Annotated in this window: 49 protein-coding genes and 5 pseudogenes (1 of these 54 running past the window's edge); 48 read left to right on the forward strand and 6 right to left on the reverse strand. The window is 60.5% G+C overall.

Going from position 1 to position 57,671, the window contains the following annotated elements; translation table 11 throughout:
- The 25 genes and pseudogenes from ACSHSS_RS18630 to ACSHSS_RS18750 all read left to right on the forward strand — a co-directional run.
- Window positions 1–280 (forward strand): annotated as a pseudogene (locus tag ACSHSS_RS18630) (hypothetical protein); the annotation flags it as partial.
- 68 nt (window positions 281–348) lie between these two features.
- Window positions 349–513: a hypothetical protein gene (locus tag ACSHSS_RS18635; protein ID WP_157657503.1), complete on the forward strand. Its 165-nt coding sequence runs from the start codon at window positions 349–351 to the stop codon at window positions 511–513.
- 10 nt (window positions 514–523) lie between these two features.
- The gene (locus tag ACSHSS_RS18640) at window positions 524–1,150 is read left to right on the forward strand and encodes a hypothetical protein (RefSeq protein WP_445545342.1); all 627 of its coding nucleotides are present in this window, start codon (window positions 524–526) and stop codon (window positions 1,148–1,150) included.
- Between the two features lie 2 nt (window positions 1,151–1,152).
- Entirely contained in the window at window positions 1,153–1,911 is a 759-nt protein-coding gene (gene trbJ, locus ACSHSS_RS18645; RefSeq protein ID WP_060332490.1) for a P-type conjugative transfer protein TrbJ, read from the forward strand.
- 11 nt (window positions 1,912–1,922) lie between these two features.
- Window positions 1,923–2,123: a hypothetical protein gene (locus tag ACSHSS_RS18650; RefSeq protein ID WP_157657501.1), complete on the forward strand. Its 201-nt coding sequence runs from the start codon at window positions 1,923–1,925 to the stop codon at window positions 2,121–2,123.
- Between the two features lie 13 nt (window positions 2,124–2,136).
- Window positions 2,137–4,068, forward strand: a complete 1,932-nt coding sequence (trbL, locus tag ACSHSS_RS18655) for a P-type conjugative transfer protein TrbL (RefSeq protein WP_445545343.1) — start codon at window positions 2,137–2,139, stop codon at window positions 4,066–4,068.
- A gap of 75 nt (window positions 4,069–4,143) precedes the next feature.
- Window positions 4,144–4,830 carry a type IV secretion system protein gene (locus ACSHSS_RS18660; protein WP_261507966.1) on the forward strand — a complete coding sequence of 229 codons (687 nt, stop codon included), beginning with the start codon at window positions 4,144–4,146 and terminating at the stop codon, window positions 4,828–4,830.
- A gap of 33 nt (window positions 4,831–4,863) precedes the next feature.
- Entirely contained in the window at window positions 4,864–5,766 is a 903-nt protein-coding gene (gene trbG, locus ACSHSS_RS18665; protein ID WP_060332487.1) for a P-type conjugative transfer protein TrbG, read from the forward strand.
- 2 nt (window positions 5,767–5,768) lie between these two features.
- On the forward strand, window positions 5,769–7,208 hold the full coding sequence (locus ACSHSS_RS18670) for a TrbI/VirB10 family protein (RefSeq protein WP_445545344.1): 1,440 nt from the start codon (window positions 5,769–5,771) through the stop codon (window positions 7,206–7,208).
- A gap of 256 nt (window positions 7,209–7,464) precedes the next feature.
- Complete coding sequence (locus ACSHSS_RS18675) at window positions 7,465–8,181, forward strand: hypothetical protein (RefSeq protein ID WP_445545345.1); 717 nt, start codon at window positions 7,465–7,467, stop codon at window positions 8,179–8,181.
- 159 nt (window positions 8,182–8,340) lie between these two features.
- Window positions 8,341–8,673: a hypothetical protein gene (locus ACSHSS_RS18680; RefSeq protein ID WP_060332484.1), complete on the forward strand. Its 333-nt coding sequence runs from the start codon at window positions 8,341–8,343 to the stop codon at window positions 8,671–8,673.
- Window positions 8,674–8,675: 2 nt separating this feature from the next.
- On the forward strand, window positions 8,676–9,422 hold the full coding sequence (locus ACSHSS_RS18685; protein ID WP_060332483.1) for a ParA family protein: 747 nt from the start codon (window positions 8,676–8,678) through the stop codon (window positions 9,420–9,422).
- A 12-nt stretch (window positions 9,423–9,434) separates the two neighbouring features.
- Window positions 9,435–10,565, forward strand: coding sequence for a ParB/RepB/Spo0J family partition protein (locus ACSHSS_RS18690; RefSeq protein ID WP_261507956.1), 1,131 nt, complete (start codon window positions 9,435–9,437; stop codon window positions 10,563–10,565).
- A gap of 148 nt (window positions 10,566–10,713) precedes the next feature.
- Window positions 10,714–11,961 (forward strand): helicase HerA domain-containing protein, encoded by a 1,248-nt coding sequence (locus ACSHSS_RS18695; RefSeq protein ID WP_445545375.1) that lies wholly within the window; start codon window positions 10,714–10,716, stop codon window positions 11,959–11,961.
- Between the two features lie 237 nt (window positions 11,962–12,198).
- Window positions 12,199–12,489, forward strand: coding sequence for a hypothetical protein (locus ACSHSS_RS18700; RefSeq protein ID WP_060332480.1), 291 nt, complete (start codon window positions 12,199–12,201; stop codon window positions 12,487–12,489).
- A gap of 50 nt (window positions 12,490–12,539) precedes the next feature.
- Window positions 12,540–13,085, forward strand: a complete 546-nt coding sequence (locus ACSHSS_RS18705) for a transcriptional regulator KorA (protein ID WP_261507953.1) — start codon at window positions 12,540–12,542, stop codon at window positions 13,083–13,085.
- A 109-nt stretch (window positions 13,086–13,194) separates the two neighbouring features.
- On the forward strand, window positions 13,195–14,340 hold the full coding sequence (locus ACSHSS_RS18710) for a KfrB domain-containing protein (RefSeq protein WP_445545346.1): 1,146 nt from the start codon (window positions 13,195–13,197) through the stop codon (window positions 14,338–14,340).
- A 129-nt stretch (window positions 14,341–14,469) separates the two neighbouring features.
- The gene (locus tag ACSHSS_RS18715) at window positions 14,470–16,086 is read left to right on the forward strand and encodes an LPD7 domain-containing protein (RefSeq protein WP_445545347.1); all 1,617 of its coding nucleotides are present in this window, start codon (window positions 14,470–14,472) and stop codon (window positions 16,084–16,086) included.
- A gap of 50 nt (window positions 16,087–16,136) precedes the next feature.
- Window positions 16,137–17,927 (forward strand): KfrB domain-containing protein, encoded by a 1,791-nt coding sequence (locus tag ACSHSS_RS18720; RefSeq protein ID WP_445545348.1) that lies wholly within the window; start codon window positions 16,137–16,139, stop codon window positions 17,925–17,927.
- 142 nt (window positions 17,928–18,069) lie between these two features.
- Complete coding sequence (locus ACSHSS_RS18725) at window positions 18,070–20,520, forward strand: type IV secretory system conjugative DNA transfer family protein (protein ID WP_445545349.1); 2,451 nt, start codon at window positions 18,070–18,072, stop codon at window positions 20,518–20,520.
- A gap of 85 nt (window positions 20,521–20,605) precedes the next feature.
- A complete protein-coding gene (locus tag ACSHSS_RS18730) occupies window positions 20,606–21,091 on the forward strand; it encodes a hypothetical protein (RefSeq protein ID WP_445545350.1) in 486 nt (161 codons plus the stop codon).
- Entirely contained in the window at window positions 21,088–21,270 is a 183-nt protein-coding gene (locus tag ACSHSS_RS18735) for a hypothetical protein (RefSeq protein ID WP_445545351.1), read from the forward strand. The genes ACSHSS_RS18730 and ACSHSS_RS18735 overlap by 4 nt, the downstream gene beginning before the upstream one ends.
- A 67-nt stretch (window positions 21,271–21,337) precedes the next feature.
- A complete protein-coding gene (locus ACSHSS_RS18740) occupies window positions 21,338–22,033 on the forward strand; it encodes a lytic transglycosylase domain-containing protein (protein WP_060332472.1) in 696 nt (231 codons plus the stop codon).
- A gap of 88 nt (window positions 22,034–22,121) precedes the next feature.
- Window positions 22,122–22,385 carry a hypothetical protein gene (locus ACSHSS_RS18745; protein WP_157657491.1) on the forward strand — a complete coding sequence of 88 codons (264 nt, stop codon included), beginning with the start codon at window positions 22,122–22,124 and terminating at the stop codon, window positions 22,383–22,385.
- Window positions 22,386–22,387: 2 nt separating this feature from the next.
- The gene (locus tag ACSHSS_RS18750; protein ID WP_374992313.1) at window positions 22,388–23,212 is read left to right on the forward strand and encodes a restriction endonuclease; all 825 of its coding nucleotides are present in this window, start codon (window positions 22,388–22,390) and stop codon (window positions 23,210–23,212) included.
- A gap of 300 nt (window positions 23,213–23,512) precedes the next feature.
- Here ACSHSS_RS18750 and ACSHSS_RS18755 read toward each other — a convergent pair.
- Window positions 23,513–25,342 (reverse strand): annotated as a pseudogene (locus ACSHSS_RS18755) (helix-hairpin-helix domain-containing protein); the annotation flags it as partial.
- Between the two features lie 343 nt (window positions 25,343–25,685).
- Window positions 25,686–27,359 carry a TniQ family protein gene (locus tag ACSHSS_RS18760; RefSeq protein ID WP_445545352.1) on the reverse strand — a complete coding sequence of 558 codons (1,674 nt, stop codon included), beginning with the start codon at window positions 27,357–27,359 and terminating at the stop codon, window positions 25,686–25,688.
- Between the two features lie 1,032 nt (window positions 27,360–28,391).
- Here ACSHSS_RS18760 and ACSHSS_RS18765 point away from each other — a divergent pair.
- A pseudogene (locus tag ACSHSS_RS18765) lies at window positions 28,392–29,012 on the forward strand (IS110 family transposase); the annotation flags it as partial.
- On the opposite strand, the pseudogene ACSHSS_RS18770 reads toward ACSHSS_RS18765, so the two are convergent.
- Window positions 28,989–29,717: pseudogene (locus ACSHSS_RS18770) on the reverse strand (integrase core domain-containing protein); the annotation flags it as partial. The pseudogenes ACSHSS_RS18765 and ACSHSS_RS18770 overlap by 24 nt on opposite strands.
- 898 nt (window positions 29,718–30,615) lie before the next feature.
- Here ACSHSS_RS18770 and ACSHSS_RS18775 point away from each other — a divergent pair.
- From ACSHSS_RS18775 to ACSHSS_RS18795, 5 genes are all read left to right on the forward strand, one after another.
- Window positions 30,616–30,894: a hypothetical protein gene (locus ACSHSS_RS18775; protein WP_445545353.1), complete on the forward strand. Its 279-nt coding sequence runs from the start codon at window positions 30,616–30,618 to the stop codon at window positions 30,892–30,894.
- A gap of 27 nt (window positions 30,895–30,921) precedes the next feature.
- Window positions 30,922–31,125, forward strand: coding sequence for a hypothetical protein (locus ACSHSS_RS18780; protein ID WP_445545354.1), 204 nt, complete (start codon window positions 30,922–30,924; stop codon window positions 31,123–31,125).
- A gap of 177 nt (window positions 31,126–31,302) precedes the next feature.
- The gene (locus tag ACSHSS_RS18785; protein WP_445545355.1) at window positions 31,303–32,742 is read left to right on the forward strand and encodes a purine-cytosine permease family protein; all 1,440 of its coding nucleotides are present in this window, start codon (window positions 31,303–31,305) and stop codon (window positions 32,740–32,742) included.
- Between the two features lie 90 nt (window positions 32,743–32,832).
- Window positions 32,833–33,378: a VOC family protein gene (locus ACSHSS_RS18790; protein WP_445545356.1), complete on the forward strand. Its 546-nt coding sequence runs from the start codon at window positions 32,833–32,835 to the stop codon at window positions 33,376–33,378.
- Between the two features lie 23 nt (window positions 33,379–33,401).
- Window positions 33,402–34,982 carry a phytoene desaturase family protein gene (locus tag ACSHSS_RS18795; RefSeq protein ID WP_445545357.1) on the forward strand — a complete coding sequence of 527 codons (1,581 nt, stop codon included), beginning with the start codon at window positions 33,402–33,404 and terminating at the stop codon, window positions 34,980–34,982.
- A 39-nt stretch (window positions 34,983–35,021) separates the two neighbouring features.
- Here ACSHSS_RS18795 and ACSHSS_RS18800 read toward each other — a convergent pair whose 3' ends face one another.
- Window positions 35,022–35,978 (reverse strand): LysR family transcriptional regulator, encoded by a 957-nt coding sequence (locus ACSHSS_RS18800; RefSeq protein WP_445545358.1) that lies wholly within the window; start codon window positions 35,976–35,978, stop codon window positions 35,022–35,024.
- A gap of 119 nt (window positions 35,979–36,097) precedes the next feature.
- Between ACSHSS_RS18800 and ACSHSS_RS18805 the strand changes: the two genes are divergently transcribed.
- From ACSHSS_RS18805 to ACSHSS_RS18840, 8 genes are all read left to right on the forward strand, one after another.
- A complete protein-coding gene (locus tag ACSHSS_RS18805; protein ID WP_445545359.1) occupies window positions 36,098–37,120 on the forward strand; it encodes an AraC family transcriptional regulator in 1,023 nt (340 codons plus the stop codon).
- A 183-nt stretch (window positions 37,121–37,303) separates the two neighbouring features.
- Window positions 37,304–38,407 (forward strand): porin, encoded by a 1,104-nt coding sequence (locus ACSHSS_RS18810; protein ID WP_445545376.1) that lies wholly within the window; start codon window positions 37,304–37,306, stop codon window positions 38,405–38,407.
- A 49-nt stretch (window positions 38,408–38,456) separates the two neighbouring features.
- Complete coding sequence (locus ACSHSS_RS18815) at window positions 38,457–39,569, forward strand: LLM class flavin-dependent oxidoreductase (RefSeq protein ID WP_445545360.1); 1,113 nt, start codon at window positions 38,457–38,459, stop codon at window positions 39,567–39,569.
- Between the two features lie 87 nt (window positions 39,570–39,656).
- A complete protein-coding gene (locus ACSHSS_RS18820; protein WP_445545361.1) occupies window positions 39,657–40,982 on the forward strand; it encodes an MFS transporter in 1,326 nt (441 codons plus the stop codon).
- A gap of 253 nt (window positions 40,983–41,235) precedes the next feature.
- Window positions 41,236–42,024, forward strand: coding sequence for an SDR family oxidoreductase (locus ACSHSS_RS18825; protein WP_445545377.1), 789 nt, complete (start codon window positions 41,236–41,238; stop codon window positions 42,022–42,024).
- 44 nt (window positions 42,025–42,068) lie between these two features.
- Window positions 42,069–43,313, forward strand: a complete 1,245-nt coding sequence (locus tag ACSHSS_RS18830) for a styrene monooxygenase/indole monooxygenase family protein (protein WP_445545362.1) — start codon at window positions 42,069–42,071, stop codon at window positions 43,311–43,313.
- A gap of 10 nt (window positions 43,314–43,323) precedes the next feature.
- A complete protein-coding gene (locus ACSHSS_RS18835) occupies window positions 43,324–43,869 on the forward strand; it encodes a flavin reductase family protein (protein WP_445545363.1) in 546 nt (181 codons plus the stop codon).
- A gap of 38 nt (window positions 43,870–43,907) precedes the next feature.
- Window positions 43,908–44,699: a cyclase family protein gene (locus ACSHSS_RS18840; protein WP_445545364.1), complete on the forward strand. Its 792-nt coding sequence runs from the start codon at window positions 43,908–43,910 to the stop codon at window positions 44,697–44,699.
- 236 nt (window positions 44,700–44,935) lie between these two features.
- Here ACSHSS_RS18840 and ACSHSS_RS18845 read toward each other — a convergent pair.
- A pseudogene (locus ACSHSS_RS18845) lies at window positions 44,936–45,942 on the reverse strand (AraC family transcriptional regulator).
- A gap of 436 nt (window positions 45,943–46,378) precedes the next feature.
- On the opposite strand from ACSHSS_RS18845, the gene ACSHSS_RS18850 reads away from it, so the two are divergent.
- The 9 genes from ACSHSS_RS18850 (at window position 46,379) to ACSHSS_RS18890 (ending at window position 57,510) form a co-directional block, all read left to right on the forward strand.
- Window positions 46,379–48,601: a thiamine pyrophosphate-dependent enzyme gene (locus tag ACSHSS_RS18850; protein ID WP_445545365.1), complete on the forward strand. Its 2,223-nt coding sequence runs from the start codon at window positions 46,379–46,381 to the stop codon at window positions 48,599–48,601.
- A 96-nt stretch (window positions 48,602–48,697) separates the two neighbouring features.
- Window positions 48,698–50,215, forward strand: a complete 1,518-nt coding sequence (locus ACSHSS_RS18855) for an indolepyruvate oxidoreductase subunit beta family protein (protein ID WP_445545366.1) — start codon at window positions 48,698–48,700, stop codon at window positions 50,213–50,215.
- Complete coding sequence (locus ACSHSS_RS18860; protein ID WP_445545367.1) at window positions 50,215–50,640, forward strand: acyl-CoA thioesterase; 426 nt, start codon at window positions 50,215–50,217, stop codon at window positions 50,638–50,640. Before ACSHSS_RS18855 ends, ACSHSS_RS18860 begins: the two co-directional genes overlap by 1 nt.
- A 10-nt stretch (window positions 50,641–50,650) precedes the next feature.
- Window positions 50,651–52,978 carry a bifunctional salicylyl-CoA 5-hydroxylase/oxidoreductase gene (locus ACSHSS_RS18865; RefSeq protein ID WP_445545368.1) on the forward strand — a complete coding sequence of 776 codons (2,328 nt, stop codon included), beginning with the start codon at window positions 50,651–50,653 and terminating at the stop codon, window positions 52,976–52,978.
- A gap of 40 nt (window positions 52,979–53,018) precedes the next feature.
- Window positions 53,019–54,143, forward strand: coding sequence for a cupin domain-containing protein (locus tag ACSHSS_RS18870; protein WP_445545369.1), 1,125 nt, complete (start codon window positions 53,019–53,021; stop codon window positions 54,141–54,143).
- A 58-nt stretch (window positions 54,144–54,201) separates the two neighbouring features.
- Entirely contained in the window at window positions 54,202–55,152 is a 951-nt protein-coding gene (locus ACSHSS_RS18875) for a fumarylacetoacetate hydrolase family protein (RefSeq protein WP_445545370.1), read from the forward strand.
- Window positions 55,153–55,187: 35 nt separating this feature from the next.
- A complete protein-coding gene (locus ACSHSS_RS18880) occupies window positions 55,188–56,219 on the forward strand; it encodes a carbon-nitrogen hydrolase family protein (RefSeq protein WP_445545371.1) in 1,032 nt (343 codons plus the stop codon).
- Between the two features lie 53 nt (window positions 56,220–56,272).
- On the forward strand, window positions 56,273–56,974 hold the full coding sequence (locus ACSHSS_RS18885; protein ID WP_445545372.1) for a maleate cis-trans isomerase family protein: 702 nt from the start codon (window positions 56,273–56,275) through the stop codon (window positions 56,972–56,974).
- Between the two features lie 92 nt (window positions 56,975–57,066).
- A complete protein-coding gene (locus ACSHSS_RS18890; protein WP_445545373.1) occupies window positions 57,067–57,510 on the forward strand; it encodes a MarR family winged helix-turn-helix transcriptional regulator in 444 nt (147 codons plus the stop codon).
- A 27-nt stretch (window positions 57,511–57,537) separates the two neighbouring features.
- Here ACSHSS_RS18890 and ACSHSS_RS18895 read toward each other — a convergent pair whose 3' ends face one another.
- Window positions 57,538–57,671, reverse strand: partial view of a flavin reductase family protein gene (locus ACSHSS_RS18895; RefSeq protein ID WP_445545374.1) — the 3' end only. Its footprint extends 490 nt past the window's final position; the window shows 134 of its 624 coding nt (coding positions 491–624); its start codon lies beyond the right edge, outside the window; its stop codon occupies window positions 57,538–57,540.

Below are 57,671 nucleotides of genomic sequence, written 5' to 3' on the forward strand. Positions count from 1 at the left end.
CATCTCGCCTGCAACTTCGGAAGTTGGTCCATTGATCAGCGTTTCCCTAGGGCGTCGTAAGTATCAACTCGGACTTGGTCCAGTGTGCCTCGCCTTTGTGGGGGCCTCCGGAAAGGCCGACATCGAGCTTGCGCGGCAACTAATCAAGAGCCATGGGGAGCGCTGGACGGTCGAATGGCTGCGCCATTGCAACGCCAACAAAGAGTGGGGCAAGGGGCAACTTACGGAGTGGATTGCATATCACGAGCGCCAACTCGGCATCGCGAAACAGGCAGCATGACGATATTTTGATATCGTTCTATCATCCATAGTGCTATAATAAAGGCAATCGCACACAAGGAGGGTATCATGGGCGTATTTCTGATTGCGGCAATGATTGGCTTGCCGGTTATCGCATTTGTCGCTCAGTTGATCGGTGCGCTGGTTGCGTTTCCGGTTGTGCTGGGCTTTCACGGACTTAAGGCGATCATGGCGCGTCGTATCGGCGCGGTACGTCACACCACGCACGCTTGAAGGGAAAGCTATGCGAAGAACGATCTTCAACAGCCTGGCAGCGGCAATGTGGCTCTGGTGCGGCTGGGCGCACGCTCAGGTCGGCGTCCGATCGACGATCGCGGTGACGGGTGTACAGGTCACTTGCCAAGGCTTTCAGCCTTACGTCACGTTCACTCTACCGATCAATGGCGCAGATCAAGCGCGCCCTGGGTTGGTCTACATCGGGATGCACGATCCGGCGATGTCGCAGGCGGCATTTCTCACTGGCAACAGCTGGGCCGACTGGCGCGGCGGGTTGTTTCCCGTGTACGCAGTGGCAAGAGGCGGACTCTTCAATACCACGGTCACTCTCCGGTTGCCCTACGCCCTTGCCGGCGGAGGATGGCATTTGTATGCCGGGTATGGCGCATTGTCGGCCGCCAACGAGGCCCGGGTCCAGGACGCAATCAATGCCATCAACGCCGCTAAAACGTTGAGTGCGAATGCGGCCGTGGCGCTGAATGCGAGCGCAGTCGTCGCGGCGATCGATCCCGACCACTATCGGCGCACGCTGATTCAGACAGACATGACACAAAACGGCAAGTACGCATACGTCAACACCGGGGTTGAAAGGAATCCCTACGTGTGCGATCCGCAACGAGGAGGGGGACGTTGACGATGAAATTTCTGATGCGCTTTGCTATCTCGCTGTTGATCGGTTTGACACTCGTTTCGCGAGCCAACGCCGGCGGTGCCGTGGCCGGCGCGACAGAGCCGACGCAGATCCTGAATAATCTGCAGCTCGTCGCCTCGTACGCGCAGCAGGCGCAACAAACGGTCACGCAGATCAATCAGTACGAGACGATGTTGCGCAACCTGATGAACATGTCTCCCAGTGCGCTGTTGGGAGAAGCGGCTGGCGCGCTCTGGAACGACAACAACATGTCGCAAGCGTTCAAGAACCTGCAGACGATAGTCGTGGCTGGACAGAAGATCGACTACACGCTTCAAAACGCCGATCAGTTGTTCCGAAACCTGCACCCAGGCTATGGGTCGGCATTGGATTTCCAGCACGCATATAGGAATTGGTCCGATAACACGCTCAGCGCGGTTCAGAATTCGTTGGCGGTGATGCGCGCTCATATGAATGACTTCGCGAACGAGCAATCGATGATTAATCAACTGCAGCAACGGTCGCAATCCGCGCAAGGGCAGTTGCAGGCACTGCAGGCCGGCAATGAGGTTGGGGTTGCGATGGTCAGCCAACTCGAGAAGTTGCGGCAGCTCCAGATGGCGCAGATGCAGTCTCAGAACGCCTATCTGGCCACGCAAATGGACAAGGAAAACATGGGGAACACGGGGCTAGCGCAGGTGTACGGAAACATCCGCGCCAAACGTATCCTCCCGTATACGGCGCCCTCGTTGCCGTCGAACTAACGGAGAACGCCATGCGCGCCATCGTGATTGGTTTGCTGACAGCCTTTGCTCTTGCCGCTTGCGGCAAGCAAAGTGATGCTGACCACGTGTACGGGCAATTGCCCCCCTCGAATCCGCGGCTGGCTAGTTCATCGGCAGTCCCGGCGATCGATGCGAATGCTGCCGAGAGAGCTGTGTTCGGAAGCATTCATTCGAAGCGCATCAAGCACTGAGGGCGACTCGGCCATGCTTGCCATACTCAGGTTGACGTTCCGCAAACCATCCTCCGTGCGCCAGTGGCTCCGGTTCACGGCAGTCATTGCCGTCGTCGTGACCCTGCTGAGTCTTTCGCTGTCTGCGCTGGCGCAGAGCAGCGGTGACGGCTACCAGTTCAATTTTTTGAACGGCGTGGACGCTAAGTTCTCGCCTCTCCAGGTGACCTGGGGGACGATCGTCAAAGGGTACGCTCAGAAGCTCTTTTGGATGCTGGCGACGATTGACTTCGGTTGGACTACGGTAACGTACATTCTCGACAAGGCGGAATTTGCCGACGTCTTGAATAGCCTCGTGAAGAAGGTAATGACGATTGCCTTTTTCTGGACGCTTCTCAAAATGTCCGATACCTGGATTCCGGCGATCATCAACTCGTTCAAAACGATCGGTATGGCCGCTGGTGGGGCTGGTGGCTCTGCGCCGTCTGCCGCGACACCAGACGGTATCGTGTCAACGGGCTTCGACACTGCGTTGGCCGCTTACCAGGCGATCGGCGAGTTGGGTGTAATGGAAAAGATCGCGGTCGTGATTCCCGTTACGGCGTTGGCGATTTTGGTTTTTTTATCGTTCCTTTTCGTTGCAGCGCAACTGTTGGTGACTCAAATCGAGTCGTACATCGCTATCGGTGGCGGGGTGATCCTCCTCGGTTTTGGCGGATCACGGTGGACGACGGACATGGCGTCGAAATACCTCCAATATGCGGTCGCCACCGGTATCAAGTTGATGGTGCTGTACATGATTGTTGGTGCGGGGCAAACGCTCTTCGACAACTTGGCTATCGATCCGTCGAACCTGATTCAGTCATGTCTCGTCGCTGCAGGGGAGGCGCTGGTCTATGCCTATCTGGGGGTTTCGGTGCCGCAAATGGCGAGCGCAATGATGTCGGGTAGCCCGAGCATGACTGCCGGGGGAATGCTCGGCGCCGCGATCGGGGCTGGGGCGGCCGTGGCGGGCGCTGGCGCGGCGGCGATGGCCGGCGCTGCGGGCGCTGCCTCGGGGGCAACTGGAGCGGCGGCCGGCGCGACCGGGCTCGCAAAAGCGCTAGGCGCCGGTCTGAACTCGGGGTTGGATCTTGGGAAGAGTGGCACCGCTCTGGCGACGCATGCACTTGGCGAAATGGGCAGTCATGGCCTTGGTCTTGCAAAGGGTGCGATTGGTGATGCGGCGGGCGGCGTCAGAGCCAATTTCGCGCAGAAAGTGGACGGCACGACTGGCGGAAAAATTGCTTCGAGTATCGAGGCGACGCGCGGCGGTAGCGTTTCGGGGATTCCTGTTCCGCCATCGGCGCCGACGAACGTTGCGCCCGCGCAAGGTGGCGGAGATGTCGCTGGCGCGCCAGCGAGCAGCGATGGGGGCGGGACAGAACCGGCCTCGAGCACGCCCTTCGCTGATGGGGGCGCTTCGGCTGGACCAATGGCGGCTCCTGTGAGTGCCGCGGCAAATAGTACGGCAGTGCCTCCGGCGGTTGGGCAGACGGCTACGGCGGCCTCGTCGCCGACTTCGGCGGCAGGTGCCGGGGCTGCCGCCGGTGGTGCAATGGGATCGTCGCCGGCCGCTGCCACGCCAAGCGCACGGCCCGCGAGCACCGCCGGAATGTCATCCGTGGATGGCGGCGGCAGTTCGAGCGGTTCGGCAAGTGCGCCGGCCGCACCTTCTGGCGGTCCGGGAGCTGTCTCGACGCCAGTCGATGCAGGGACTGCAGCGGCGCCTAGCGGGTCGGCAACGGCGACGCCCGGTGGAGACGGATCGACCGCTTCGGTTTCAGGAGACAAAAAAGGCCAGCCGCCGAATCGTCCTGGTTCTGACCCGTTGCATAAACGCATTAACGATCTTCAAGGCTACGTGCCGCAAGACGCTGCGCACGCGGCTTCGATCAATATCGATCTTAAACACACCGCAGACTAATATAGTTATTGCATAGGGCCGATAAAAATGTTTAGGCGAAAGAAGAAGGGCGGCAGTGACGCCGCGGAAGGTCTAATGCCGACGAAGGACGGCGGCCGCGACAGGGCGCGCTCACCGTTTCTCCAGGAGCCGGATGGCAATCGGGACGATCGGTACCTGAATCTCGCTGTAGAGAAGCACAATTGGCAAGTCGCCTGGAGGATCACCGCGGCCTTGCTCGCGGTGTCGATGTCCTTCAACGGCTACTACATGATGACAAGCAAGTTCATTCCCTACGTGGTCGCTGTCGACAAGCTCGGAACGGTGGTGTCGGTGGGCCAGCCGTCACGCGCGAATCCGGTCGATAGCCGCCGCGCAATGCGTGAGCAGGTCATTCGATGGGTCGAATGGTCGCGGATCATCGCGGGCGATCAGGACGCGCAGAAGACGTTCATGCGCTACGTCTACGCGCGAGTGCAGGCGGGTAGTCCAGCGTACAAGAAGCTCGATGCGTTCTATCACGACGAGCGCAAACCGTTCGCTACCGCCGCGGAATACACGGTGGAGACTATCGTGACGCTTGCTCTGCCGGTCTCCGATCACTCGTACCAGGTCGAATGGACGGAAATCCGACACGCGCCTAATGGAGATGTGCTTGGCGAAGAACGGTGGAAGGGCCTTTTCACATTCAAGACGATCGTTTTGAACAAGGACGTGGACATACAACGGAACGGTACCGGATTTTTCATCACCGACTTCTCGTGGTCCAAAGTTTTGGGTTGATCTGATATGGGCGTTAATCGGGAGCACACCGGTATGAAGATCTTGGCAACTTTGGGAGCTTGTCTTTTGGTCGCGGTTAGCCAGGGCGCGATCGCGGGTTCTGGCAAGAAATTTCTGACGTTGGAAGATGCGGCAGTAGCGCAGGCGAAGAAGTGGCAGCAGACGGGTGTTGCTAAGCCGATCATCTCTGATGATGGCCGGATCAACTACCCGTTTGGCCAGTATTTGCCGAAGTTGACATGCACCCTCATTCGAGCGTGCGACATCCAGCTGCAACCCGGAGAACTGACGACGGGTCAACCAATCGCGGGAGATTCAGCGCGGTGGAAATTCAGCAAGCGGGTCTCGGGCAGCGGCGACAGCGCCGTAACGCATATCGTCGTCAAGCCGATGGATACAAACATCGAGACCAATTTGATTATTACAACGGATAGGCGTACCTATCAAATTGATCTGTACTCGAGTCCGAATGAGAAGGACTACTTGAACATGATCGGCTTCTACTATCCGGAAGAAATTGCCGCGGAGTGGGACGAGACGGCAAAAATCAAAGAACGGGAGCAGCGTGCCCACGACAAACTGGTCGCGGCCGAACTGGCACCGGGCTCGGCCGACAAGCTCGATTTCGCATATTCGATCGACGGCGACTCACCGTTAAAACCCGTGCGAGTCTACAACGACGGCCTCAAGGTCTATATCAAGATGCCCGAAGCGATTACGACATCGGAAGCGCCGGTACTGGTTTTGCTGGGCAAAGACGACAGGCCTGAGCTAGTCAATTGGCGTCCTAGCGCCTCCGACCCGACGCTGTACCAGGTCGACAAACTGTTCGACAGAGCGATGCTGGTGGTTGGATCGGACGGCGACGAGAAGAAGATCACGATCACGTGGACGAAGAACAAGCGCTCCTTCTGGTCTCGAGTAGGAGGGAGATGAGCATGGCGGTCGCAGATCCGTTTGACTCACCGGATTCGGTTCAATTGAAGGGCAAGCTGACGGGGCTAACGAGAGTGTCGCGGAAGGTGAAGGCTCTCGCGGCTATCGTGATCGTTGCGGTGCTCGGGTATGTCATGTTCGCGATCTTTGGCGCGAACGACGACGGCTCAGTTCCATCATCCAAGGACGACGCGGCCGAGGCAGCAGCTCAGCAGGCTCAAAAATCCCCGTCACCGGCATCGCCGAATTTCGGCAACGTCGGCTCGGGGCAGGCGGTCGTCGTCGCCCAGGCGGCCTCGGCCGCATCTGTCGCCGGCATGCTCGGTCCAACTTTTCCGGTTGGCGCAAGCGCTGCAGGCGTGCCGTCCGTGCCGGCGCCGGCTTCAGGCGTGACCGCAGGACCGGGCGGTCCGGGGAAGGTTGTGCTAGGTCCTCGCGGCGGGCCGGCTGGCACCGACGGCCAATATCAAACTCCAGAGCAACAGGAGGCTGCGAGGCGCAAGCGCGAGCTTGACGAAAAGCGGAAACAAGCAATCGAATCGTCACTTGATGCTGGGAGTGGCGATGCCGCGACGGGCGGGTTGGGCGCGGCTGGAGGGACCGGTCTAGGTGCGACGTCGAGTTCGAGCAATCCTTTGCTGGCGCAACTTGCGCAAGCGGCAGGCGCGGCTGCTGCCGCTCAGGGTGCGGGCGCGGCGGGCGGCAGTCCCTTGGTGCCTGCGATTGGCGGTCAACAGCAGGACGACCAGAACAAGCAGGGCCGCAAAGAGCAGTTTCTGGCTAGCGCGGCGAGCTTGGCCAAGACCCGGTTGAACGAGGTGAAGATGCCGGCAACTTCCCCGTACGAAATAAAGGCAGGTTGGATCATCCCAGCGGCTCTCGAGTGTGCGCTCAATTCGGACCTGCCGGGGCAGACGTGCGCACGGGTAATCGAAAACGTGTACGACACGGCGACGGGGAAGTATTTGCTGATCCCGCAGGGCAGCAAGCTGATTGGCACATACGACAGCCAAATTGCGTACGGACAAGAGCGCATCCTCGTCGTTTGGACGCGGCTGATCTTCCCTGACGGCAGTAGCATCAGCTTGGATGGTATGCCGGGAGAGGACAAGGCGGGGAACGCGGGCTTCGACGCGAACGTCAACAATCACTATCTCAAGGTGCTCGGTAGCGCCACATTCATGGCGCTCTTTAGTGCCGGGATAGAGCTGACGCAGAAGCAATCGACCAACGTCAATGGCGTCCAGACGAACTCGCAGATCATTTCACAGTCTGTCGGTCAGCAGCTCGGCCAAACAGGCGCGGCCTACATCCAAAAGGGAATGAACATCCAGCCCACATTGACGCGAGGGCCGGGCTATAAGTTCAACATTGTGGCGACGCGCGACATCGTGTTCCCGGGGGCCTATAGACCTGAACCGCTAACAGCGCGCGGGTACTGAGAGAGCCGCACGGGGCACATTGGTGCCCCATTTTTCTGGGCACTCCGCTTCCAACGTCAGAAGTTATGATGATTGCGGCCCTTTACCGGACGAGCGCGTAAGCAATAGTGTTAATTATTGAAAAAGGCGCCGCAATCGTACTTTTTGTTTCCGACTATAGTATGAACTGCGTTGCTGTCGATCGCATTGTCAAATAACATAGACAGAGGTTCGTAAAGCAAAATTTCTACTACGTCAAATGCAGGCTCATCCATCCATGACCTCAAAGAAAACTACGCCTCCCAAGGCGGCTGTTGCGCGGAAGGGAGCGCGGTCGCAACCGAAGGTCGCAGCAAAAGTTGCGAAGCCATCGGCGAAGGCGCGCGCGGGTGCGCTGAAGACTGCCAAAGTGGCAACGAAGGTGTCCAAGAGTGCTCCGCCTGCAGCCAAAAAGGTGCAACGGCGGGCGACGGCTGCCGTTGCGGGGAGGGGGAATGGTGGCGAAAATACGGTCCAGGGAAACGGGCCGACCAGCGGTCCGTTGACCGTTGCTGCATCGGAGACGCGACCGCGCTCGAGCCACGGTCGACGTATTGGACGCCCGAAGACCAGACTTGATGAGTTGAAGGCTGTTCCGACGCGCTGCCCGACACAGATTTATACGTACCTAAAAGGCATCACGCCCTTCCTGTACAGCTCGTTAACTGCGATGTTCGAGGACATGATCCGCCGGTTTCTGGCCGAGCGCCCTTGGGAGCATGGGCTTCATTGGCGAAAGCCAAAAACTGCCGTGACATTTGCTGGGGGAGTAACCGGGCGTACTGGGTGGGAGCAGGTGAATATGCAGCTCCCGGCCGATCTGGCCGCCGAAGTGGAGGCTACTGCGACGATCTGTGGCGTTTCGCGCGCTGCATTCTGCTATACGTCGATCTTCTGGTGGGTGCAGTACATCTATCCACCCGCCAAGATGCTTGGTACTCCGGCAAACTCGTAGACCGAGGATTCTCCGTTCCACGTTGACGCTTCCGACGTCAGAAACGGGCCGCGCATCAGTCGCGGCCCGTTTCTGTATCGGAGTGATATAAATAACATTCAGTATTGCACTTCGGCCGCTACATTGATATCATCGTATCATGCTATTGAGAGAGTTCAAATGTCCGACACGAAAGATGAGAAGAAGCAAGTTCTGATTCGGGTGAGACAACCCGTGTTCGATCAGCTCTTTTCCGATGCGGTGGAGGAGACGCGTGCGCGTCGCGAGCGCGTGTCGGTGCCCTCGCTCGTTGTGGACAGACTGGAGGCCATAGACGAGATGGGGGCGTTGCCGGCTGCTGTTTTGGCGACGTTCACGCAAGAAGTTGCGAGCGCGGTCGCAGAGGGGCGCGATTCGGTCAATGTGCCCTTAACCCTTGCGCTACGGCTTGCACGGTTGCTGCCGCATGGCTATCGGGACGATAACGTTGGCGAAACGCAAAAGGACAGCTGACAATGGGGAAGATCATCACCGTAGTAAACCAGAAGGGCGGGGTCGGGAAAACGACCATCTGCTGCCACCTGGCCTTCGCGGCTCAGGACGCGGGTAAGCGCGTGCTGGTCGTTGACTTTGATACGCAAGGCAACGCTTCGCAGTTTCTAAGCCAGGATCTTCGGATCAACAAGCGCAAGGGCGGCTCCGAGCAGATTTTTGGCGACGGTGAAATAAAGTATACAGACCTCCCTGCTGAAGGGATGAAATTGCTTCACGGTCACGGCTATCTTGAGGGGCTCGACCAGCGAAAAGACGACATCCTCAAGCAGGCGACGACGCTGAGACAGAAGGTGCGGGCCCTGCCGTTCGACTATGTGATCTTCGATACTCCGCCATCCATCGGGCCGCGCATTGCCGCGCCACTTTTCTGGTCGGACCTCGCGCTGGTGACGATCCAGCCGAAGCTCGCCTCAATGACCGGGCTTGACTCGACCTTCGACACCATCAAGTCCGTGCAGCGCGTCAATCCAGGGCTAGCGATGCGAATGGTGGTGAACCTGTTTTCGCGTTCGTCCGCCACGCAAAAGCGGATGAGGGCAGATTTGGCGCAGAAGTTTGGCAATGCGATCCTGCACGAGTTTTCGATGCGCGTGGCAGTGTCGGATGCCTTGGAAAATTTTAAGCCGGTCTGGAAACACTCGCGCGACAAGAAGCTCAATGACGAGTGGAAGTCTTTTGCCGCCCGCGTATTGGAACTGAACGCATAAGGGAATGAAAACATGAGCACGCTGGATTTTCTTCAGAGCTTGGAGGCGCCAACGGCCCCGCCTGTCCTCGTGGACATCGATCTTATCGATCCGGACCCGGATCAGCCGCGGCAAGAATTCTATCCGGTCGACGGCGTGATCGACCCGGCGACACAGCAGGCCCTCGAAGAGTTGGCGGACAGCATTGCACAGGTCGGGCTGCTACAGCCGATTACGATCCGCGAGAAGGATGACGGCCGCTACAAAATCAGTATCGGCGAGCGGCGCTGGCGGGCGTTCAAACTGAACAACGAGCGCGGCCTGCCTGAGTCGGACAAGATTCCGGCGATGATCCGCAACGACCTGACGGCCGAGCAATTGGCATTGGCTCAGCTGGCAGAAAACCTGCAGCGAAAGGATTTGTCGGACCGGGAAACCGCGAAGTTTCTGAAGGAGACGTTGGAGAAGTTTCCCGGTTTGCAAAAGCAGCAGCTTGCGAAGCTGGTCAACCAGAGCAGCCAGTACATCTCCCGCATTTTGGCGCTTCTGGACCCACAGTGGGCCGACGTCGTGGATTCGGGGATCATCACCTACGCTTCGCTTCTCGAACAGTACCGCGCTCTTCCGAAGAGCAAGCGGGACGAGCTGAAGGAGACTGCTCAACGCGAGAAGCGCTCTCTGACCTCTGGCGACATTCGAGCCGCCAAGAACGGCACGAAGAAGGGCGCCGCTTCAGCCGGACCAGTGCCGAGCCCGTCGCCCGATGCGCGGCAACAGTTTGACCCGGAGCTCGCGCGGAGAGTCCAGGAATTCGTCTCCCAGCAGGCGCCGCAGGGCGAGACATATCAGCCGAGTGAAGCTGCGCGGAGCGCGCCGGCGCCGGTGCGTCAGATCAAGGACAGCGGTGGCGATGCAGTGATTCCGGATGGTGTGGGCGCGCTGAATCCGGCTATCCTCGAGAAGCGAGAGGCTCGCCTGACCCTTCAGCAGATCGAGTTGCTGCTCAGTCGCGGCGCGTTGCCTAGCAAGACGCACCTGGTGTCGGTCATGCTTCCGGTCGAAGAAATGAAGCATGCGATCGCAGAGTTGGGCATGGATCTCCCGGGCGACGACGCGCAGTTGCCGATGGCGCTCGCGGAGGCGATCAACCGATCGGTACGTTGAAAGAGGGCCGGAGCGAGTCTCCGGCCTTCTTTGCGCGCTAAGGATGATATAAAAAAGACACAAAGCGCATTCGGGACTGTCAACAGCAGAAAGGACGTAATCAGCCGTGCAGATTCGATGGGGCTCCAATGCCCAAAGTGGTGGTGACGTGATATGGGATTCGGACACCGTTGTGAATCCGCACATCGCTGCCTTCGCGGATTCCGGTATGGGAAAGACGACGATGCTGCGCAAGATTGCGCAGGCCATGCAGGAAACGGGTGGCCGCCGTCTGCGTATCCATGTGTTCGACGCGCATGGCGACGTAGAGATCCCTGGTGAATCCGCAGTGCGCTTTCACGAGTCTGCCGACTTCGGCTTCAATCCGCTCGAGCTAAATCCGGACCCGGAATTCGGTGGGGTCCGGAAGCGCATCCAATCTCTGATTGCGGCGATCAATCGCACATCAGTTCGCCTCGGTCCGCGGCAAGAGCGCGCGCTCACGAAGCTTCTGACTGGCCTTTACCGCCGCCATGGTTTCTTCGCCGACGATGCTTCCACGTGGGCTGCGGACCCGGCCGCTGGGAAGCGGTATCCCACATTGCCCGATGCGATCGAGTATGGCCGGGAGCGGTTGAAGGAGATGTACGTCGGTTCGGACGAGCGCGCAGTGCAGGCCTTTCAGGAAGTGGAGCGGCTTGCTCGTCAGGTGCGTGCGAAGGAAGTTGCGCTCGCTCGTCTGGGAAACGACGAGGCCCTGTCGAAGCTCCAGCGCGACCTGGAAAATGCCAAGGAGAAGGCGATCGACGCATTTCGAGAAGCAGTGCTTAGCATTCATACGGGCGACGAGCTGGACAGAGCGATTGAGTCCGATGGGCAAGAAGAGACGATCAAGTCGGTCTTGGATCGCCTCGAGAATCTATATGCGATCGGCATATATCGCAGCACTCCGCCACCTCTCGATCCGCGTTGCCGAGTCTGGCGCTACATCATCACGTCGCTTAGTCCCGACGAGAAGAAGCTCTTCACCATCACGCGTTTGGAAACGATCTTTAGTCGTGCCGTGCAACGAGGGCCGCAGAGCGACATCGTGGACGTTTGCATGATCGACGAGGCGCATCTGTATCAGGACAAGGACGAGGACTACATCATCAACAAAATGGTGCGAGAGGGCCGCAAGTTCGGCATTTCGATGGTTTTTGCCTCTCAAGCTTTGACAGATTTTGCCGATGTACTTATATCCAGCCTTGGAACGAAATTGATTTTGGGCATTGATAGGAATTACTGGCGGGCTGCGATCGGAAAATTTGGCGTGCCGGAGGCCGCGCTGAAGTTCATCGTGCCGCATCGTCGGATCGTCGTGCAGATGAAGAGCAAGGGCGAACTGAACGCCGGCGCTTACTGGGTGGCGCTCTAACGGTCTTATATTTAAGTTACAATTCGACCGTGTGTGTAACTAAATGTAATCAATGTAAGAAACGGTTTCTGGACGGGCAACGTCGCCAACCCGCTTCCAACGTCAGAAGTGAGGGGGAAGGCGTCCAGGTAAAGAGTAGTCAATAGCGATTGCTCTTTACTTACTGAAATTTTCGCGTATCATGTCACTTACGGGGTGGCGTGTGGATATCCAGTTCTGCCTATTGGGAGTTGTGTGATGAAGGGTGCGTCGTCGGTTGTTCGAGAGGTCTTTGCGGAAGAAAGCGAGTATGTCCCGCCGGCTGGCGGGGTTGTGGCGCCTAACGTCCTCGCGCGTGTTTTTGTGGACAAGCCGTTGCCGTTTGCAACGAATCATGATGGCTCCGTGGATCTCGATGTCTATCGAGCTTGGCTGGCGAACACGTGGAAAGAGGGCATGGACGCGTTCGAAGAGCAATCCTCGCTCGTTGTCGTTCAGCGAGAGCCGCGCAAGACAATCCGCCCCTTCGCTCCCTGTGCCGCCAAGTAGCGACTTGGTGGTATATATTCCGAACGGTTTTTTGCTAATTCGGAAATTGTATGACGGAAGCAGAGTTCGCTGATTTGATCCGAGAGACGGGCCTGTCGGCGGCAAGCCGGGAAGCTGCGCGCCTCGTCTTTGTGGAAGAAATGCAGCAAGTTGCGGCCGCGGCCGCGGTTGGCATTTCCAAGCAACGGATGAGCCAGATCGTCAAGGTGGTACGCCAGGTTGAGGAGCGGCGGGCCGAAGAGGCGGAGTTGGCCCGTCTGAGGCAGGGCATGACGTCGCCGGCTGTACCCGATAGCGTAATTGCGCTCGAAGCCAGCTACGCTGTCGCGGTCAAGGCCGCGCGGGAACAGTACGGTGACGACACCCGTATTCTTGCTCCGAGTCGAAACGGGAAGACCGTTGGGGAGGTCGTTTCGAGGTCCGATTTTCATCTTGTGCAGTCGGCCGGGCGCGGCAGTGTCGTGATTCACGAGCTAGCCAAACTCGATCGGGTTCCGCCTGTCGGGAAAAGCGTTGCGATCGCCTACTCGGAAGGACGCGGTGTGGTGGCCGATCGTGGCCGCGACGCCGGCACCCGCGGATCAATCGCAAGATAGTAAGGTCAGCGGCGTGCAATCTGGTCGGGCCGACGTTGACGTGGCAACTAATCGGCCAGTTCTCTTTGTCTCACTATGATTTTATAAAATCAGCAAACCGGAGAATGCCATGAACGACGATACTCTCAATGAGGCGCCGGCAAGCACACCGCGACGCCCGCGCGCCCGCGTGAACCCGGATGTAAAGCGGCAACGGTTGAATCCGCTCGATAGCGAGGAAAACGGGGTAAAGATCGTTTTCGATGGCCGTGAGACCTATGACGTACGTTTCGGCTACAACCCGGCTCTTGTCGCGCAAATGCACAAGATCGACGGTGCGCAGTTCGATCGGAACGCGGATGCGTGGAAGGTTCCGGTTTCGCAGTACGACGCGCTCGGCGAAGCAGCGGCTCGTATGCGTTCGGAGTACCTGCTCGATATCGCGTCACGCGGGGACATCGAGCGACTTGCAAGGGCGGTGGCCGCTGAGCGACAGCAGGCCGCCGGTATCGAGTCAGCCCCGCCGGCGCGTCTCTCCGATTTCCATCAGGTCGACGAACCACAACGCGGCGAAATCGTAAGCGTGAACGATCGGTATGCCGCGCAACTGACCGGCTTCGGACGTCGCGATGGGATCGCTTTCGTGACGCTTCACCGACTGTCGGAGTTGGGCGATCAGGTATTCAAGGGCGACAAGGTGTCCATCACCTACGGTGAAAAGGGGCGCGCGGTGGTCAGCCAGATGCAAACGCTCGAGGAAAAGCTGGATGCGTCTCTCGGTCGTTCCGTGGACGGCGTGACTGTTGTGCAGGATGGCGACAAGTACAAGATCAGCTTCGACTTCAATCCGACTCTTTCCGATCGCATCCAGCGTGTCGACGGGGCGCACTTCGATCGAAAGGAGAACGTCCACGTCGCCGACGTGAATCTGAAGACTTTCGTCGCGCGCGCAGTCAACGACATGCGCAAGGAATATGTGGCCGACCGGGCCGACCGTGAGCAGATGGAGACGATCGCGAACGAACGGATCGACGGCGCGAAAGTGCATGACGCCTACGTGTCGGACGGCAAAGCGTATTCCGGTCGGGTGCTTGCGGCGAACGACCGGTACGTCCTGCAGCACAACGGCAAGGATCACGTCGCGCTTCATCGCGTGCGCTACCTGAGCGAAGCGCCCGAGGTCGGGCACAACGCGCGGATCGTCTATCAGAACGGGCGCGGACGTGTGAACGAGCCGCATCATGATCGTTCGAAGTCCCAAGGACTTTCGCGATGACGTCGAAGCGGAGGTCCTTGCCTCCGCTAGTCTTTTTGAGGATGTGGCCTCAACGCGTCGGGCCGGATTGGCAACGGGCCGAGACAGTCTCTCACGCGTGTATGTCCTGATTTCCAGATGGAGGGTGATATGGAGCAAGCGGTGGCCGGAGTGGAACAGATCGTGGCGGATCTCGATGTGGCTGAGCGGGAAACCGTGGCGCAAGGGGCGGGGCGAATTGTGCCGAACGCGCTCAATGGCTACGAATATGTGCCGGGCAAGGAATTGAAGACGGCGGATGGTGACTATTTCTATACGCCGGGTGAAGGTGGGGAGATTTCGCGCCTGGCATTTCTTCCTGCAACTGGCTCGCTGGATGGCGTGCAGGAGTTCCCGTCGCTAGATGCTCTGAACGACCACTTGGCCCAGCGCGGTCCCGCCGATCGGGCGGCCGTGATGGCGTTCTTTGCGCTGAGCGAGCGGTCGCGTGAAGCATCTCGCATGGCCGGTGCGTCGCGGGAAGCGCAGGCAGCGGCAGTCGAGCCAGTGCAGCAGGACGCACGCGGGAGCGAGGCCCAAGGTCGCGATGTTGTCGAGAACGCGATCATGCCGGCGCCCGTCGTCGACGCCGGCACGGCGCTGGGCGAGCGTATGGCCAAAGCGAACTGGTACTACGCATATCTTCAGGATGCAGGCGAGCGAGCTGCCGCGAGGAACATCGCTGAATCGATCCTGAAGGACCTGGCAGCCTTCGCCAAGAGTGATTCCAAGCGCGCGGCAGAATTGTGGACGCAACATGGTCCCAAGACGATAAGCCCGCCCGCGTTTGTGCGCGAAGCAATCAGCGAATCAGCGTCGCTTGATCCCGTACAACCGGTCGGCATTGCAGGGGCTCAAGTGCTTGACGCCGCGCGTCGGCGTGAGGCGCAGGAACACGCGGCCGATGAGCAGGGGACCGAGAATGCGATCCAGCCTGCCCCGGGCACGTTGCCGCGAAAAGATGCCCATCATGGGGCCGAGGACGCTTTCGTGAAAGCTCCGGATCAGGCCGCGTCGGCGGAGCAAGCGCCGTCGAGCGGTAAGGAGGCTGCGGCCACGGCAAAGGAAGGTCCGGCGACCTTGCTTGCTGGCAGGTTTGTGCGCGGCGAGAACGGCGAGTATCGGCGCCAGGGCGAGAGCCGCGTCGCGCTTGTGGACGAGGCCGAGAAGATTCGCTTCGTGGATAAGCAGATGGACGCGTTTCAGGCGGCCGTCGAGCTTGCGAAGCATAAACAGTGGGAGGCAATCCTCGTCACGGGAACCGATAAATTCCGGGCGGAGGCTTGGTATCACGCTAGCCTCGCGGGGCTGAAGGTCGTCGGCTACGAGCCTTCGGAGAAAGAACAGGAGACGTTGAAGGCTGCATTGGAGCGGGCCGCAGTTAAAGATAATTCCGCTCCCGAGCGCCAGAGCGAAGCCGCAGGCCGTGCGGCGGCGACCGAACGCTCGCTGAAGGACGCGAATGAGTTCGCGTTGAAATCGACTGGTGTCACGCAGCCGTTGAACGTGCAGGCCGGACGGTACGTGGGCAAGGTTTTGCACGAGACGGACCACCATGTTGTCCAGGACATCGGAAAGAAGGTGGCCGTCGTTCACGAGAAGTCGCGGTTCAACGCCCGGGAGCTGAAAGCGGCGATTGAACGCGGCGGCAGCATTCGCCTTCAATACGACCAGGGCAAGGGCTCGATCGACGCCGGCAAGAGCCGGTCGCAAGGCCGTAGCCGATAAGCAGCGCTGTCCGTACGCCCGTGGGAGGGAGGAAAATGCAGGAATCGAGCATGGAGGTAACGGACAGCGGCACGCACGAGCTTCCAACGTCAGAAAAGACAGGGGGCGCTCGCGCGTCGCGCGGCAGGCGGACCTATATTTTCGTGCCATACGCGGAGATTAAGCGAGCTGGCGAGCTTGGTGCGCACTTCGATCGCACATTGAAACTCTGGTATGTGCCGCGGGGCGTGGATCTCGCTGCATTCGACGCGTGGCGCGAGCCACCGGCCCCGATGTCCGATGCTGACATCGAGGCAGACCTCGAACGTGCTCTGGAGGACATGGGCCTCGTGCTCGTTGAGCCGCTCAAAATGGATGGTTCGTGGCAGGACACCAGGGTATCAACCAGCAAGAGCATCAAGGCTCTCAAAGGTGCGTATAAGGCGACGTTGGTGGATGGCAAGGCGAACGGCTACATCAAGAATTTCGACACGGGTGAGGACCGCGCATGGCGGCCGCAGGGCATCACGATGAACTCGGAGGAGCGCGAGCGCATCCGTAAAGCGCTGGAATATAACCAGCGTTACTCGCCACATCGATCAAGCTCGCACGAGCGACCGACGTCGGATTCGATCGCCGGGACCAATCATAACGACGCAGTACATGAGGCGCGCGTGCAGCGGCAACGGGCCTTAGCGGACAGCCGCCGGCAGCAGGAGGAGGAAGCAGCCGCCCAATATGCTCGTGTTGCGGCCGTATGCGAAAAAAAATGGCAGTCCCTGTCGCCGGCACTCTCACATGCCTATCTGGATCGGAAGCAGGTGGAGTCATTCGGGCTGCGGCTCGATGGTGACAAGATAGTCACGCCTATTCGCGATGCTGATGGCAAGGTGTGGAGCCTGCAATATGTGGACCCAAAGGGCAACAAGCTCTATGAAAAGGGTGGTCAGAAGGCCGGGCACTTTCACGTGCTTGGCGACATCAATGCCGGCAAGACGATTCTGTTCGGGGAGGGTTACGCGACATGCGCGTCGCTGCATATGGCGACGCGCCTTCCCGTGGTTGAGGTGTTCGACGGCGGAAACATCGGGCCGGTCATGGATGCGCTGGCGCCGCGTCTCGTCGGACGTGATCTGATCGTTTGCGGAGACGATGATGTCCTGACGCGTGATCGAATCGTGCGGACCGTCAGCAAAGTCATCACGTCAGACTTTGCCGTCGAGAGGCTGAAGCTTACGCAAATCGATGAGGATGAAATTGAAGTTGATGGCGTGCGAAGACACCTACGGGGCAATCCCGACTGCACGATCGAGCTGCGCTACGAACTCAGTCCCGAAGGCGTCCAGCGTGTCGTCGGCGAGATTCGCAACGAGGCGACTGACAAGCATGTCCCGGTGAAGATCGTGAATGGCGGTCGGGAAAAGGCTCTGGCGGCGGCTGCGGCGCACAATGCCAAGGCAACCTTTCCCACGTTTCAATCGCTCGAGGGCGGTCCGACCGATTTCAATGATCTGCATGAGCGGGAGGGGCTTAGCACAGTGAGGCGGCAGATCGGCATGGCCATGTTGGCGCGCGCCGTAGCGTTGCCCGAGCGTACCCCGCAGGAGGTCGCGAAAGCTGAGATCGGTGATGGTGCCGTGGTGAGCGCTGCGCGCGATAACGGGCGCTACGTAGGCCCAGTAGTCGGTAACACCACTGCGCACGCCGTACAGAATGTGGGGCGGCAAACTGCCGTAGCGCACGATCTTGGCAGGCTGGACAAAGTGCCCCCAGTAGGAAAGGCTGCTCAAATCGTCTACAGCAACGGTCGAGGCCAGGTAGAGACTGGGGAGAACGACAAGAGCATGAGCCGCGAAAGATAGGACGGGTGGTTGGCACCCCCGTTTTGCGGTAGGATTCTGCAATTTATAAATCATTATCGGGTGTGCTATGCGAGTGGCGGGACAGCGGAATCAGTCGGTTCGGTTCAGTGGCCAGATCATCTTCCTCTTCTGCCTTGGCGTAATGTTGTCGCTGTGGTGCGCGACGCAGTATTTCGCCGCGGCCGTTCAGTATCAGGACGGCCTCGGCGAAGCAGCTTTCCACGTCGGAAGCAGAGTCAAAATCTATCAGCCGTTTTCGTGTATCGAGTGGGCGTCCGAATGGGTCGGCGCAAAGGGGATGCTGGGCGCGTACGTGTCCAGGATGCTTTACATCATTTGCGGCGGGATCGTCGCAAGTACCATCGCGGGGTTCGTGCTCTATTACCGGCGGAGCTTGAAAAGCGAATCGCACGACGACCTGCACGGGTCGGCGAGATGGGCGACGGAGCGCGATGTTCAGAAGATGGGGCTCATCTCGTACGAGCGGTGGGAGGGCCCTATGTGGCGGCGCCGGCTAAAGCGATTCAAAGCCACAGGCCTCTATGTTGGATTGTTCGACACGTCGGTCGGCCGACAAGTCATGCGTTATAGCGATCCCGCGCATGCGCTTTGCGAAGCACCAAGCCGAAGCGGTAAGGGCGTTGGCCCTGTCATCACCACGCTGCTGTCGTATCCTGAGAGCACGGCGACGAACGACATCAAGGGTGAAAACTTCGAGCTAACGAGCGGCTTCCGGCACACGGCCGGCACGCTCGTTATTCGTTTCGATCCGACGGCACTCGATCAGAAAAGTATCGATGGTAAAAGCCGCTACAACGTAGCAGCGTGCTGGAATCCGCTGGATGAACTTCGGGCGTTCAGTGAATACGATGTCATGGACGCGCAAAACCTCGCACAAGCGATCGCCGATCCGGATGGCGATGGCATGGACGATCATTGGGTGAGCACGTCCTATGAGTTTCTCACCGGACTCATTCTTCATGTCAAATACTACGAGCGTGACAAGTCGCTGACGGGCGTGTCGACGTACATGGCTGATCCGAGCTTCGAAGATCCGGAACAGATGTTCCTTCGAATGTTGCAGGCGGAACACGACCCCGATGGAAGTATGGGATGGTTGGATTCAGGCGGAAATCCGACGAAGACTCATCCTCAGGTCGCGATTTCCGCGCGCGCAATGCTCAACAAGGAAGAGAAGGAACGCAATAGCGTCCTCTCGACGGCAAAAACAAAGCTGAGCCTGTATACGGAGCCGATCGTGGCCAGGAATACAGCGAGGTCCGATTTCAGCGTTACGGATCTGATGAATCATGCGAAGCCGGTGAGCTTCTACCTAATCGTGCCGCCGTCTGACAAGGAGCGACTGCGCCCGCTGATTCGGCTGTTTATTACCTTCTTGTTGCGCCGGCTTACTTCAAGCATGGAATTCGAGGATGGTCGAAGTGTTAAAGACTATCTTCATCGCTTGCTTCTCCTCATTGATGAGTTGCCGTCCTTGCGCAAGCTCGAGCAATTGCAAGACGGGTTAGGGTATCTTGCCGGTTACGGAATCACGGCCTTCCTATTTGTACAAGACGCAATCCAACTGAAGGAAGTGTACGGGGATAATGAGACGATATCCGCGGGCTGTCAGTTGCGGATCGCATACGCACCGAACACGTTGCAGTCGGCCGAGGACATTTCCCAGCGGACGGGCGTTACTACGGTTAAGCGACAGAATGTCTCTTATTCGGGTAACCGTCTAAGCGCGATGCTTGGTCAGATGAGCATTTCAGAAGAGCATGTGGAGCGGAATCTTCTTACGCAAGACGAAGTGAGGCGGCTGCCGCGTGATGAAATTCTCGTCTTCAATACCGGACATCCCCCGATTAGAGGCAAGAAGCTGAAGTATTACGAAATGCCCGAGTTCAAGAAGCGAGCAAAGATTTCCAGCCCTAGCCGCGTCGCAATGACGTATGCCGGCGAGCGCGGAAACGTGGTTGGCGAATGGTTTATGGTTCATTGCGAGCGGCCGGAGAAAGGCAGCGAGCTTGCGGTAACGCTCAATGTCTATCGCGAATTTCCTCCGGTGCGAATCATCGTCAAACAAGAGCACGTCGAGCGGGAGGTGGTGCAGGAGTTCGAGTTTGCGTTGTTCGATAGCCGCGGCGAACTCGTCGATCGACCATTGACGACAGATGATCTGAAGTTCGTTGCGCGTCCTGTCGGAGATATCGGAGACTTCGACGTAAACGAAGCGTTCGAAGTTCATTTCGTCGTCAAGGATTCGTCGCCGTACAAGCACTTCTCGCAGACAGGCTTTTATAGGGATATCTCTGTTTACGAGCGGGCAGCTCGGCGGAGGACTCGCGATTACTTCCACGAATTGGAGGAGAAAGAAGGGGAGAAGATTGAGCCGACCATCGAGCGCGCAGCGCCAGATCGGCGTTACACAGGGCGCGTGCTGCTCGATACGAGTCACTACGTTGTCCTGCAGAAACTCCATGACCGCGCTCAGGTGTCGGTGCATCGGAAATCGAAGCTCGATAGGGTAGTGAAGATTGGCGAGGAAATAGCGATCCAATATACGGGCAAAGAGGGGGCCGTCAGTTGATAGCGCGCGAAGATCGATGCGATGTGCGTGCGGCGATGTCGCATGTGAAGGTGACGATTCGGTGTCACGCAGGAGTCAAGGAAATATGGAACTGATGGACTGGATGCAGCTGACAATGGCCGCTACGTGCGTTGGTTCATTCGCTTACGCGGCCCGGCGCGTAAGCGGCGATCTTCTCCGCGACGCGATGCGTATGCGTAAGCTGAATGAACTGCTGGATCGAGCGGCGGATGAAGGGAGTGGCGTGCCGCCTGCGTTCCAAAAGGCTTTTCAGGAAGGCTCGATCGCAACTCGCTCAGCGCTCGACCGGGCCATCGAGCATGACGGAATGCCGCGCACCGACCGTCGGTCGCGCCAGCGATATGTCGTCAGAGATCGCGCAGGCCGCCCGTTGTGCGAAACAGGTTGGGGTGTTGTGGCGTGGATCGTGTGGTTGGCGCATCGCTCGGCCGGCGCGACTGCTCACGATCGGTTGAGTTGGATTGTCGATGATAAGAGCTGGTTGCGCTGCGGCGATATGCCGTGTCAAGAGCGCATGGCTCAACTGCCCGGTCACATGGAGAACCTATGAATTATCTTTACGAGATTTACGACGCGAGCAATCAAAAGGTAGTCGCTCGGATCACGGCCGATAATCCTGTGTCCGCCCTTCGGAAATATCGTGAAAACGGCGGGGCGCTCGGCGTTGTTTATATCCCGCGCGGTGAAGGCGCAGCCTTTTCCGAAAGCGTGCTGGCGATTTACGAGTGAGGCCAGAAACCGCAACACACACTCGAACATGCGCTTATGTCATTTTATAAATGCAAGGAGGGAAGCGATGCTGATTCGACTGTTGTGCACCGTGGGTAGTCTGCTTCTGACGTTGGAAGCAGCGGCGGCGCAGGACCTCACAACGCTAATGGCGCAATGTGCCCCGGGCGTACACCCGACGACATTGAGCGCGATCGTGCGTACCGAGTCACGCGGGCATATGTATGTGCTCGCAGACAGCGGTCCTCGTAACTTGCCGTGGTCGCTTCGGAAGTCTATGGTGCGGAGCTTCTACCCGAGCACTGCACAAGAGGCGGCGGATATTGCGAAATCGCTGATTGATAGCGGCCATCTGGTCGATATCGGTTTGACGCAGGTAAGTAGTCAAAACCTGGGGCGCCTCGGCCTCACGGTTGAGCAGGTGCTCGACCCGTGCGTGAATCTGAGAGCCGGCGGGCAGATTCTGACGGACTTCTATCTCAACGCATTGAGGCAATACAAAGACCAGCAAACCGCTCTGCTCGCAGCGATATCTGCCTACAACACTGGAAACTTCGATTCCGGTTTCTCGAATGGGTATGTACAGCGGGTCGTGACAAATGCTGGTGGGACTGTGCCGGAACTCAAAACATCGGCGTTGCGCACGGTGTCGGCTAACCCTGTAGGGGCATCTCGGCGGTCGGCGCGCGCGTATCGTGATTCGCGGCGTTCGAGCGGTTTATTGCAGGCGAAATTTTCGGAGCTGGACGTTGAATTTCATTGAGAGACGGGGCAGGGATACGACTACATTCGATCAACGGCCCTCCACGCTGCTCGCTGCGTTGCGACGGGTAGGCAAGCGGTTGCCGGTCATGCACGACATCGAAGGGTTTTTTCAGCCGAACCACGGCGGCGTATCCGGCGATCGAGTTTTCGGTGTGCTCGAGACGCATGATGCGCGGGTGAACATTGCATTCGACGCGGCGCGGGTCACGCTGCCGCATAAAGCAGGCGTGTTGCGAGTGAGTGGCAAAGTTTGGTTAGGAGAGAGAACGAGCATGGTGACGCTGTTGGTCACGCAATACTGTGTGGTCGAAACTCGTTCCGCCAACGGCTGTCCTGTTGCGGAGCGCTAGGGATGACGAACCGCAGTCGCGTCCGACACGTTAGGCTGTTACCTTGGGGAGTGTCGTGGTGGATCGGTCCGGTCCTAGGGCTCACTGTCCTCACGGTGTGGATTGCCTTGCATCACGCAGCAGTCTCCGCGCACCGTCCTCGATCGGGTGCGCTTACGCTACTGTTCGCGTCGCGGTGGTCCCTGCAGGTCGCCCTTGCGCTGGCGGCCACTAGTTGTCTGTTCGGCCTGATTGCCGCGTCGCGGGCGGATTCGCGCGGCCGGCTGCTGGACTCGCAGCGAAACCTCAACAGTCTGAGGTCGTTGAGCTGGAGAGAGTTCGAGCGCCTCGTCGGTGAGGCCTACAGGAGACTTGGATATGTTGTAGATGTCGTCGGCCAGGGAGGAGCCGACGGAGGGGTTGATCTCGTGTTGATGCGGCCAGGCGAGAAGGTCCTCGTGCAATGCAAGCATTGGCGCGCGAATAGCGTGGGCGCGAGCGTCGTGCGCGAAATGGCCGGCCTGATGCTCCATCATCGGGCGTCGGGCGTGAAAATCGTTTGTGTGGGAAAATTCACGCGAGACGCGCAGGCGTTTGCTGGCGGTAAGAGCATCGAGTTGGTCAGCGGCAACGACTTGCTGAAACTGGTAAGGTCAGTACAGCGTAGCTCGGGTACGACTTCAATATCGGAAGGCAGCGCGCCGTCTTGCCCGGACTGCGGGCACCCCATGCGTAGGCGGAGTTCGCTTCGACGCGGAAGCGCTTTTTGGGGATGCTCTGCGTATCCAAAATGCAAGGGCACTCGCGCGTACCCAGGAGAGAGTGAGGTATCTGACGGATGGTGGTAAATCGAAAGCTGCAGCAAGGGCTGAAATGGCTTGCGATCGCTGCCGTGTTTCCGTGGTTGACTTTTTTGACAATTCGGCGCCCTAGAGCCGGCGTCGTTTGTCTGGTGCTTCAGTTGAGTCTCGTGGGTTGGCTCCCGGCAACGCTCTGGGCAATCCGCGCTCGCCAAATAGCAACTAGGTCATACGGACTTCGCTGCTGATCGACGTCGCACGGCGTACTGCGCGGACGTCGCTTGGGGCGCCTTCCCGGTTTATCGGAAAGGGCACAAGAATCAAACGCAATCGACTACGGATCGTAGATCAACAAAACTCCCTTGCTGTCGTCGGCAGCGAGCCGAGCAATTCGCTCCGGTCGACGAGCTTGCTCGCGATCAGGTGCCGCACCTTACCCTCGGCCTGCCATACACCGTAGACCGCGAGGAGCGCCGCGCCTAGCGCCTCCTTGCGAAACTTCTCCAGCAGACCGGGCCACAGGATCACGTTCACCTGGCCCGTCTCGTCCTCGAGCGTCATGAACAGCACGCCGTTCGCCGTGCCCGGCCGTTGTCGCACGGTGACCAGTCCGCATGCGCGCGCGAGCTGGCCGCTGCGTAACGTTGCCAGCTGCTCGGCCGACTGCAAACGATCGAGCGTCAGACGATCGCGCAGCAGCGCCAGTGGGTGCCGGCCGAGCGTGAAGCCCATCGCGCGATAGTCGGTCACAATCTCCTTGCCTTCCGACGCCTGCGGCAGCGCCGGCACGGCGTCGTCGCGCTCAGTGCCGCGCAACAGATCCCGATCGGGAATCGCCGCGGCCGCCAACCACAGCGCGGCGCGACGATTGCCGCCGGCGAGCGAGCGCAGCGCGTTCGCGCGGGCGAGCACCTGCAGGTCGTGCCGGTCGAGCTGCGCCCGCCGCGCGAGATCCGCGACGTCTACGAACGGTCGCACCGCGCGCGCGAGCTCAATGCGGCCAGCCACGTCTTCGCGCATGCCGCGCAGCAGCGAGAAACCGAGCCGCACGGGCGCCGATGTTGTCGGCCCTTCGATCGCGGAATCCCACGTGCTCACGTTCACGTCGACGGGCAGCACCTCGACACCGCGCCGGCGCGCATCCTGCAGCAGCTGCGACGGCGTGTAGAAGCCCATCGGTTGGCTGTTCAGCAGCGCAGCGAGGAAGACGCCCGGCTCGTGCCGGCGCAACCACGCGCTCGAGTAGACGAGCAGCGCGAAGCTGGCCGCGTGGCTTTCCGGGAAGCCGTAATCACCGAAGCCCTTGATCTGCGCGAAGATCGCCTCGGCGAACTCGTGATCGTAGCCGCGCGCGAGCATGCCGCTGACCAGCCGTTCGTGATACGGCTCCAGGCCGCCCTTGCGCTTCCAGGCCGCCATCGCGCGCCGCAGCTGGTCGGCTTCGCCGGCCGAGAAGCCGGCTGCGAGCATCGCGACCTGCATCACCTGCTCCTGGAAGATCGGCACGCCGAGCGTGCGCTTCAGCGCCTTCTCGACGTCGGGCGACGGGTAGGTGACGGGCTCGAGCCCCTGCCGGCGCCGCAGGAACGGATGGACCATGCCGCCCTGAACCGGCCCCGGCCGGACGATCGCAACCTCGATCACGAGATCGTAGAAGCACTGCGGCCGCAGGCGCGGCAGCATCGACATCTGCGCGCGCGACTCGACCTGGAATACGCCCATGCTGTCGCCGTCGCAGAGCATGTCGTAGGTGGCCTTGTCTTCGGCCGGTATGTCCTGCAGCTCGAACGTTTCGCCGCGCTTCTCCGAGATCATGTCGAGCGCGCGGCGCACCATCGATAGCATGCCGAGCGCGAGCACGTCGATTTTCAGGATGCCGAGCGCCTCGATATCGTCCTTGTCCCACTGGATGATCGTGCGATCTTCCATCGCGGCATTCTCGACCGGCACGAGCCGCGTGAGCTTGCCGCGGCTGATCACGAAGCCACCCGAATGCTGCGACAGATGGCGCGGGTAGCCGAGCAGCTGAGCGGCGAACGCGGCCCACTGCTGATTGAGCGGCGCCTCGGGATCGAGACCGGCTTCGGCGAAACGCTGGAGCAGATCCGCGCGCGAGTCGAACCAGTGGTGACTTTTGGCGACCCGATCGACGATCGCCGGATCCACGCCGAGCGCTCTTTGGCTGACAATTATTATGGAAATTTTCGACGTCCGCGATGCCAGTTAAGAGTAGCCGTGCAACGCGAGTGACAAAGCAGTGTTCATTATGGATATTTATGACAATGTATGGAGCGCGGTACTCTCTTGCAGTGGCAGATACCCACGATGAAGCGCCGGTTGAATTTACGGGTTGCCTTTGATTTCAGTCAATTGGGTGATTTACGGGTTTGCAGTGAGTGGTGGGTTGAGGTGCCGAGCGATAGTCCATGCTTTTTGCGACAATTTACGATAGTTTAGTTTCATGGTGATCGCATAGGCGCTGATAACCGGCCGGCGGGGACTTTGGGCTGCTTGCGGATTATCATTGGTGTGTGGAGAGTAACATCTTCGCAATAGAGCGATTTTTTGAGGTGTTCCAGATTCTCGCAATTTTCAGTATGGAGTGAATTTTTATATGCTTTACATTGTGTGGCGATTGATCGATCGCCCATTGAATTCGGAGGAGGGGGAGATTTGTATTGTGTTCATTAATCGCCTTGTGAAGATCGGCGCAGTGAGATAGGGTGGTAGCTACCTGACTTGAAGTTAAATGCGCAAGCTCAGCCAATTTTTGCGTGGTGATGAATATTGGTCGTTCGGTATGATTTGACAGTTTATGGAATGATTTATTCACAATCCCGATGTTGCGCTTCGCGATGGTGCTTTCATTTGCTCTCTTGGCTGCTTGTATGGCTCTGAGCGCTTGTCGGTAGCGAATGTTAAACCAGTCGCGATCTCGAAGACGTGCGCGCATGCCTGCACGACTGTATGCGACATATTGCCATAGCGATTTATCCTTTGCCTTGGTGATCAATTTCTCAATGGCTCTTCTGTCATCTTGGTAAGATGGGATTGGATGATTTGCTCTGCAATGGGGTCTTTGGGACTTAAGCCATTGATTGTCGTAAAGGCGCGCAAACCAATAATATTGGTGGAAATGTGACGCGCACAGTTGTGGATTTTTCTTCATTCTTTCGGTGAGAATGATTCGCGTCTTTTCTATCGTAATTTCTTCGGAATTGAGTGAGTTTGTTGGTGAATGGTCTGAATTTTTTTGAAGAGATGCTATCGTGTGGATCGTATCTAGATCGATATGTGTTGCAGCGAGCAAGGCACAGTATTCTCGGGCGGTTGCATGGCAGAGCGATTTGTTGAAACTCAATGATAATTGTAGATTGGTGAGGGGAAACTGCAGCAATCCATTTCCTACGGAGCGATTTGCATCTCCAAATGCCGTTCGTAATGTTCCGGTATAACCAATTGGAAGAATCAGCTGTTCAGTGGCCGATTTTATGTGATGCAACGAATGAAATGATATCTTATTGTTTAATGCGTCGGTGCTAATTTTTGTGAGTCGGCTAAGCGCGGAGTTGATTTTTAGTGGGGTGATTTTGGTTGAAAGATCGTGGCCGCATTTGCACCGTAGGCAAGGTAATTCAATAAAATATCTCCTTGAATTAGATTCAAATCGGTGGCAGTTCGGGCATTCGCTATATAGTTGAATCCTATGCTGTGGACACCATAAAATATTGGGGAGTTGATGCGCGCGGTGCCAAAAAGGTTCACCATATGTCCGATAATCATATGCAATGCATAGAGGGCAGAATCTGAGCTTGAAGTTGCTGCGGTGACTGTTGGTTATGCAACGGAGTGTTTCAGAAGGTGTATCGCCGTCCACGATTAGCTTTGGCAGCGACGGAGCTCCCGGGAGATGCCCTTCAATCAGATTGGCTGCGCCAAAAGTAAGTCGGTAGGGTAACGTTGTGAGCGTCAATAAAGTTTCCTCATAGGAAATGTAAAGAGATTCTAAAAGATTTTCAATGGCTTTGGAGTAAGGTGCGATGTCGAACAGAGAGGGGGGCGTCCTTGTGGCGAGTCCAACGGCCTCTAATTGCGTTCTCCATCCACGCACGCCATTGTGCAAACGGACACGGGCAAGCCAAGAACCTAGTATCTCGTCGGGATAAGCAGGTGGAATAAAGGGGAGGCACAGCATAGATTGAGATCCTTGGTCGCCAACTTCTACGTCTCCTGGGCGCAGTGTTATCGGCTAGCGCTGCCTGTCGAATACATAAACCATACACAATTTCGCGAAAATTGCATAATTTTTTTATGGGGTTGAAGTGGAGTTATTTTTTGGTTTTCTTAAAATTATTTCATTGAGGGTCTTTGTTGCTCGTGCTAACTATGGAATGGATCTCGGCATGATGAATAAGAGCAGCATGGCCTTGATTGATCGTAATTTTTCAATTTTTGCGAGGCCGGGTAAATAGATTTCGTGTGGATAATCAACAGTGCAAGAACGGGAAAGCGTCGCGTGTTGGTCCGGAAAATTTAGAATCGTCAATGCTCGAAATGTATATCGTGAATTAACGATATATTTGAGCGCCCTGCTTACAGGGTCATGTGATGTTGTCGACATACAAAAAAGGTCGCACTTATGAGAAGGGGGCTGAAATGTTCAAAAAAGACCACACCTCGTATTCCGCTATGTGGAAAAGTGAAATAACTGGTTGATATCAATCACCTTTATTTTCTGCTGCGTTAGGGGCCTGGGGAGTCAGCAGGGGCGTGCAAAAGTTTCCCGCCAAGAAAATTGATTAGTATTTCTACGTTAATGTGCGTACTAGGTCGCTGTGGAAAGGGAAAGCGATATCATTTCATGAAGCTTTCAAATTGAGGTGGGAATCCACTCAATGCGAGTCGACTGAATGACCTGACGTTGGCGCTTTCCCTGCTGGTGACAGAAGACCAAGGGACGACCACGGACGAACACCGCGCCGACTGCACGGGTGGCTCAACATAGGCCCTTTTTGCGGCGACGGCAGACTTACAGGACCGCGTGACATCTCGTCGACGTTGTGGCGCTCAATCGCGAGAACTGAAGGGGAACATAGTAAATGATATGAACGCCTCCCACCCGTGATCGGTGGGAGCCGGCAGGAAGGCGGAGCCTCACGGGCCGACGGCATCAGAGTGCCCAGATGGAAGACCATAGAGGGTTTCCTGGCAAACCGGAGGCTCCGACATGACGCATATGACAGTGGGTGCGGACATTGCAAAGAACGTGATGCAACTCCATTACATCGACGCAGAGACGGGCGAGATCGTGAACAAGCCGGTGAAGCGTGCTGTATTCCTCGAGCATTTCGCGAACCGGGCTCCCTGCCTGATCGGGATGGAAGCCTGTGGGGGCTCGCAGTACTGGGCCCGCAAGCTCACGGCGATGGGCCATGAGGTGAAGCTGATGCCGGGAAAATTCGTGAAGGCGTTCGTGATGGGCAACAAGAACGACGCGGTCGATGCGAAAGCGATCTGGCTTGCCGTGCAGCACGCAGAAAGGTCGGTCGCGGTGAAGACGGAAACGCAACAGGCGGTGCTGAGTCTGCACCGGATGCGCGAGCAACTGGTGAAGTTCCGCACGATGCAGATCAACGGCCTGCGCGGCCTGCTGACCGAGTACGGCGAAGTGATGGGCAAAGGCCGAGCCGCGCTGGACAAAGCGATACCGAGCGTACTGGAGCGACTGGTCGATCGTCTGCCGGCGATCCTGATCGACACGCTGCGCGAGCAGTGGAGCGGGCTGGCGGAGCTGGATAAGCAGATTGCCGGCATCGAACGGCGCTTACAGATGTGGATGAGACGCGAGCTCCACCACGCGCCGGTGATGTTCGGCGAGGGTCTTGTCGACCCGCCATTCACGATGGCGAATTCGTTCTTTCGTTTCGTCGTAGGCACTTTCCACCTCCTCCGCGAGAGGCGTAATTTCGCTTAACTCCGCGATACGATCGATGGGCGTTTTGCCGCCAAGTGAGCCGTGCGGGCGCCGCCAGTTATAGTCGAACTGCCACTCCTCAATTCGTTGGTCGATCGCATCCCCGGTCGGTGGATGATCCGACCAGAATTCGTCGAGGTCGGTGAGCTGTGAACGCTCGACCTTGCCGTTGAGGTGTGGCGAACGGGGCGGAATCGGTCGGAATTTGATGCACTCGCTCATCAAGCGCCGCTGCACTGACTCGGCGAAGAACTCACCGCCTCGGTCGGTCTGGATACGCTGAATCGGGAACGGCATCTCCTCAATGACGCGATCAAGAAAAAGCAGCGTATTTCGGGCATTTCTGCGTGGGTAGATCGCCAGTACCCGGAATCGCGAACAGTCGTCGATCGCCGTGTACTGGTACGTACCTCGAGCGATTTTCATCGTGTCCATCTGGACACGGTCTCCAGGCACCGGCCGGCTATAGCGTTTTGGCTGCGTCGGTCGCCTAGATCGAACCAACGGCTTTACACCCGCCTCGCTCAAGATCTTGTGAATGGTCGCGAGGGATAGCTCTCGTTGCTCGTGTCCGCGCAAGGCGCCGTGCGTGTAGTTGAGCTGCGCCTCGGTACCCGAAACGTGCAGCGTGCTTGGTGAGTTGAGCGAGTGAGGGTAGCGTTCAACCATGCGACCGAACATGTCGCTCGGAAGCGTTTTGATGATTCGGAGTCTGAAGCCAATGGTTTGAAGTTGTGCGGGCCAGTCAGCCAGCTGGTAGCCCTCTGGCTCACCCAATGGCTCACGCCCTACGCACCGTCACGGCAAGCTGCTGCTCCAGCCGCCTGCCACGAGCGACCGATGCGCGCAGCCGCCATCGGTCTATCGCTAATCACTGCGGAAGCGCGATGTCTGACAACTTCTCGCAAATGCGCGGGAGGTGGTCCTGCATAACAGGATCTCGCGCTTGAGGATTGGAGAAAGCGATCGGTCAGCCTCGCTGGCTGCTCGTAACACTCTCATAAGACCAAGCGAAGCCGGCAGTCAACGTCGACCGATCCGACTCCCATTTACCTCAAAAGCGGGCGTCGTTTCCTTCGGTAAGGACACTTGAGGCAAGTGTATCTCGACCCTTTGCCGGCGGTTACCCCGGTGACAGAGAACCTGCCGCAGATCGTAGAGCGGGCCAATTCGTCGCGCTTTTTCGGACGAAGAGCTGGAACTGATCGGTTTCTCAGTTTGGACTCGCAAGTTCGGCCGCGCCGCCGCCGCGCCAATGCGCCCATGATAGCTCCCACCTTGACACCTCGCATGTCGGGGAAGTGGAAATTGTCTGACCAGAGTCTTGCGAAGCCGCGCTTTGTGCAGTCAACGGATAGTTGCTGCTACGGCCGGATAACGCCGATTTTACCCATCCACCTATCTTTGAGTTACCTCGAAGGCAGCGAGGGTTGCAGCGGGCGCAAACGTAATCGTCCGGCTCGCGGTGGAGTTTGCAATGAACACGGTCGAAGTGAGGGTGGGTGATGTCGATGCGAACACGCGCGGGTTGCGGCGGATCGTCGAGAAATGGCTCGGTACGGATTTTCCCTTGAACCTGCGAATCAGCGAGGCCTGCGGGATCTCCGGAAATCGGAGGCAGTACGTTCGCATCGAGTTGCCTTGCCGGAACGATGGAGCTGCCCTGTACTTCTTTTTCCACGATGACGGAACCTGGGACGTCTTTCCGCAGGAAGAGCGGGGGCTTGCAATGTCCTCTCGCTTGTTCGCCGCGTGAGCGGGTAAAAGCCTTGGAGTAAATGCCATGGACGTGTTGAATCTTGCTCGTCATTGCGGAATGCAGGTGACGCTGGATGCCAGGATCGGGCGCGAAGAATATCGGAGCGTGCACGGATCCGTCGAGGCTCTCGAGCGATTTGCCGACGCGCTGTTCGCCGAGATGGGCCGGAACGGGCCGGAGGCTCGGCTGGTTGCCGCCGCCGGCATGCCGCGTATCGGAGAACCATGAGCCCGTGGCATTACCTTTTTTCATTCCCGGGATATCGATTGCCTGATCCGGATATCCAACGAAATTGTGGACCTCGACGATACGGTCAAACAAGGGGGCGGGGCCACATGTCATGGTTGGCTGAAGGCTGACCGAGCGGGCGCCGCATGCAAAGGCAGTATCAATGAGGAGTGAGATATGAAGGACGAGAGTCTAAGTGCGGCGATGGAGGATCATGCGCTGGAGCGTGTGCCCGATAACGAACGGAAGGGCTGGCTTGCGTTGTCATGGAATACCGCGGGAATCGTGACGACGCTGGTTCAGCTGTTCCTCGGCGCCCTCGTGACGTTTGTCGCGGGTTTCAAGATCGCCATTCTCGCGGGCGTGACCGTGACGATCGCCGGCGCGCTGCTCGGCTGGGCGTGCGGTCACGTCGCCTATCGATCGGGACTTTCCAGCACGGTGATGTCGCGCTACTTCGGCTTCGGGCAGAAGGGGTCCATCATCTCGTCGCTGATCTTCGCCTTCATGATCATCGGCTTTCTCGCGCTCGAGAACGCGTTGCTGTACCGCGGCTTCATCTTCTATTTCGGCATCGCTGACACGATCGTTTCGCGGATCGTCATCTACGGCTTGCTGACCGTCGCCTGGGTGCTGCTTACCGCCTATGGCTTCGCGTTGATCGCACGGGTCTCGTCAGTCACACTGGTCCTGTTTCTGGCGGTACTCGCCTACATCGCTCACGATGTCGTGTCGGGTACGGGCCTCGCCGTTTCGAACCTCTTCTCGTTCGGTTCCCAGTTTCCGGTCGATGTCCTCAAGTCGATGGGGGTCGAAGGCGATCTGAACAAATTCGTCTTCGCCGTCAATGTTCTCATCGGATCGGCCGGTGCGCTCGCGCTCGTCGACGCCGACCTGGGCCGATACGCACGCCGGTCGCGGGACATCGGATTTGCGGCACTGATCGGCAACCTCATGATGGACGTGTTGATGCTCGGTCTCGGCGGGATCATCATGTATGCGGGGATTCCGGCGCTGGTGGATTTCTATATGCGCACGGCGGGCATGACGCACGAGGCGGCTCTGCACGCATCCTTGCAGAGCCCTGACAGCGTCACGGCCGCGTTCGTCGTGTTCGGCGGCGCGCTGGGGGCGCTGCTGATGGTGCTGGCGCAAAGCAAGGCGCAAGTCATCAACACTTACAGCGCGTCGCTGTCCCTGTCCAATCTCTTCGATGCGCTCAATGTCCGGCCGGGGCGGCTAGCCTTCGTAATTGCCGCCAACGTCATCGGCCTGCTGATGCTCTACGGGAAGATCCTCGTGCTGGTCAATTCCTGGATCACGATTCTCGGCGTGCTGACGACGGCATTTGCCGGCATCATCGTCGCCGATTTCTTTATCGTCCGGCGTGTGTCGCGCGATCTCGACACCGATCTGGACCGCCCTGCGGAGATCGTCAACTGGTCCGGTGTTGTGACATTGGTCGTGGCAGTGGTCGCCTCTCACTACTACCTCGGCCGCTTCATACCGGTGGAGGCAATCGCCACGGTCGGCATCTGCCTGGTGCTGTATCCGGTGCTGCGTCTGACGGTGTTTCGGCCCGCTCATGCCGGCCGGCCGGCTTCCGCCAGGGTTTGAGCACGATACTGCATCACTGCCGCCGCCGCGAAAGGGCGACTGGAATGCCACGCGCCCCTTCGCTGCGCATGACAAGACCGGAGACACAACATGACGCATGAATGCCTGCCTGGCCTGATGCACGTCGACCACGTGGCGTTGACCGTGCCGGATCTCGATGAAGCGGTCCGCTTCTACCGCGATGTGCTGGGCGCGATCGAGCTTTACCGGATGGGCCCGTTCGATGCCGACGAACTACCGTCGATGCCGGACGGCACTGACTGGACCCACGCGCATCTGAACATTACCGGCGCGCGATTGAATTTCGTGATGATGGCGCTCGGCCGCAACCTGATGCTGGAGCTGTTCCGCTACGAGCGGCCGCATGACGCGCGTACGACGCCGCCTCGCAATTGCGACGTGGGGGCGAGCCATATCGCGTTGAAGGTCGAGCACCTCGACGCGGCACTCTCGTTCCTGCGCGAGCGTGGCGTGCGGGTGATGGTGGGCCCGATCGCGATCGACAGCGGGCCGTGCGCCGGGCTTCGGGTGAACTATTTTCTCGATCCGTTCGGCAATCAGCTCGAACTGGTCGAATACGGACATCTGCCGTTCATGGATGGGACCGACGCGCCGTTATACGCACGTCGAGGATAGGACGATAAACAGAGAGCAATCAGATGCAAGAAGAGACCGACGTTGTCATCGTGGGCAGCGGCATGAATTCGCTGGTGTGCGCGGCGATATTGTCGAAGCGCGGCAAGCGGGTCACGGTGATCGAGCGCAATGCCGAACCGGGCGGCTGCATTCGCAGCGAGGAGTTGTTTCCTGGCTATATCCACGACGTGCTGTCGTCGTGGTATCCGCTCTTTGTCGGAAGTCCGGCATACGCGGCGCTCAAGGATGAACTTCAGGCGGCAGGGCTTGCGTTCGCGCAGTGCGATTATGCGACCGGCATCGTGACGCCGGATGGCCGCGCGATGGCGTTTCGTCAGGACCTGGACGACACGGTACGCCGCCTCGACGCAGCCTGTGCCGGCGACGGTGCGGCGTTCGGCGCAATGGCGCAGCGTTTGTTCGGGGAGGATGCGGGGCTGACGTTCGGCTTGCTGGGGGAGAATCCGTACGGCTGGAACATGGTCAAGCTGATGTGGCGCGAATGGCGCCGCCGCGGGACGGACGGGCTTGTTGCTTTCGTCGGCGCCGCGCTCGAGAATTTTCGGCGCTGGGGTAATCGCACGCTCGGTTCCGATCTCGCGCGCGCGGCCATCGCGCCTTGGGCGCTGCACACGGGGCTCGGGCCGGACGATGCGTGCTCCGCGCTGATCGGCAAGCTGACGTTCGCGGCCGTGATCGCGGGTGGGATGCCGGTCGTCAAGGGGGGCAGTGGAAATATCGTCAAGGCGTTCCGTACGATCATCGAGCGCAACGGCGGCGTATTCGTGACTGGGACGGACGTCGAGCGTGTGATCGTGGAGCGGGGGCGCGCCGTCGGCGTAAGCGCCGGTGGACGAACGTGGCGCGCCCGCGAAGCCGTGGTATGCAACGTCACCCCGAAGCAGCTATATGGCCGCCTGTTGCCTGATGCGCCCGAGCCATGGCGCGAGCGCGCCGACGCCTATTGCTTCGGGCGCGGCGACATGCAGATCCACTTCGCGCTCTCGTCGCCGCCGCAGTGGTGCGATGCCGAGCTCGGCCGTGTGCCGCTCGTTCATCTGACGGAGAGCCTGGAGACGGTCTGCATGTCGGTGACGCAAGCCAACAATGGCTTGATTCCGGCGCATCCGACCATCGCGATCGGTCAACCGACCGCCGTCGATCCGAGCCGGGCGCCGGCTGGCGGCGCGATACTGTGGATCCAGATGCAGGAAATGCCGTCGAGATTGCGCGGCGACGCGGCGGGAGAAATCGAGGTGCCGGTCGACGGTCACTGGACCGACGCGGTACGCGAACAGGTCGCCGATCGCGTGCAGCGCCGCCTGGAAACCGTGATGCCGGGCCTGTCTGAGAAGATTGTCGGGCGCCGGGCCTTTTCGCCGGCCGATCTGGAGGCGCTCAATTGCAACCTGGTCGGCGGCGATCCGTATTCCGGTGTCTGTTCGCCCGACCAATTTTTCTGGCTGCGTCCGTTCGCGGGCGACAAAGGCCGTCGCGGGCACGGCACGCCATTTCGCAACTTGTACCAGATTGGGGCATCGACGCATCCGGGGCCGGGGCTTGGCGGTGCGTCGGGCTGGATGATGGCTAATCGACTGACCTGAGTGGCCGTCGGACTAGTTGGCCGGTGCGCGGCGGTGCGTTCAGGCCGACTCGTCACTGAGCGTGCGGATGACGAGGTTGCGTAGCCAGCGGTTCGCGACATGATTGTCCGAGTTGGCATGCCAATGCACGGTGACGGTGACCTCGGGGATGTTGATCGGCAGGTCGTAGACGGCAAACCTGTTGTCGGGATTGAGCCAGTCGACGGTGCGTCGGGGCAGTGTCACGATCCAGTCCGTCCTGGCAAGGATGTGCGGCACGACCGTGAAGTGCGGAACGCGCAACGCGATCTGGCGATGGATGTGCTTCTCTTGGAACTGCGCCTCGATCTGATGATGTGCGCTTTCGACGGATCCGACGAGAACGTGCGGCAGTGCAAGGTACTGCTCGAGCGTCAGCACGGCGTCGGGCAATGCGTCGCGGCGCCGGGTCATGCAGACGTAGTCTTCATGGAACAAGCGATGATGGGGAGTCCGATCGAGCAACATGGGCAGGTTGCCGATCGCCAGATCGAGTTTTCCGACGCGGAGCGATTCCTCTATCTGCACGCTCGGCACCGACTGGACGTCCAGGCGAATGCGCGGCGCGCACTGCTCCAGTGCGGCGCACAACGGCGGAAGGAACGCGAGTTCCCCGATATCAGACATGGAAACCAGGAACACGCGCGTGCTCGTCGCCGGATCGAACGGCGCCATCAACTGAAAGGCATGCTCGGCCGCCGACATGGCTTGCCTCAGTGGCTCGCGCAGCTCCAGCGCGGCCGAGGTCGGCTGCATTTCGTTGCCGGCGCGGACGAACAACGGATCGTCGAGGAGCGCCCGCAGCCGGCCCAGCGTGTAGCTGACTGCGGGCTGGGACAGGCCCAGCCGGCTGGCGGCGAGCGTCAGGTTTCGCTCTTCCAGAATGGCGTGGAAGACGCGTAACAGGTTCAGATCGATGCGAGCAGTATCCATGGCGAGCCGTAGGGTCGGATGTGACGGCGGCAGGAGGTTGGCCATCGGGACGCTATGCGTCGCGATAAGGCATTTTATTCGGCCGCCGGATATTGATCGATTCGGAGAAGCGCTCCGGTGTCGTTACACTGCATCGTGCCATCAGCCCTGCGTCGCGTGAAGCTATGAACACTCATCCCCAGTTCTTCGACGGCACGCCGGACGCGTTCCGCCATTTCAATGTCGAGTTCCAGGGCAGGATGGATCCCGATCAGGTTATCGATGGAGTGGGGCGCGCATTCAAGCCGCACAGGATGTCGGTCGCCGGGCCTGCGCATGCGCTCGACGCCGTGTTCCGTTCGCTGAAGATCGGAAACCTGCGGATTTTTTACCTCCAATATGGCGCGGAAGTCAGCGTCGATCCAGGCGAACTCGGAGATTTCACGCTGATTCAGATGCCCGTCCACGGCGCGGGGCACTACACGTTCGGTGCGCACCAGGTGTCGGGAGGCCGGGGCGTGGCCGCGGTACTGTCGCCGCAGGAGGCCACGCAGATGAAGTTCTCCACGGAGCTCCGGCAAATCATTGTTCGTATCGAACAGCCGACCATGGAGAAGGCGTGCGTGGAGCATATCGACCTGCTCCCGGAAAAGGGCTTGCGCTTTCAACCCGAACTGGACCTGAGCGGCCCGGCGGGGCGGGCATGGTGCGGTGCACTGAACTACATCCTCGAAGGAAGCATCGCCTTCCCGGAACTGCTCTGCACGACTGCCTACGCGGAGCGGTGCGAGCGCATGCTGATCGATACCCTGCTTTTCGCCCACGCAAGCAACTGCTCCGAACATCTCGCCGCAATGCCGGCGCGCAGGGTGGTACGACCCGCCTACGTGAAGCGGGCAGAAGACTACATGCGTGCGCACCTTGCCGATGTCGCGTCGGTCGAGGAGGTCGCGCGTACGGTCGGCGTGAGTCCGCGTGCCTTGTTCTATGCGTTCCGTCAGACCTACGACCAGACGCCGATGTCGTATCTGAGGGAGCTTCGCCTCAAGGCGGTACATGCCGAGCTCAAGTCCGGCGATCCGGCGACGCTGCGCCTGACGGATGTCGCGATGCGCTGGGGATTCGCGCATTACGGCCATTTCGCATCCCATTACCGTCGCCGGTTCGGCGTGCGTCCGCAGGACACGCTGAACGCATCGCGCGATTGACGGCGGTAACCTCACTCCAGTCGGTGAAATAGAACGTACCCCTCTTCGTCCGTCGGACGAACGCTGCGGGAATCGGATAGCGAGACGACTTTTGGACTTCGATGATCCAGACGTGCTCGCTGACATCCAGTGTGATGTCGGGCGCAAAGGCCAACGATCCAATTCAGCGTGAGGAGAGCAGGGATGAAAGGGGAGAATGTAAAGCGCCGGTCGGCAGTCGCAGGCGTTTGGGTAGCGGCTGCGTGCGCGTGTCAACCGATTGCCGCGCATGCGCAAAGCAGCGTCACGATCTACGGCGTGATCGATTCCGGGATCGACTATGCGACGAACGTGGGCGGAAAGAGCCAGGTGTCACTCGGGACCGGCGTCCTGGCACCGAACCTGTTCGGATTTCGCGGGAAGGAAGACCTCGGCGGCGGGCTCGCTGCGACGTTCGTGCTCGAAGGTCAATTCAACGCGGGCAACGGCGCCTCGATCGGGACACTGTTCGGCCGCCAGGCCTATGTGGGGTTGACGGACAACACGTGGGGCAGCCTGACCGCCGGCAATCAGTACGATTTCATGTTCACGTCGCTGGCCGTCAAGCGTTACGGCCCGGAGTTCCCGTTCATCTCGCTGCAGAATCTGCGGCAGGGCCCGTTCAACGGGCTGGGCATCCCGAACCAGCCGAGCGGTGCATTCGATTTCGACCGCGTGTCGGGCGAGCGCATTTCGAATTCCGTCAAATACGAGAGCCCCAACTTCAATGGCCTGAGTTTCGGCGCCATGTACGGATTCGGCGGCGTTGCGGGCGCGATCTCGCAAAATAGCGCACAAAGTTTCGCAATCGATTACGGCAATCATCTCTTCAATATCGACGCCGCGTATACCTACGTGCGTTACCCGGGCATCAACGGCGGCAATGCCGGAATCCGCAACTTCGGCATCGGTGGCGGCGTGTTCCTCGGGCCCGTCTATCTCGACGCGCTCTACACGTCCACGAGAAATACCTACACCGGGGGGCGCGTCGACGTCTACGAGGTGGGCGGCATGTATCGATTCAGCCCCGCGTTCCGGGCCGCTGCCGCCTATCAGTTCATGGACGGCAATGCGGCGCTCAACGGAAACAAGGCACACCAGGTCAACCTGACGCTCGACTATTCGCTGTCGAAGCGGACGGACGTTTATACGAGCGTCACCTACCAGCGAGCGAGCGGCAACGGCGCGCAGGCGCAAGTCATTTTGTTCGGCCCGTCGGACGGCCGGAATCAGACGGTATTGCGCGCCGGCATCCGGCATCTCTTTTGAACCGTGCGTAAACGGCCTTGTGTACAACGCCTTACCTGAAGGTGAAACGATGAGAAGGATTCTGTCTTCAAGCGACTTCATTCTCGGCACATTCGCGACGAATTGCTCGGGTGGCATGTCGGTCACGAAAATTCCGGAGCGCTGGAACAATTCGTGGGAGAACAACGAAAAACTCGCCGTCATGCTCGACGAGGCGGGCATCGACTTCATGTTGCCGATCGCACGATGGATCGGCTATGGCGGCGAGACGGACTTCCACGGCTCCGTGCTCGAAACGACGACCTGGGCGGCCGGCATCCTGGCCAAGACGCGGCGTCTGACCGTTTTCGCTACGGTGCACACGGCTGCGAATCATCCGGTCGTCGTCGCGAAGCAGATCGCCACGCTTGACCAGATCGGCCGCGGCCGCGCCGGGTTGAATATCGTCGCGGGATGGAACCGGCCGGAGTACGAGGCGCTCGGTCTTGCGCTATCCGATCGTCACGACACCCGTTATGCGTACGCGCAAGAGTGGTTCGACATCGTCAGCAAGCTCTGGAATGGCGACGGCGCATTCGATTGGCATGGCGATGCATTTTCGCTGAAAGGGGCCTATGGGCTGCCGACCCCATGGGGTACCGAGCGCCCGCCGATTCTCAATGCGGCGGGGTCGGGCGAAGGTCGCGAATTCGCTGTGCGCAACGCCGATTTTCTGTTTACGCCCGCGATCGACCTGGAGCGCTCCCGTGCCGAGGTGACGGAGTTGAAAGCGCGCGGTCTGGCGAGCGGGCGGGACATGAAGGTGTTGACGTTTTCGCATGTCGTCTGTCGCCCGACGGAGCGCGAGGCGCGCGACTACTTGCAGCATTTCGCGCAGACGCACGCTGACTGGGGCGCCGTCGACAACCTCGTCGCGTTGCAATTTGCGAATGCCCAATCGTTTCCGCACGATCTGCTTGCGCTGATCCGCGACCGAATGGCGGCGGGGCACGGCGGATTTCCGCTCGTCGGCACGCCGAAGCAGGTGGCCGACGGCATCCAGGCGTTGGCCGAAGCCGGTTTCAAGGGAACGACCTTGTCGTTCGTGGATTACGTTCAGGAGTTTCCGTATTTCCGCGACGAAGTGCTGCCGCTGCTGGAAGCCCGCGGTTTGCGAAGCGAGTCTCGTGTAGACGCTGCATGAGCGGACGGGCCGCGGAGTTAGGCGGCCCGATTGACCCGATTGACCCGAAGCTTGCTTCCACCGTCACGCAACGAGGCCGACGTTTCCATGAGTGAAATTCGAGGGGTGGTGTTTTCAACCGAGCGCAGCCATTCTCGGTCTGATACGCCGGAAATACCGCGTTCGGTTACGACTCGCGTGATAGCAATCTGCCTCTTCGTCATTCTTGCCGAAGGGTATGACGTAGGCATCTACGGTGCGGTATTGCCGGCTCTGATCGAAGAGAGAACGTGGGGGTTATCGCCAACGCAGTTCGGTGTGCTCGGTAGTTACGCGCTTGTCGGGATGCTGGTCGGCGCCGTACTGGTCGGTACCTTGTCCGACATGATTGGCCGAAAGAAAACGCTCATTGCATGTGTCGGCATTTTTTCGGTCACGATGGCCTGGGCGTCGCTGGCGCAGACGCCCGCCGAGTTCGGGTGGTGCCGATTCGTGGGCGGATTGGGTCTGGGAGGCGTGATACCAACCGCGTCGGCACTGACTATCGAGTATTCACCTGTTCGTCGGCGCTCCTTCAATTACGCGTTGATGTACTCGGGCTACGCACTGGGCGGAGTTTCCATTGCGTTGCTATCGCTCTGGCTTCTGAAGGACAGCGGTTGGCGTGCGCTCTTCCGGATCGGGGCGTTTCCGCTACTCGCGGTTCCTCTCATTGCGTGGGGCATGCCCGAGTCAATTGCCTTTCTTCGAAGCCAGCGGCGTTTTCGGGAGGCCGACACGCTCGCGTTGCGTCTTGGCATCGACCCGTACGACGGCGAAGCGGATTCGCAATCGGTGGGTGCGCACCCTCTTCGCGCAACGATCGGCCGCCTGTTCGGGCCATCAAGTATCCGGGCGACGCTGCTGTTCTGGGTAGCGTTCTTCATGGGCTTGCTATTGATTTACGGGCTGAACACGTGGCTGCCGCAGATGATGCGAGGCGCCGGCTATCCGCTCGCTTCGAGCCTGGCGCTGCTTCTCGCTCTCAACCTGTCCGCTGCGGTCGGCTCGCTGGTCGCAGGCGCGGCAGCAGATCGCTGGGGATCAAGGTGCGTCATCGTGATTTCGTACCTGATTGCCGCGTTCAGCATTGCGCTTCTCAGTACCCGTCCCGGTACCCTCCTGACGTATGGCCTTGTCGGCGTGGCTGGCATCGGCTCGATTTCTACCACGCTGGTACTGAACGCGTACGTATCGAAATACTTTCCCGTCGACGTTCGTGCGACAGCGCTCGGGCTCGCTTTGGGATTCGGCAGGCTGGGTGCCATCGCCGGCCCTCTGCTTGGCGGCATCCTGGTCAGCAGTCAAGTGAGTCTGGCGTCCTGCTTCCATATCTTCGCGGTTGCGGGCCTGCTGGCTGCGCTTGCCGTCTTTCTGGTTCCGGATCATGCCTGATGGCATGACGATTGATGTCCTTTCAATACCGGCAGACGACGGATAGTCATTGCGCGATGCGGATACATGCAAGGGGATTTGGCGATCCATTATCGAATCAAGCAGACGGGCGTACATGAGCGAGCGCTCTCCGGTCGGGCTGGCGGTGCATGGGTACGGTGTTCTGACCCGTTGACTGGCCGAAGCCGTCGAGTGGCGCTCGCGTCCGTTGCACACAAAGAACGTGTCATTTCCTCGAGCAAGGTGGATTCGCATGAAAGATCTTGAAGGCAAGGTGGCCATCGTCACCGGCGGCGCGACGATCATCGGCGCGGCCGTGGTCGACGCACTCCGGCGCTACGGCGTCAAGGTAGCTGTGTTCGACATCGATGCGGCGGGCGGTGCGCGCGTGACGTCGGCCGATCCGGCGCAAACGCGCTTCTGGCAAGTCGATATCGTCAACGACGAGCAGCTCGAGCAGGGCGTTGCTGCCGTCGCCGAGCACTTCGGCCGCGTGGATTTCCTCGTTAATCTCGCGGCAACCTATCTCGACAACGGCGTGCAGTCGGGGCGCCGGGACTGGTTGACGGCGCTCGACGTCAACGTGGTCAGCGCGGTCATGGTCGCGCGCGTCGTCCATCCGTACATGGTGAAGGCCGGCGGTGGCTCGATCGTCAATTTCACGAGCATTTCGTCCAGGGTCGCGCAGACCGGACGATGGCTTTACCCGGTTTCGAAGGCCGCGCTCGTCCAGCTCACGCGCAACATGGCCATGGATTTCGCAGCGGACGGCATTCGCGTGAATTCCGTCTCGCCGGGGTGGACCTGGTCGCGGGTCATGGACGAATTGACCCACGGCGATCGCGCCAAGACGGATCGGGTGGCGGCCGATTATCACTTGCTCGGGCGTGTCGCCGACCCGTCGGAAGTGGCGGACGTCGTCGCTTTCCTGTTGTCGGGGCATGCGTCGTTCGTCACCGGCGCCGACTATGCGGTCGACGGCGGCTATTCCGCGATGGGTCCGGAGCAGGCCCGGCCCGCCATTCCGCGGCTCGCCGAATAATCGGCATTCCAGAACCAATCAAATATTCATCAAGGAGAACATCGATGCGTCGAATCGCAATCGTGGGTGGAGGCCAGGCCGGTTTGCCGTTGGCGATCGGGCTGCTGGACCAGGGTTATGAGGTGACCGTCGTCACCAACCGCACGCCGGACGACATTCGTCGCGGCAAGGTGATGTCGAGTCAGTGCATGTTCGACCCTGCGCTGCAAATCGAGCGAGACCTCGGCCTCAATCAATGGGAAGACGCGTGTCCGCCCGTCGAGGGTATCGGTTTCGCGGTCCCCCATCCGGAATCGAAGGGGGCGAAGATCATCGACTGGAGCGCACGACTCGATCGCCCGGCGCAATCGGTGGATCAGCGCGTGAAGGTGCCCGCCTGGCTCGAACGGGTGGAGTCGCGCGGCGGCCGGGTGCTGATTCAGGATGCCGGCATCGCCGAACTGGAAGCGCTTGCCGACCATCACGATCTCGTTGTCCTGGCCGCAGGCAAGGGCGAGGTGGTCCGCCTGTTCGAGCGCGATGCCGTGCGCTCGCCGTTCGACAAACCGCAGCGCGCACTCGCACTGACCTACGTGCACGGCCTGGAGAAGGCGCCGGATTATTCGCGCGTGTCGTTCAACCTGATTCCCGGCGTCGGCGAATACTTCGTGTTCCCCGCGCTGACGCTGTCCGGCCCTTGCGACATCATGGTATTCGAGGGCGTGCCCGGCGGCCCGCTGGATTGCTGGCGCGACGTCCGCACGCCGGCCGAGCACCTTGCCGCAAGCAAGGGCTTCCTCGAAACGTACCTGCCGTGGGAGGCCGACCGCGCCCGGCACGTCGAGCTGACCGACGACAACGGCATTCTGGCCGGCGCGTTCGCGCCCACCGTCCGCAAGCCGGTCATGACGCTGCCTTCCGGGCGGCTCGTGTTCGGGCTCGGCGACGCCGTGGTCACCAACGATCCGATCACGGGGCAGGGTGCCAACAATGCGACGAAGGCGTGCAAGGTCTATCTCGATGCGATTCTCGCCCGCGGCGAGCAGCCTTATACGCGCGACTGGATGGAGCAGACCTTCGAGCAATTCTGGGACTACGCGCGCTGGGTGGTGCAATGGACCAATTCGCTGCTCACGCCGCCGCCGCCCCACGTGCTGAAGCTGCTCGGCGCGGCCGGGAGCCTGCCGTCGCTGGCGAGCGTCATCGCCGACGGGTTCAACTATCCGCCGAGCTATTTCCCGTGGTGGGCGGACGAGCAGGCGTGCGAGGGCTTCCTGGCACGTCACGAGGCCGTCTCGGCGATCGCGTAAGGAGAACGACATGTCGCAATGCATTGCGTCCCCGGACGCCGCACCGGCCGATGCGGCCGCGTGGGGCAGTGTCGATCTGGAGCCCAGAACGCTGCGCAATCTGCTCGGAAGCTATCCGACGGGCGTTGCCATCGTCACCACGCGCACGCCCGACGGGCGACCGGTCGGACTGACGATCAATTCCTTCGCGTCGCTGTCGCTCGATCCGCCGCTGGTGTTGTGGAGCCTCGTGGAGCACTCGCCGAATCTGGCCGCGTTCCGCGACAGCACACACTTCGCGATCCACATTCTTGCCAGTCAACAGGAAGCGTTGGCCCGGCGTTTTGCGACTGCCGGGATGCCCGACAAGTTTGCCGACGTGGCGTGGCAAGACGCGCCCGAAGGCGTGCCCGCAATCGATGGGGCGATGACCACGCTGATCTGTGCGCACGACCATTCCCGACACGCCGGCGACCATCTCCTGCTGATCGGGCGTGTCGTTCGAACCGCTAGTCAGCAGGGTACGCCGCTGGTCTTTCACGCGGGACGGTTCACATCGGTGCACGCGGCTTCGTAGGCTGCGGATCCCAATCAAATCACTGGAGGTTTCCTTTCATGGCGCACACGAATCATCCTGTCTTGCCCGATCTGGCGGAGCGGCTGGCGCGCGGTACCATTCGCGTCGTCGATCTCACGCAGACGTTGTCGCCGTCATTCCCGGCGCTGCAACTGCCGCCGCAGTTCGGCCAGGTCAAGCCGTTCACGATCGAGCGCATTTCCCACTATGACGAGGCAGGGCCTGCCTGGTACTGGAACAACTTCACGTGCGGCGAGCACACCGGCACGCACTTCGATGCGCCGGCGCACTGGATCACGGGGCGCGACCATCCGCACAATAGCGTCGACACCATCGAACCGAAAAGCTTCGTCGCTCCGGCCGTGGTGGTGGACGCCAGCGCCGACGTCGCGGGTGACGACGACTGGCTGCTGACCGTGGATTTTCTGGAGGCGTGGGAGCAACGGCACGGCCGCATCCCGGCGGGGGCATGGGTCTTGTTTCGCACGGACTGGTCGCGGCGCGTCAACGATGCCACCGCCTTCCTCAACTTGCGGGACGACGGCGCCCACACGCCCGGTCCGACACAGGAAGCCGTCGAGTGGCTGATCCATCAACGCGACGTGCATGGCTTCGGCGTCGAGACCATCAACACCGATGCCGGGCAGTCCTATGCGTGGCCGCTCGCCTATCCGTGCCATACGCTGATGCACGGCGCAAATCGCTACGGACTGCAATGTCTGAAGAATCTCGACCAATTGCCGCCGCAGGGCGCACTAATCCTGTCTGCACCTCTGAAGATCGAGGGCGGCTCGGGCAGTCCGCTGCGTGTGCTGGCTCTGGTGGAGTGATCCGATCGCAAGGCTCGGATCGAAAATCGATCTAGGCATCGCCGGCCTCGAAGCTTGAGTGCTTAGGCCGGCGTTTCCCGCAAGGAGGACGGGTTGCGGCAGAACACCCGCTTGCACGTGTGTGCTTGGCGGCCATCCATCCGGTCGCCCGGTCATGACTTTACGGCGCCAGCGGCCCGGCCGGATATCGCCGTCGTACCGTCCCGATCGCTACTCGGACCTATCGTGACCGCCGGTCAGCGCTGACGCAGCGTCTGGCTCGGCGTCTCGCCGTAACGCTGTTTGTAGTCGTTGCTGAAACGCCCCATGTGCGCGAAGCCCCAGCGCAGCGCGACGCCGGCCACATTGCTGGCCTCGCCGCTCGTCAGCTCTGTACGCGCGCATTCCATGCGCAGGTCGCGCAGATACTGCATCGGGCTCACGCCCAGATATTCCTTGAAACCGGCATAAAGGCTGCGCACGCTGACGCCTGCAACCTGCGCGAGCTGCTCCGCCGAAATGGGTTCGTGCGCATGGGCTTTCACGTAATCCTTCGCGCGCCTGATGTGGCGGGGCAGGATCGTACCGCGGCGCGCGGGCGGCGTATCGCTGTAGTTGTGTCTTTGGGTCGCAAGCAGCGTCGACGCGACCAGCTGCTCGATCTGGTCGACGACGAGCTTATGGTCTTTCAGGCTCGGACATTGTGCCGAGCAATTCATCAGGTAATTCAGCAGGCATTGCCAGAGCGGGTTGTCCCGCCAGGGAAGCCCAGTTCGAAGTGCAACGGGCGCTCCAACGGATGATTGAGCTGACCTACCAGCGTGCGTTCGAGTAACGACCGGGAGATTCGCACCATGAGCTGATCGTTCCCGGCAGCCCAGCGCATGCTGGTGTCGTCGTCGGGGCTGAGGACGGATGCCAGTTCCGGATACGAGTCGATGTGTTGTGCACCGCTGTCGATTGCCGCGCTCCCAATGAGGGGCATCTGCACCAAAAAGAAGTCTTCGAGCGGTCCGGGGCCGATTTCCACGGCGGAACCGTACCGGAGCCGGCTGACCGAGACGTCGCCCAGCGGCATGAAATGCATGCGCGCATCCAGTCGCTCCCCGCCGCCAATGATTCTGAGGCTGTGCGGTTTCATGACGCGTCCCACCATCGACCGAACTTCGTCGACGTCCCCTGATGCGAACAATAATTGGCCGGGATCGCTCAGGCCCCGGTCCAATGGTGCCCCGGGCTGCTGGGACGGGGGTGTGGAGGACATGATGTGCAACATGACTAATACCTTTTCGAGAGTCGGACGGTACGTCTGCTAGCTGGCCGCCGCTTCGTGAAATTGCCGGCGATGACAGAATTCCGATGCAACCTTCGTGCCAATACACATGAGTTTTCATGTAATCAGCGATGGCTGGCGTCAACCGTCAAGGCGTCGCTCGCGTACGTTGTGCGGCGCAGCAGCCAATTGGGGTAGCTTTTCGGAAACGAGGTTGTTAGCAGAATAGTACTTTGACCTGTCGGCACCCAGAAACGCAGGAAAACCCGTCCTCGGGACGCCGGCAATATCCCGTTCCTGCAATGGATATCCACGTCCTGCGAAAAGTAAAAGTACATGATTATTCATGTATTGACGGAGGGGATGTGGCGACCGAAAGTGAAGCACATGGGCACGACGTGCCGGACGAATCACTTAGAGGAACACGATGGCCGAGCGATCTTTTGTCGAAGAGGTAAAGAAACTGCGCCTGGGTGCGGGCGAGTTGTTCAGTGGCGAGGGGATTCTTGCCGTAACGAAGGCACTGCTGGAGTCCGGCGTCGCGTATGTCGCAGGCTACCAGGGCGCACCGATTTCGCATCTGATGGACGTGCTTGCCGACGCACAGGACATTCTCGGCGAGTACGGCATCCGTTTCGAGAACAGCGCGAGCGAAGCCACGGCCGCTGCGACGTTGGCCGCGTCGGTCAACTACCCGCTCCGGGGCGCGGTCACCTTCAAGGCGACGGTCGGGACCAACGTCGCATCCGACGCGCTCGCCAACCTGGCATCCGGCGGTGTTCTGGGCGGCGCGCTCATCATCGTCGGCGAAGATTATGGCGAAGGCTCGTCGATCATGCAGGAGCGCAGCCACGCGTTCGCGATGAAGTCGCAAATGTGGTTGCTCGACCCGCGGCCGAACCTGCCGTGCATCGTGCAGGCGGTCAAGGACGGGTTCGACCTGTCGGAAGCGAGCAGTACGCCCGTCATGCTGCAGATGCGCATCCGTTCGTGCCACGTGCATGGTCAGTTCGTGACGTCCGAAAATCGCCGTCCCCGGTTTACGGTCAAGGATGCGCTCGAGAATCCGACGCGCGACCTGAGCCGCATCGTGCTGCCCCCGGCCAGCTTCCTACATGAAAAGGAAAAGGTGCAGGCGCGTTGGCCGGCAGCGATCCGCTTCATCCAGGAGCGCCAGCTCAACGAATTCTTTGCGGACGGCGCGGCCGACGTCGGGATCGCGCTGCAGGGCGGAAACTACAACACGCTGATCCGGGCACTCGAGAAGCTTGGCTTTGCGGACGTCTACGGCGAGTCGAAGATCCCGCTTTACGTGATGAATGTCGCGTATCCGCTGGTCGACGCGGAATTCGAGCGCTTCTGCCAAGGCAAACGCGCCATCCTCGTTCTCGAGGAGGGGCAGCCGAACTTCGTCGAGCAGAACGTCGCGAACATCCTTCGTCAGCTGGACCTCGACACCGTGCTGCACGGCAAGGACCTGTTGCCGATGGCTGGCGAATACAACACCGCGACGGTGCTTGCGGGTGTGCGTGCGTTCCTCGAACGATATGGCATCGTCGAGCCGAAGCCGGTTCAGGTCCCGGCGCGTCGAGTCATCCCGCTCGTCCAGGCTCCGGCGGATTCGATGTCCGCTGCGAAATCGCCGGAGCTCGTAGCCCAGGCCGACGGCGGCGATGTCGAGGAATCGGGCGAACTGGATCGCGCCGTTCACGCGCGCCCGCCGGGTTTCTGCACCGGCTGCCCCGAGCGGCCGATCTTCACCGCAATGAAGCTCGTCGAACGCGAGCTGGGCCCGCACCACGTCAGCGCGGACATCGGCTGCCATCTCTTCTCGATTCTGCCGCCGTTCAACCTCGGCAATACGACGATGGGATACGGTCTGGGGGGCGCGGGCGCTGCCGCGCTGAACGCGCCGTCCGGAAAGCGCGCGATTTCGGTGATGGGGGACGGCGGGTTCTGGCACAACGGCCTGACGAGCGGCGTCGCGAATTCGGTCTTCAACCGTAGCGACAACCTGACCGTCATCATCGACAACAGTTACACGTCCGCAACCGGCGGGCAGGACATCCTGTCGTCGACCGCAACCAATCCGACCCGCAGCACGGGGCATGAGATCGAGAAGGCAGTCAAGGGTGTGGGTGTCGAGTGGGTTCGCACCATCAAGCGCACCTACGACCTGAAGGCCATGACGGCGACGTTGCGGGAAGCGCTCACCACGACGGCCAAGGGGCCGAAAGTGCTGATTGCGCAGAGCGAATGCATGCTCAACAAGCAGCGGCGCGAGAAGCCGAAGGTGCGCAAGGCCATTGCGGCGGGCGAGCGCGTGGTGCGGGAACGTTTCGGCGTCGACCCGGACACCTGCACCGGGGACCATTCGTGTATCCGTTTGTCCGGCTGCCCGTCTCTTTCGATTCGCGAGAACCCCGATCCGTTGCGACGCGACCCCGTCGCCACGGTGATGGACAGTTGCGTCGGATGTGGGCTATGCGGCGAGGTTTCGCATGCCGCGGTGCTCTGCCCGTCGTTCTATCGCGCGCAAATTGTGAGCAATCCGACGCGTTTGGACCGCCTGCGCCAGCGCGTGCGCGATGCGGTGATCGGCTGGCTGCAGCGCAGCGATGCACGGCGTCGTGCCAAGTATGCATTCTGACAACTGTCGCACCAGGCGTCGCGCCTCCGGATGCGACGCCGCAAAACGAGTCAGGCGGGTTTCGATACCCGTCATCGCTTCATGAGGAACCAAGGAATGAATGCTGAGCCGATCAAGATCGCCATTCTCGCCATGGGTGGCGAGGGCGGCGGCGTGCTTGCCGACTGGATCGTCAATCTGGGGGAGGAAAACGGCTATTTTGCCCAGACCACGTCGGTGCCCGGTGTGGCGCAGCGCACCGGTGCGACGATCTACTACGTCGAGATGTTTCCGGGCGCGGACGCTGCCGTACCGCGCGCGCCCGTTCTTGCGCTGATGCCCATGCCGGGTGACGTGGACGTCGTGCTCGCTTCCGAACTGATGGAGGCGGGGCGCGCCGTGCAGCGCGGCATCATCACATCGGATCGGACGACGCTCGTTGCGTCGAGTCATCGCGTCTACTCGATCGGAGAGAAGGCTGCGATGGGGGACGGCCGTGTCGACAGCGATGCTCTCGTGCGTCAATCACGGCGCGCGGCGAAGCGCTTCGTGCATTTCGATATGGCCGAAGTCGCCGAGCGAACCGGAAGTGTAATTAGTGCCGTGCTGTTCGGGGCGCTTTGCGCGGCCGAGGTATTGCCGTTCTCACGTGAGCAGTTCGAGGCGACCATCGAGCGCGGCGGCGTGGGCGTGAAGCCAAGTCTTAAGGCGTTCGACGCCGGCTACAAGCGTGCGGGACAGGGCGACGCGGAGACCGTGACCGCCTCGTCCAGGCCGGACCCGGTGGCGGCACCTTCATCTCCGCGTCATCCGGCCGTCGCGGCGCTCGTCGAGCGCGCGCGTGGTTTTCCCCACGAAGCGTCGACCCTGGTCGTTGAAGGCGTCCGTCGTCTGATCGACTATCAGGATGTCGCTTACGCCCGGCTGTATCTGGATCGCCTAGATGTGCTGCGTTCGGCGCCGGGCGGCAAGGACGCCAGGCTGCTGGGCGAGACGGCACGGCATCTGGCGTTATGGATGTCGTACGAGGACACGATTCGCGTGGCCGATCTCAAGACGCGCGCAAGCCGCTTCGACCGGGTTCGAGGGGAAGTTCGGGCGAAGCCGGAGCAGCTCCTGCAGATCAACGAGTTCATGCACCCGCGCATCGAGGAGATTGCCGAGACGCTGCCGGCCGCATTGGGCCGATGGCTGGCGCGCCCGCATGCGGCGCACCGTTTTGTCGCGCGCTTTGCGCAAGAGGGGCGGGTCGTCAAGACGAGTTCACTGGGCGGGTTTCTGATGCTGTATCTGCTGGCCCGCTGGCGTCGCTGGCGCCGCGTCACGCTGCGCTATGCGGTCGAGAACGAGCGTATCGAAACATGGCTCGCACGCGTGCGCGCGCTGGCAGCGACCGATCCGGCGCTCGCGCTCGAGACCGCGCAATGTCAGCGGCTCGTGAAGGGATACGGCGATACGCATGCACGCGGGCTGAAGAATTACGAGACCGTGATGGCAGTCGTCGATCGCCATGCAACGTCGCTGAAGCCGGCCACGTTGCGCGAGCTGCGCGACGCCGCGCTGGCGGACGAGCACGGCAACGCACTGCGTGCCTGCATCGAGCGGCATGCACTGTCCACCGGAGGGCAGGCGTGATGAATCCGCGCAAACTGACACAAAAGCACCGCATCCGCTTCGCCGAATGCGATCCGGCCGGCATCGTGTTTTATCCGCAGTACTTCGTGATGTTCAACAATCTGCTCGAGTCGTGGATCGACGGCCTGCTGCCGGAGGGTTTCGCGGGATATATCGGCAAGCACCGCTTCGGCTTGCCCACCGTGCGCCTGGAGGCCGATTTCCGTTCGATCAGCCGCATGGGGGACGACGTCGAACTGAGCCTCGAAGTGCTTCGTCTCGGCGGAAAGTCGCTGACGTTGTCGCTTACATGCACCGGCATCGAAGGTGACGTGCGCATGAGCGTGACCCAGGTACTGGTCGCCACGTCGCTGGAAACGCATCGGGCGATCGACATTCCAGTCATGCTTCGTCAGGCACTGAGCCTGGAATCGGTCAACGAATAAGGAGACTAATGTGAAAATCGTCTGTATTGGCGGCGGCCCAGCAGGGCTCTACTTCGGATTACTGATGAAGATTCAGGATCCGAATAACGAAGTGGTCGTGATCGAGCGGAACCGGCCGTACGACACGTTCGGATGGGGCGTCGTTTTTTCCGATGCCACGCTGGACAATCTTCGCGAGGCGGATCCGGTCTCCGCGAAGCAGATCGCCGACGAGTTCAGCCGTTGGGACGACATCGATATCCACTTCAAGGATCGGACGCTCCGTAGCGGAGGACACGGTTTCATCGGGATCGGTCGCAAGAAGCTGCTCAATATCCTGCAAGCCCGGTGCGAGGAAGTCGGCGTGCAGCTGGTTTTCGAAACCGAGATCAAGGACGACCAGGCCGTGGCAAAGGAGTACGGTGCCGATCTCGTCATCGCATCGGACGGTATCAACAGCCCGATCCGGACACGATATGCGGAGACGTACCGCCCGGACATCGACCAGCGCAACTGCCGCTTCGTCTGGCTGGGTACCAACAAGATCTTCGACGCGTTCACCTTCATCTTCGTTCCGACCGAGCATGGATGGTTTCAGGCGCATGCGTACCAGTTCGAAGAAGGCCGGTCGACGTTCATCGTCGAAACGACCGACGAAGCGTGGCGCGCGGCCGGCATCGACCAGATGTCCCAGGAGGAAGGCATCGCATTCTGCGAGCGGATTTTCGCGCCCTGGCTGCAGGGAGAGCGGCTCATTTCGAATGCGTCGCACCTGCGCGGCTCGGCGATCTGGATTCGCTTCCCTCGCGTGATTTGCGGCAAGTGGGTTCACTGGACCAAACCCGACGGCGCAGCGGGGAGGGACGTGCCCGTCGTGCTGATGGGCGACGCCGCGCATACGGCGCACTTTTCGATCGGCTCCGGGACGAAGCTCGCGCTCGAAGATGCCATCGAGCTGTGCAACACGTTGAAGGCGAAACAGGGCGATCTCCGCGCAGGGCTCGCGCATTACGAGGACGTGCGTGGTGTCGAGGTGCTGAAGATCCAGAACGCCGCACGCAATTCGACCGAGTGGTTCGAGAACGTGGCGCGCTATGCCGCGCTCGAGCCCGAACAGTTCGCCTATTCGTTGCTGACCCGTTCGCAGCGAATCTCCCACGAGAACCTCCGAGTGCGCGACCCGCAATGGCTCGCCGACTACGAGCGCTGGCTTGCGCGGCGCGCAGGCGCGCCGACGGCCGACGATGCCCGCCCGCGCCCGCCGCTGCTGGCACCCTATACCGTGCGCGGCGTGACGCTGAAGAATCGTGTCGTCGTATCGCCGACCCTGCTGTATGCGAGCCGCGATGGCGTGCCCGATTCGTTCCATCTGGTGCATCTGGGCAGCCGGGCGCTCGGCGGTGCAGGCCTTTTGCTGACCGAGGCGACTGCGGTATCCGCGGAAGGCCGCATGACGCCGGGATGTCCGGGTTTGTGGAACGACGAGCAGGTTCACGCGTGGAAGCGCGTCACCGAGTTCGTCCACGCAAATAGCGAAGCGCGGATCGGCGTGCAGTTGAATCACGCAGGGCGCCGTGGTTCGACGCAACTCGGCTGGGAGCGACCGGACCATCCGCTGGCGGAAGACAACTGGCCGCTCGTGTCCGCGAGCGCCATTCCCTATCTCGCCGGCGTGTCCCAGGTTCCGCGCGAAGCCAGCCGGGAAGATCTGGCGCAGATCCGGGCGCAATTCGCGGAGGCGGCGCGCCGCGCTGCCGCGGCCGGTTTCGACTGGATCGAGTTGCAGGCCGCCCACGGTTGTCTGCTGTCCAGTTTCATCTCGCCGCTGACGAACCGGCGCGACGACGAATATGGCGGTTCGCTCGAAAACCGCCTGCGTTTTCCGCTGGACGTGCTTGCAGCCGTGCGTGAAGCGTGGCCGGCGCATCTGCCGATTTCCGTGCGCATTTCGAGCACGGACTGGGCGGAGGGGGGAACGACGGTCGACGACGCGGTGGAGATAGCGAAGCGCCTGCGTCTCGCCGGGGCAGACGTGATCGACGTGTCGTCGGGCGAAGTCACGCCCGACCAAAAGCCCGTGTATGGGCGGATGTACCAGGCGCCGATGGCCGACCGTGTCCGCAATGAAGCAGGCGTCCCGACGATCGCGGTCGGCGCGATTACGGAAGCGGACCAGGTCAACGGAATCGTCGCATCCGGGCGCGCGGATCTCTGCGCGTTGTCCCGCCCTTATCTGGCAGATCCGGCCTGGCTGCTGCACGAGTGCGCCAGGCACGGCTGGAGCGAAGTCGAATGGCCGGCGGCCTATGCGACCGGCAAGGATCAACTCGAACGCAGCTACGCACGTAACCGGACCTGATGCCAGGTTCCCCACACGATCGATACAAGGAGATCACGCGATGACAACAGCCGCATACGACCAGTATCGGGAGCAGACAGCCGGACGCGCCGACGTCGAGGATACGCCGGAGCTGGTTGCGTATTACGAACAGCTTGCGAGCATGAAGACCGGCGCGCTGTGGACGGTGGCCAACAAGATCGAGCCGTGGCAGCCGAAGTCCGCTTCCGTGCCGGTGCTGTGGCGTTACCGCGATCTGCGCGATCACGTGCTGCGCTCGGTCGAGCTCGTGACGCCGGAAAAGGCGGGACGACGCGTCATTTATCTCGACAACCCCGGCCGGCGCGACGTGTCGGCCGCGGTCGGCTGGCTGTATTCGGGGCTGCAGGTCATGCACCCGGGCGAGGTCGCATCCGCGCATGCGCATTCGTCGTCGGCGCTTCGTTTCATCATGGAAGGGCGCGGCGCTTACACGATCGTGGACGGCCACAAGATGACGCTCGGGGCCAACGACTTCGTGCTGACGCCGAACGGCACCTGGCACGAGCACGGCGTGGAAGCGGACGGCTTGCCCTGCATTTGGCAGGACGGTCTCGACATCCCGCTCGTCAACGCGCTCGAGGCCGGTTTCTATGCCGTGCATCCGGACCTGCATCAGGCGGTTGCCCATCCGGTCGACGATTCGGTGGCCCTGTGGGGTGCACCCGGCCTGCGTCCGCAGAACGCAGGCTGGAGCAAGCCGTATTCGCCGCTCTTCAAGTACCAGTGGGAGCCGACCTACGAGGCGCTGCAGCGATACGCGAAGGCCAGCGAGGGCAGTCCGTTCGACGGCCTGCTGATGCACTACACCAATCCGGTGACCGGCGGGCATGTGATGTCGACGATCGGCGCGAGCATGCAGCTGCTGCGTCCGGGATTCGTCGGCAAGGCGCATCGCCACACGGGCAGCTTTCTCTATCAGGTTGCCAAGGGCAGCGGCTACTCGATCATCGACGGACATCGCTTCGACTGGAACGAACGCGACATTTTCTGTGTTCCGTCGTGGGCCTGGCACGAACACGTCAACACCAGCGCCACCGACGATGCATGCCTCTTCTGCTTCAGCGACCTGCCGGTGATGGAAAAGCTTGCGCTGTACCGGGAGGAAGCGCTGGCCGAGAACGGCGGCCATCAACCGGTGGCTTGACACCGGAAACAGACACGTTGCCATTTAGACAGACATCAACCCAATCAGGATTCAGCTCATGAAACTCGTTACCTATCGCGCAAATGTGAATGCGGCGGCCCGTCTCGGGGCGATCGTCGACGATACCGTGGTCGATCTCGCGCATTTCGGCGCTCACGTCGGCTATGCATTGCCGGACAACATGCTCGATTTCATCGATCTCGGGCCGCACGCGGTGACCGTGACGACCGCGCTGCTCGACAATCACGTTGGCAAATGGCCGATCGGTTCCGCCGTGCCGCTCGCCAACGTGAAGCTGCTTGCGCCCATTCCGCGGCCGCGCAAGAACATCTTCGGGATCGGCCTCAACTACGTCGAGCACGTCGCGGAATCGAGCCGAACGCTGGACACGTCGAAGGAACTGCCGAAGCAGCCGGTCATTTTCAGCAAGCCGCCGACCACGGTCATCGGGCCGGGCGATGCGATCGAGCATAACGAGGCCATCACAAAACAGCTCGACTGGGAAGTCGAGCTGGCGGTGATCATCGGCACGCGCGCCAAGCGCGTCAGCGAGGCCGCTGCGCTGAACTACGTGTTCGGTTACAGCCTGCTGATCGACATGAGCGCTCGAGATTGCCGCCGCGCAGGCCAATGGATCTACTCGAAGGGCCAGGATACCTACGCGCCGTTCGGGCCGGTCATCGTCACGGCGGACGAGATCCCTGATCCGCATGTGCTCGATCTCAGCCTGACCGTCAACGGCGTGACCAAACAGAACTCCAACACGCGGCACATGCTGTTCAAGGTGCCGGCGTTGATCGCGGACATCAGTGCAGGCATCACGCTGGAACCCGGCGACATCATCGCAACCGGCACGCCGGAGGGGGTGGGTGCGGGCCGCAATCCGCAGGAATGGGTCTGGCCGGGCGACGTCATCGAGGCCCGGCTCGAGAAAATCGGCGAGCTTCGGCATCCGGTCGTCGCGGTCGGCGATGCCTCGCGTTCGCGCGTCGGCATCCGCGGCGAGTGACGCGGCGACTCGACCGACATCGGAGGGATTAGACGATGCTTGAACTTCCCCAATTCAAGGCCGCCGCGGTGCAGTCGGCGCCGGTCTTCCTGCAGACGGACGCGACGGTCGACAAGGCATGCCGGCTGATCGAGGAAGCGGCGGACAACGGCGCGCGCCTGGTTGCGTTCCCGGAAGTCTTCGTGGCGGGCTACCCGTACTGGAGCTGGATCATGAATCCGGTCGAAGGCAGCCCGTGGTTCGAGAAGCTGGCGCGCTCGGCAATCGAGTTGCCGGGGCCGGAGATCGCGAAGATCGCGCAGGCAGCCGCGCGTCATCGCATCAACGTCGTGATTGGCGTGAACGAGCGCAATCGCCACGGGATCGGTACGCTGTACAACACGGTCGTCACCATTGCCGACGACGGCCGCATTCTCGGCCGCCACCGCAAGCTGGTTCCCACGTGGGCCGAGAAGCTGACGTGGGCGCCGGGTGACGGGGCCGGGCTGCGCGTGCACGAGACCAGCGTCGGGCCCCTGGGCGCGCTTGCCTGCGGCGAGAACACCAATACGCTCGCACGCTTTGCATTGCTGACGCAAGGCGAGCTCGTGCACGTCGCGAGCTATATCTCGTTGCCGGTTGCGCCGGCCGATTACGACATGGCGGAAGCGATCAAGGTGCGTGCGGCTGCGCACTGCTTCGAGGGCAAGCTTTTCACGATCGTCTCGTGCTCGACGGTCTCGGAGGAGATCGTCGAGGCGATGGCCGCGTCGCATCCGAACGCGCGCGAGCTGCTGTCGCGCCGCAACAGCGCCTTTTCCGGCGTGCTCGGGCCGGACGGCCGCGTGATCGGCGAGCCGCTCATCGACGAAGAGGGCATCGTCTATGCGGACATCGACCTTTCGCGCTGCATCCAGCCACGCCAGATGCACGACATCACCGGTCACTACAACCGTTTCGACGTGTTCGATCTGCATGTCAATCGTCGTTCGCTGCAGGCAGCACGCTTCGACGACGTCGCGGCAGCGGACCCGTTCGCGGCGCCATCCGAGCCGGCATTCGAACTGAACCAGGAGACGCAGTCTTGAGCAACAATCGTACCTATCGTATCGGCCAGATCGTCCCGTCGTCGAACACGACGATGGAAACGGAGATTCCGGCGATTCTGCGCGCCCGTGAAGCCCATCAGCCGGAGCGCTTCACGTTCCATTCCAGCCGCATGCGCATGAAGCATGTCACGAAGGAGGAACTGGCCGCGATGGACGCAGACAGCGATCGCTGCGCACTGGAGCTGTCGGATGCGCAGGTCGACGTCCTCGGCTATGCATGCCTCGTCGCGATCATGAGCATGGGGCAGGGCTATCACCGGGTATCCGAGAAGCGTTTGCACCAACGCACGCAGGAGAACGAGGCGCCGGCGCCAGTCGTGACGAGCGCCGGTGCGCTGGTCGACGGCCTGCATGCGATCGGCGCGAAAAAGGTGTCGATTCTCGCGCCGTACATGAAGCCGTTGACGCAACTGGTGATCGACTACATCGAAAACGAGGGTATCGAAGTGGTCGACAGCATCTCGCTGGAGATTCCCGACAATCTCGAAGTTGGTCGCCAGAATCCGCTGGCACCCGTCGAGATTACGAAGCGGCTGAGAACGACAGGGGTTGATGCCGTGGTGGCGTCCGCGTGCGTGCAGATGCCGTCGCTGGCATCGATCCAGCTGATCGAGGATCGGGTCGGCCTGCCGGTTGTCTCTTCGTCGGTGGCGACGACGTTCATGATGCTCAAGCGGCTCGAACTGAATACGTCCGTCCCAGGCTTCGGGTCACTGCTTTCCGGGAAGTTCTGATCATGCAGGGTTGGGCCGGCGATTCCTCTCCGGATGCGGGGGGGGAGGTAGAATCCTTGCTGTTTCGTGAAGACGATGAGGCAGCGAGGGGAATGACCAAAACAAAGGCATTTGTCGACAACTACCTGCCGGCCCTGCTCGGCCAAGCGTGGCATCTTGTCTCGACGGAATTTCATGCCGTCGTGGAGCAGCGCGGCCTTTCCGTTCTGGAATGGCGCGTGTTGTCGACGTTGGCGAGCAATGGCCCGATGACCATTTCCGCATTGGCGCAAATGACAGTCAGCAAACAGCCGACGGTGACGCGATTATTGCTGCGCCTCGAGGCGCAAGGACATGTCGAGCGGTCGACAAGCCGTGACGACAGGCGCTATACGCTCGTCAAGGTGACCCGCAACGGGCGCCGCCTCGTAACAGGCTTGATCACTCAAGCTGAAGAACATGAGCGGGCGCTTCTAAAGCCATTCAGTTCGCAGAAGATCGAAACCCTCAAGGAAATACTGCACGAATTGATCGACCGGCATCGACCGCCGGTCTGATTTCGATCGGCGAACCTATCGGCCAACCTATTTGGGGCGATACATTGAAAATTTCCCCGCCGGCAGGACTTCGAAGTAGTCGGCGGGTCCGCCTCCGCGCAGAATCGGTTGCGCGAGCGCGGTGTCGTAAATTCCATCGCGCAGCAACTCACGATCGATGT

The sequence above is a fragment of the Burkholderia sp. BC1 genome (assembly GCF_052683555.1).

Coding starts and splice junctions, on each gene's coding strand:
- ACSHSS_RS18635 (WP_157657503.1), top strand. CDS start 349: ATGGGCGTATTTCTGATTGCGGCAATGATTGGCTTGCCGGTTATCGCA.
- ACSHSS_RS18640 (WP_445545342.1), top strand. CDS start 524: ATGCGAAGAACGATCTTCAACAGCCTGGCAGCGGCAATGTGGCTCTGG.
- trbJ (WP_060332490.1), top strand. CDS start 1,153: ATGAAATTTCTGATGCGCTTTGCTATCTCGCTGTTGATCGGTTTGACA.
- ACSHSS_RS18650 (WP_157657501.1), top strand. CDS start 1,923: ATGCGCGCCATCGTGATTGGTTTGCTGACAGCCTTTGCTCTTGCCGCT.
- trbL (WP_445545343.1), top strand. CDS start 2,137: ATGCTTGCCATACTCAGGTTGACGTTCCGCAAACCATCCTCCGTGCGC.
- ACSHSS_RS18660 (WP_261507966.1), top strand. CDS start 4,144: ATGCCGACGAAGGACGGCGGCCGCGACAGGGCGCGCTCACCGTTTCTC.
- trbG (WP_060332487.1), top strand. CDS start 4,864: ATGAAGATCTTGGCAACTTTGGGAGCTTGTCTTTTGGTCGCGGTTAGC.
- ACSHSS_RS18670 (WP_445545344.1), top strand. CDS start 5,769: ATGGCGGTCGCAGATCCGTTTGACTCACCGGATTCGGTTCAATTGAAG.
- ACSHSS_RS18675 (WP_445545345.1), top strand. CDS start 7,465: ATGACCTCAAAGAAAACTACGCCTCCCAAGGCGGCTGTTGCGCGGAAG.
- ACSHSS_RS18680 (WP_060332484.1), top strand. CDS start 8,341: ATGTCCGACACGAAAGATGAGAAGAAGCAAGTTCTGATTCGGGTGAGA.
- ACSHSS_RS18685 (WP_060332483.1), top strand. CDS start 8,676: ATGGGGAAGATCATCACCGTAGTAAACCAGAAGGGCGGGGTCGGGAAA.
- ACSHSS_RS18690 (WP_261507956.1), top strand. CDS start 9,435: ATGAGCACGCTGGATTTTCTTCAGAGCTTGGAGGCGCCAACGGCCCCG.
- ACSHSS_RS18700 (WP_060332480.1), top strand. CDS start 12,199: ATGAAGGGTGCGTCGTCGGTTGTTCGAGAGGTCTTTGCGGAAGAAAGC.
- ACSHSS_RS18705 (WP_261507953.1), top strand. CDS start 12,540: ATGACGGAAGCAGAGTTCGCTGATTTGATCCGAGAGACGGGCCTGTCG.
- ACSHSS_RS18710 (WP_445545346.1), top strand. CDS start 13,195: ATGAACGACGATACTCTCAATGAGGCGCCGGCAAGCACACCGCGACGC.
- ACSHSS_RS18715 (WP_445545347.1), top strand. CDS start 14,470: ATGGAGCAAGCGGTGGCCGGAGTGGAACAGATCGTGGCGGATCTCGAT.
- ACSHSS_RS18720 (WP_445545348.1), top strand. CDS start 16,137: ATGGAGGTAACGGACAGCGGCACGCACGAGCTTCCAACGTCAGAAAAG.
- ACSHSS_RS18725 (WP_445545349.1), top strand. CDS start 18,070: ATGTTGTCGCTGTGGTGCGCGACGCAGTATTTCGCCGCGGCCGTTCAG.
- ACSHSS_RS18730 (WP_445545350.1), top strand. CDS start 20,606: ATGGAACTGATGGACTGGATGCAGCTGACAATGGCCGCTACGTGCGTT.
- ACSHSS_RS18735 (WP_445545351.1), top strand. CDS start 21,088: ATGAATTATCTTTACGAGATTTACGACGCGAGCAATCAAAAGGTAGTC.
- ACSHSS_RS18740 (WP_060332472.1), top strand. CDS start 21,338: ATGCTGATTCGACTGTTGTGCACCGTGGGTAGTCTGCTTCTGACGTTG.
- ACSHSS_RS18745 (WP_157657491.1), top strand. CDS start 22,122: ATGCACGACATCGAAGGGTTTTTTCAGCCGAACCACGGCGGCGTATCC.
- ACSHSS_RS18750 (WP_374992313.1), top strand. CDS start 22,388: ATGACGAACCGCAGTCGCGTCCGACACGTTAGGCTGTTACCTTGGGGA.
- ACSHSS_RS18760 (WP_445545352.1), bottom strand. CDS start 27,359: ATGCTGTGCCTCCCCTTTATTCCACCTGCTTATCCCGACGAGATACTA.
- ACSHSS_RS18775 (WP_445545353.1), top strand. CDS start 30,616: ATGAACACGGTCGAAGTGAGGGTGGGTGATGTCGATGCGAACACGCGC.
- ACSHSS_RS18780 (WP_445545354.1), top strand. CDS start 30,922: ATGGACGTGTTGAATCTTGCTCGTCATTGCGGAATGCAGGTGACGCTG.
- ACSHSS_RS18785 (WP_445545355.1), top strand. CDS start 31,303: ATGAAGGACGAGAGTCTAAGTGCGGCGATGGAGGATCATGCGCTGGAG.
- ACSHSS_RS18790 (WP_445545356.1), top strand. CDS start 32,833: ATGACGCATGAATGCCTGCCTGGCCTGATGCACGTCGACCACGTGGCG.
- ACSHSS_RS18795 (WP_445545357.1), top strand. CDS start 33,402: ATGCAAGAAGAGACCGACGTTGTCATCGTGGGCAGCGGCATGAATTCG.
- ACSHSS_RS18800 (WP_445545358.1), bottom strand. CDS start 35,978: ATGGCCAACCTCCTGCCGCCGTCACATCCGACCCTACGGCTCGCCATG.
- ACSHSS_RS18805 (WP_445545359.1), top strand. CDS start 36,098: ATGAACACTCATCCCCAGTTCTTCGACGGCACGCCGGACGCGTTCCGC.
- ACSHSS_RS18810 (WP_445545376.1), top strand. CDS start 37,304: ATGAAAGGGGAGAATGTAAAGCGCCGGTCGGCAGTCGCAGGCGTTTGG.
- ACSHSS_RS18815 (WP_445545360.1), top strand. CDS start 38,457: ATGAGAAGGATTCTGTCTTCAAGCGACTTCATTCTCGGCACATTCGCG.
- ACSHSS_RS18820 (WP_445545361.1), top strand. CDS start 39,657: ATGAGTGAAATTCGAGGGGTGGTGTTTTCAACCGAGCGCAGCCATTCT.
- ACSHSS_RS18825 (WP_445545377.1), top strand. CDS start 41,236: ATGAAAGATCTTGAAGGCAAGGTGGCCATCGTCACCGGCGGCGCGACG.
- ACSHSS_RS18830 (WP_445545362.1), top strand. CDS start 42,069: ATGCGTCGAATCGCAATCGTGGGTGGAGGCCAGGCCGGTTTGCCGTTG.
- ACSHSS_RS18835 (WP_445545363.1), top strand. CDS start 43,324: ATGTCGCAATGCATTGCGTCCCCGGACGCCGCACCGGCCGATGCGGCC.
- ACSHSS_RS18840 (WP_445545364.1), top strand. CDS start 43,908: ATGGCGCACACGAATCATCCTGTCTTGCCCGATCTGGCGGAGCGGCTG.
- ACSHSS_RS18850 (WP_445545365.1), top strand. CDS start 46,379: ATGGCCGAGCGATCTTTTGTCGAAGAGGTAAAGAAACTGCGCCTGGGT.
- ACSHSS_RS18855 (WP_445545366.1), top strand. CDS start 48,698: ATGAATGCTGAGCCGATCAAGATCGCCATTCTCGCCATGGGTGGCGAG.
- ACSHSS_RS18860 (WP_445545367.1), top strand. CDS start 50,215: ATGAATCCGCGCAAACTGACACAAAAGCACCGCATCCGCTTCGCCGAA.
- ACSHSS_RS18870 (WP_445545369.1), top strand. CDS start 53,019: ATGACAACAGCCGCATACGACCAGTATCGGGAGCAGACAGCCGGACGC.
- ACSHSS_RS18875 (WP_445545370.1), top strand. CDS start 54,202: ATGAAACTCGTTACCTATCGCGCAAATGTGAATGCGGCGGCCCGTCTC.
- ACSHSS_RS18880 (WP_445545371.1), top strand. CDS start 55,188: ATGCTTGAACTTCCCCAATTCAAGGCCGCCGCGGTGCAGTCGGCGCCG.
- ACSHSS_RS18885 (WP_445545372.1), top strand. CDS start 56,273: ATGGAAACGGAGATTCCGGCGATTCTGCGCGCCCGTGAAGCCCATCAG.
- ACSHSS_RS18890 (WP_445545373.1), top strand. CDS start 57,067: ATGACCAAAACAAAGGCATTTGTCGACAACTACCTGCCGGCCCTGCTC.